The sequence below is a fragment of the Streptomyces sp. NPDC003042 genome (genome assembly GCF_053591315.1).
Genome location: NZ_JBSFTP010000060.1, coordinates 1 through 45,337 on the forward strand (window position 1 = coordinate 1; position 45,337 = coordinate 45,337).

Annotated in this window: 36 protein-coding genes and 1 pseudogene; 19 read left to right on the top strand and 18 right to left on the bottom strand. The window is 69.9% G+C overall.

Translation table 11 applies throughout. The features are described 5' to 3' along the window. Positions 1 to 264 precede the first annotated feature (264 nt). Positions 265 to 1,467, top strand: coding sequence for an RNA-guided endonuclease InsQ/TnpB family protein (locus tag ACWDYJ_RS25750; RefSeq protein ID WP_451567946.1), 1,203 nt, complete (start codon positions 265 to 267; stop codon positions 1,465 to 1,467). A gap of 35 nt (positions 1,468 to 1,502) precedes the next feature. On the opposite strand, the gene ACWDYJ_RS25755 is transcribed toward ACWDYJ_RS25750, so the two are convergent. Then, on the bottom strand, positions 1,503 to 2,540 hold the full coding sequence (locus ACWDYJ_RS25755; protein ID WP_451567981.1) for an MBL fold metallo-hydrolase: 1,038 nt from the start codon (positions 2,538 to 2,540) through the stop codon (positions 1,503 to 1,505). A gap of 246 nt (positions 2,541 to 2,786) precedes the next feature. Here ACWDYJ_RS25755 and ACWDYJ_RS25760 point away from each other — a divergent pair, with 246 nt between their 5' ends. Both ACWDYJ_RS25760 and ACWDYJ_RS25765 read left to right on the top strand, forming a co-directional pair. Next, a complete protein-coding gene (locus ACWDYJ_RS25760; RefSeq protein WP_451567947.1) occupies positions 2,787 to 4,259 on the top strand; it encodes an aldehyde dehydrogenase in 1,473 nt (490 codons plus the stop codon). Beyond that, positions 4,259 to 4,492, top strand: a complete 234-nt coding sequence (locus tag ACWDYJ_RS25765) for a ferredoxin (RefSeq protein WP_451567948.1) — start codon at positions 4,259 to 4,261, stop codon at positions 4,490 to 4,492. Before ACWDYJ_RS25760 ends, ACWDYJ_RS25765 begins: the two co-directional genes overlap by 1 nt. Positions 4,493 to 4,506: 14 nt before the next feature. Here ACWDYJ_RS25765 and ACWDYJ_RS25770 read toward each other — a convergent pair whose 3' ends face one another. From ACWDYJ_RS25770 to ACWDYJ_RS25780, 3 genes are read right to left on the bottom strand one after another with little or no spacing between them, the layout of a single operon-like run. Continuing rightward, positions 4,507 to 5,061, bottom strand: a complete 555-nt coding sequence (locus tag ACWDYJ_RS25770) for a YceI family protein (protein WP_451567949.1) — start codon at positions 5,059 to 5,061, stop codon at positions 4,507 to 4,509. A 57-nt stretch (positions 5,062 to 5,118) separates the two neighbouring features. Further along, on the bottom strand, positions 5,119 to 6,174 hold the full coding sequence (locus ACWDYJ_RS25775; protein ID WP_451567950.1) for an amidohydrolase family protein: 1,056 nt from the start codon (positions 6,172 to 6,174) through the stop codon (positions 5,119 to 5,121). 54 nt (positions 6,175 to 6,228) lie between these two features. Continuing rightward, positions 6,229 to 7,542, bottom strand: a complete 1,314-nt coding sequence (locus tag ACWDYJ_RS25780; RefSeq protein WP_451567951.1) for a cytochrome P450 family protein — start codon at positions 7,540 to 7,542, stop codon at positions 6,229 to 6,231. A 260-nt stretch (positions 7,543 to 7,802) separates the two neighbouring features. Here ACWDYJ_RS25780 and ACWDYJ_RS25785 point away from each other — a divergent pair, with 260 nt between their 5' ends. Beyond that, the gene (locus ACWDYJ_RS25785) at positions 7,803 to 8,363 is read left to right on the top strand and encodes a hypothetical protein (protein WP_451567952.1); all 561 of its coding nucleotides are present in this window, start codon (positions 7,803 to 7,805) and stop codon (positions 8,361 to 8,363) included. Between the two features lie 47 nt (positions 8,364 to 8,410). Here ACWDYJ_RS25785 and ACWDYJ_RS25790 read toward each other — a convergent pair whose 3' ends face one another. Further along, a complete protein-coding gene (locus ACWDYJ_RS25790) occupies positions 8,411 to 9,046 on the bottom strand; it encodes a TetR family transcriptional regulator (protein WP_451567953.1) in 636 nt (211 codons plus the stop codon). A 250-nt stretch (positions 9,047 to 9,296) separates the two neighbouring features. On the opposite strand from ACWDYJ_RS25790, the gene ACWDYJ_RS25795 reads away from it, so the two are divergent. The 3 genes from ACWDYJ_RS25795 to ACWDYJ_RS25805 all read left to right on the top strand — a co-directional run bounded on the left by ACWDYJ_RS25795 (position 9,297) and on the right by ACWDYJ_RS25805 (position 12,515). Next, positions 9,297 to 10,625: a glycosyltransferase family 4 protein gene (locus tag ACWDYJ_RS25795; protein ID WP_451567954.1), complete on the top strand. Its 1,329-nt coding sequence runs from the start codon at positions 9,297 to 9,299 to the stop codon at positions 10,623 to 10,625. A gap of 73 nt (positions 10,626 to 10,698) precedes the next feature. Continuing rightward, complete coding sequence (locus ACWDYJ_RS25800) at positions 10,699 to 11,433, top strand: class I SAM-dependent methyltransferase (RefSeq protein WP_451567955.1); 735 nt, start codon at positions 10,699 to 10,701, stop codon at positions 11,431 to 11,433. After that, entirely contained in the window at positions 11,430 to 12,515 is a 1,086-nt protein-coding gene (locus tag ACWDYJ_RS25805) for a prenyltransferase (RefSeq protein ID WP_451567956.1), read from the top strand. The genes ACWDYJ_RS25800 and ACWDYJ_RS25805 overlap by 4 nt, the downstream gene beginning before the upstream one ends. Positions 12,516 to 12,552: 37 nt before the next feature. Here the strand turns inward: ACWDYJ_RS25805 and ACWDYJ_RS25810 are convergent, their stop codons facing one another. Together ACWDYJ_RS25810 and ACWDYJ_RS25815 are read right to left on the bottom strand one after the other, a co-directional pair. Further along, positions 12,553 to 12,855 (bottom strand): hypothetical protein, encoded by a 303-nt coding sequence (locus tag ACWDYJ_RS25810; RefSeq protein ID WP_451567957.1) that lies wholly within the window; start codon positions 12,853 to 12,855, stop codon positions 12,553 to 12,555. Continuing rightward, positions 12,852 to 14,585 carry a hypothetical protein gene (locus tag ACWDYJ_RS25815; protein WP_451567958.1) on the bottom strand — a complete coding sequence of 578 codons (1,734 nt, stop codon included), beginning with the start codon at positions 14,583 to 14,585 and terminating at the stop codon, positions 12,852 to 12,854. Before ACWDYJ_RS25815 ends, ACWDYJ_RS25810 begins: the two co-directional genes overlap by 4 nt. 225 nt (positions 14,586 to 14,810) lie before the next feature. On the opposite strand from ACWDYJ_RS25815, the gene ACWDYJ_RS25820 reads away from it, so the two are divergent. Next, positions 14,811 to 15,377: a hypothetical protein gene (locus ACWDYJ_RS25820; protein WP_451567959.1), complete on the top strand. Its 567-nt coding sequence runs from the start codon at positions 14,811 to 14,813 to the stop codon at positions 15,375 to 15,377. Here the strand turns inward: ACWDYJ_RS25820 and ACWDYJ_RS25825 are convergent. After that, complete coding sequence (locus tag ACWDYJ_RS25825; protein ID WP_451567960.1) at positions 15,374 to 18,136, bottom strand: AfsR/SARP family transcriptional regulator; 2,763 nt, start codon at positions 18,134 to 18,136, stop codon at positions 15,374 to 15,376. The genes ACWDYJ_RS25820 and ACWDYJ_RS25825 overlap by 4 nt on opposite strands. A 694-nt stretch (positions 18,137 to 18,830) precedes the next feature. Here ACWDYJ_RS25825 and ACWDYJ_RS25830 point away from each other — a divergent pair. Continuing rightward, positions 18,831 to 19,226, top strand: a complete 396-nt coding sequence (locus tag ACWDYJ_RS25830; RefSeq protein WP_451567961.1) for a hypothetical protein — start codon at positions 18,831 to 18,833, stop codon at positions 19,224 to 19,226. Positions 19,227 to 19,246: 20 nt separating this feature from the next. On the opposite strand, the gene ACWDYJ_RS25835 is transcribed toward ACWDYJ_RS25830, so the two are convergent. The 4 genes from ACWDYJ_RS25835 to ACWDYJ_RS25850 form a co-directional block, all read right to left on the bottom strand. After that, positions 19,247 to 20,257 (bottom strand): LLM class F420-dependent oxidoreductase, encoded by a 1,011-nt coding sequence (locus ACWDYJ_RS25835; protein ID WP_451567962.1) that lies wholly within the window; start codon positions 20,255 to 20,257, stop codon positions 19,247 to 19,249. A 178-nt stretch (positions 20,258 to 20,435) separates the two neighbouring features. Beyond that, positions 20,436 to 21,260 carry a hypothetical protein gene (locus tag ACWDYJ_RS25840; protein ID WP_451567963.1) on the bottom strand — a complete coding sequence of 275 codons (825 nt, stop codon included), beginning with the start codon at positions 21,258 to 21,260 and terminating at the stop codon, positions 20,436 to 20,438. Between the two features lie 136 nt (positions 21,261 to 21,396). Next, positions 21,397 to 22,407 carry an N-acetylmuramoyl-L-alanine amidase gene (locus ACWDYJ_RS25845; protein ID WP_451567964.1) on the bottom strand — a complete coding sequence of 337 codons (1,011 nt, stop codon included), beginning with the start codon at positions 22,405 to 22,407 and terminating at the stop codon, positions 21,397 to 21,399. A gap of 72 nt (positions 22,408 to 22,479) precedes the next feature. Continuing rightward, the gene (locus tag ACWDYJ_RS25850) at positions 22,480 to 23,130 is read right to left on the bottom strand and encodes a class I SAM-dependent methyltransferase (protein ID WP_451567965.1); all 651 of its coding nucleotides are present in this window, start codon (positions 23,128 to 23,130) and stop codon (positions 22,480 to 22,482) included. A gap of 117 nt (positions 23,131 to 23,247) precedes the next feature. On the opposite strand from ACWDYJ_RS25850, the gene ACWDYJ_RS25855 reads away from it, so the two are divergent. Further along, on the top strand, positions 23,248 to 23,577 hold the full coding sequence (locus ACWDYJ_RS25855; RefSeq protein ID WP_451567966.1) for a hypothetical protein: 330 nt from the start codon (positions 23,248 to 23,250) through the stop codon (positions 23,575 to 23,577). Here the strand turns inward: ACWDYJ_RS25855 and ACWDYJ_RS25860 are convergent. Further along, complete coding sequence (locus ACWDYJ_RS25860; RefSeq protein WP_451567967.1) at positions 23,564 to 24,037, bottom strand: ATP-binding protein; 474 nt, start codon at positions 24,035 to 24,037, stop codon at positions 23,564 to 23,566. The two genes, ACWDYJ_RS25855 and ACWDYJ_RS25860, sit on opposite strands and share 14 nt — an antisense overlap. Positions 24,038 to 24,120: 83 nt before the next feature. Here ACWDYJ_RS25860 and ACWDYJ_RS25865 point away from each other — a divergent pair, with 83 nt between their 5' ends. Further along, positions 24,121 to 24,969, top strand: coding sequence for a helix-turn-helix domain-containing protein (locus ACWDYJ_RS25865; protein ID WP_451567968.1), 849 nt, complete (start codon positions 24,121 to 24,123; stop codon positions 24,967 to 24,969). After that, positions 24,929 to 25,189 (top strand): DUF397 domain-containing protein, encoded by a 261-nt coding sequence (locus ACWDYJ_RS25870; RefSeq protein WP_451567969.1) that lies wholly within the window; start codon positions 24,929 to 24,931, stop codon positions 25,187 to 25,189. Before ACWDYJ_RS25865 ends, ACWDYJ_RS25870 begins: the two co-directional genes overlap by 41 nt. Here the strand turns inward: ACWDYJ_RS25870 and ACWDYJ_RS25875 are convergent. Next, positions 25,176 to 26,570, bottom strand: a complete 1,395-nt coding sequence (locus tag ACWDYJ_RS25875; RefSeq protein WP_451567970.1) for an MFS transporter — start codon at positions 26,568 to 26,570, stop codon at positions 25,176 to 25,178. The genes ACWDYJ_RS25870 and ACWDYJ_RS25875 overlap by 14 nt on opposite strands. Positions 26,571 to 26,648: 78 nt before the next feature. Between ACWDYJ_RS25875 and ACWDYJ_RS25880 the strand changes: the two genes are divergently transcribed. The 3 genes from ACWDYJ_RS25880 to ACWDYJ_RS25890 all read left to right on the top strand — a co-directional run bounded on the left by ACWDYJ_RS25880 (position 26,649) and on the right by ACWDYJ_RS25890 (position 27,806). Beyond that, positions 26,649 to 27,242 (top strand): helix-turn-helix domain-containing protein, encoded by a 594-nt coding sequence (locus ACWDYJ_RS25880; RefSeq protein WP_451567971.1) that lies wholly within the window; start codon positions 26,649 to 26,651, stop codon positions 27,240 to 27,242. 11 nt (positions 27,243 to 27,253) lie between these two features. After that, complete coding sequence (locus tag ACWDYJ_RS25885) at positions 27,254 to 27,460, top strand: DUF397 domain-containing protein (RefSeq protein WP_451567972.1); 207 nt, start codon at positions 27,254 to 27,256, stop codon at positions 27,458 to 27,460. Between the two features lie 106 nt (positions 27,461 to 27,566). Then, positions 27,567 to 27,806 carry a hypothetical protein gene (locus ACWDYJ_RS25890; RefSeq protein WP_451567973.1) on the top strand — a complete coding sequence of 80 codons (240 nt, stop codon included), beginning with the start codon at positions 27,567 to 27,569 and terminating at the stop codon, positions 27,804 to 27,806. Between the two features lie 313 nt (positions 27,807 to 28,119). Here ACWDYJ_RS25890 and ACWDYJ_RS25895 read toward each other — a convergent pair whose 3' ends face one another. Together ACWDYJ_RS25895 and ACWDYJ_RS25900 are read right to left on the bottom strand one after the other, a co-directional pair. Beyond that, the gene (locus ACWDYJ_RS25895; protein ID WP_451567974.1) at positions 28,120 to 28,575 is read right to left on the bottom strand and encodes a hypothetical protein; all 456 of its coding nucleotides are present in this window, start codon (positions 28,573 to 28,575) and stop codon (positions 28,120 to 28,122) included. Positions 28,576 to 28,603: 28 nt separating this feature from the next. Next, positions 28,604 to 28,933, bottom strand: coding sequence for a hypothetical protein (locus ACWDYJ_RS25900; protein WP_451567975.1), 330 nt, complete (start codon positions 28,931 to 28,933; stop codon positions 28,604 to 28,606). A gap of 49 nt (positions 28,934 to 28,982) precedes the next feature. On the opposite strand from ACWDYJ_RS25900, the pseudogene ACWDYJ_RS25905 reads away from it, so the two are divergent. After that, positions 28,983 to 29,459, top strand: a pseudogene (locus tag ACWDYJ_RS25905) (site-specific integrase); the annotation flags it as partial. 142 nt (positions 29,460 to 29,601) lie between these two features. Here ACWDYJ_RS25905 and ACWDYJ_RS25910 read toward each other — a convergent pair. Both ACWDYJ_RS25910 and ACWDYJ_RS25915 read right to left on the bottom strand, forming a co-directional pair. Continuing rightward, positions 29,602 to 30,360, bottom strand: coding sequence for a hypothetical protein (locus tag ACWDYJ_RS25910; RefSeq protein WP_451567976.1), 759 nt, complete (start codon positions 30,358 to 30,360; stop codon positions 29,602 to 29,604). Positions 30,361 to 30,438: 78 nt separating this feature from the next. After that, positions 30,439 to 37,959, bottom strand: coding sequence for a ricin-type beta-trefoil lectin domain protein (locus tag ACWDYJ_RS25915; RefSeq protein WP_451567977.1), 7,521 nt, complete (start codon positions 37,957 to 37,959; stop codon positions 30,439 to 30,441). 460 nt (positions 37,960 to 38,419) lie between these two features. Between ACWDYJ_RS25915 and ACWDYJ_RS25920 the strand changes: the two genes are divergently transcribed. From ACWDYJ_RS25920 to ACWDYJ_RS25930, 3 genes are all read left to right on the top strand, one after another. Beyond that, complete coding sequence (locus ACWDYJ_RS25920) at positions 38,420 to 41,554, top strand: DNRLRE domain-containing protein (protein ID WP_451567978.1); 3,135 nt, start codon at positions 38,420 to 38,422, stop codon at positions 41,552 to 41,554. Positions 41,555 to 41,696: 142 nt separating this feature from the next. Beyond that, positions 41,697 to 43,961, top strand: a complete 2,265-nt coding sequence (locus tag ACWDYJ_RS25925; RefSeq protein ID WP_451567979.1) for an acyl-CoA dehydrogenase — start codon at positions 41,697 to 41,699, stop codon at positions 43,959 to 43,961. A 20-nt stretch (positions 43,962 to 43,981) separates the two neighbouring features. Beyond that, complete coding sequence (locus tag ACWDYJ_RS25930; protein WP_451567980.1) at positions 43,982 to 45,190, top strand: lipid-transfer protein; 1,209 nt, start codon at positions 43,982 to 43,984, stop codon at positions 45,188 to 45,190. Positions 45,191 to 45,337 lie beyond the last annotated feature (147 nt).

Consider the following 45,337-nt stretch of genomic DNA (forward strand, 5'->3'; position numbering starts at 1 on the left):
GAAGCGCTCGGTGGGCGCGCGGATGTACTTCCGGGTGCCGGGGCCGGTGACGCCGGGGCTGAGCGTGGAGGACGTACGGGTCAGCCGGAGTCGCCGCCGGGCGATTCAGCGACCACCCAGGGAGTGGTGAGGGCGACCTGTGGCAGGTGCCGGATCCCGGAGTGGGTGGACCGTCGGTCGATATGTGTTCGATCGGTCACTCGTTCGTGGGATCGTCGGTCAATCCGAGCAGAGCAGCGAAGAACGCGGCGCTACGGTCGCGTCATGACGACAACGGACGCCGCTGAGGGTGCCGGGTATGCGCGGTACACCTTCCGGCTTCGTGTGTCGTCGACGGCGCTCGCCACGTTGCTGGGGGAGTGGGACCGCTGCCGCTGGATCTGGAACGAGTGCGTTGCCCGGTCGAAGAAGGCGAGCCGCGAAAGCGAGAAGTGTGGGCCTGCCCGTCTGGACAGGATGCTGACCGAAGCCCGTGCCCGGCTCGGGTGGCTTCGCGAGGGCAGCTGTGTGCCGCAGCAGCAGATCATCCGGGACTTCGCCAAGTCCCGCACCAAGGCGCTCAAGGATGTGAAGGACCGGCTGCCGGTCAGGCGGCGGGCGGGAATGCCGAAGCCGAAGAAGAAGGCTCTGGCCGGCCCCACGCTCAACTACACCCGGCGCGGCTTCGGCCTCAAGGACGGCCGCCTGCACCTCGCCGGAGGTATAGCCCTGACCGTGTTGTGGTCCCGTGACCTTCCGGCCGATCCGTCGAGCGTGCGCATCTACCGCGACAGCCTCGGCCACTGGTACGCCTCGTTCGTCGTGGAGACCGAGACGCGGCCACTCCCCGAAACTGGTGCGGTGATCGGTGTCGACTGGGGCGTGAAAGAGACCGCCACCACCACGAGCGATGCCCACGATCTCCCGCACCCCGAGCACGGCAAGAAGGCCGCCGGGAAGCTGGCCCACTACCAGCGGGTGATGGCCCGCCGGAGGCCGAAGCGGGGGCAGGCCGCCTCGAAGGGCTATCGCAAGGCTAAGCGGCAAGCTGCGAAGGTGTACAAGAAGATTGCCAGGCAGCGACAGGACTCGGCCCGCAAGTGGGCCAAGCGGATCGTGATGGACTTCGACCGGCTGGCGGTGGAGGACTTCCGGCCGAAGTTCCTCGCGAAGTCGACGATGGCGCGTAAGGCGGCCGACGCGGCGATCGCGGCCGCCAAACGCGAGCTGATCAGCATGGCGCGCAAGCACGGTCGGGTCCTCCACCTCGTGCTCCCGGCGCATACGACCATGGACTGTGGACGGTGCGGGGCGAGAGCCAAGCACGCACTGCCGCTGTCGGAACGTATCTACACCTGCACCGCGTGCGGAGCCGTCTCACCTCGGGACAAGAACTCCGCGCGTGTGATGCTGGTCCGGGCTGGTCTCATCCCGGCTACCGCTGATTGTGGAAGACCTGACGGACCGCCGGTCCGCCAGGCTGCATGAGGTAGGAATCCCCTTCGTCCACGAGGGGGAGGACGTCAAACCGCCCGGTACGTCACCGGGTCCGTGCCCGGCAGCGCCTCCGCCCGGCCCTGCTTCACCAGCCGTCGCAGATGCGCCTCCGCCTCCGAGACGGCGATGTTCCGGGAGCCGTACGGGATCTGCTCCCAGGGCCGGTTCCACTCCATCCGCTCGGCCAGCCCCCAGGGGGTCAGCGGCTCGGCGAGCAGCCTCCACAGCCCGGTCAGCCGCTCCTCGTGGTGGTCCAGCAGCTCGCGCACCCGGGCCGGGGCGTCGGTGAAGGCGTACTGGTGGGCCGGGAGCACCTCGGCCGGCTCCAGGCGGCCGATGCGTTCGAGGGAGTCCAGGTAGTCGCCGAGGGGGTCGGTGACCCGGTCGTCCTCCGGATCCTCGTAGAGGCCGATGTGCGGGGAGATCCCGGGCAGGAGGTGGTCGCCGGAGAAGAGGCGGCCGTTGCCGGGGAGCCGCCCGGGGTGCTCCTCCTCCAGGTGCAGGCAGACGTGGCCGGGGGTGTGCCCGGGGGTCCAGATCGCCCGCAGTCGGCGCCCGGCGAGGGGGAGCAGCTCGCCGGGGGCGATCTCCCGGTCGGGGACGGCGGCCCGCATCCCCGGCAGGGTCCGCATGCGGCCGCTCGCGCGGGCCGCCCGGAGCGGGGCGATGTGCTCCTCGGGGGCTCCGGCGGCGGCCAGCTTTCCGCTCATGTAGTCGAACCAGATGCCCGGTTCGGCGGTGCGGGTGCGTACGACGACCTCGGTGTCGGCGGCGTGCATGGCGATCCAGGCGCCCGAGGCCTCCCGTACCTGACCGGAGAGGCCGTGGTGGTCGGGGTGGTGGTGGGTGATGACCACGCCGTGGACGTCGGCGACGGCGATGCCGAGCGCGCCGAGGCCGGCGGCGAGGGTGTCCCAGGAGGCGGGGTCGTCCCAGCCGGTGTCGATCAGGACGGGGCCGCGGTCGGTGTCGAGGACATGGACGAGGGTGTGCCCGAGCGGGTTGTCCGGGATGGGGACCTTGACGGCCCAGACACCCCCGCCGTGTTCGGTGACCTGTGACATGGCAATGGCCTCTGACATGAGGACTCCCTGGCTGGGCTGGGCGGGACCGGGCTCGACCGGGCTCGATGGGTCCGGCCTGGCGAGAACGTGTTGCAGTAGTCGCCCAAGTCGACCATCCGGCAGAGTCTATGACTACCCGTTGGATCACAGACAAGAGCCCGGCGGCGGTTCTGTCCTGGCCGTGGACTCCTCGAACTAGAACTGGTATCAGTTCTGCAACGCCCACAGCCCCAGGAGGCATCAGCCATGACCGAGCTCGTGGAACATGGACACCTGTTCATCGGCGGGGAATGGACCGATCCGCTGGGCACCGACACCATCCGCGTCGTCTCCCCCCACACCGAGCAGGTCATCGGCAGCGTCCCGCACGCCTCCCGGGCCGACGTGGACCGCGCCGTCGCCGTCGCGCGCAAGGCCTTCGACGAGGGCCCCTGGCCCCGGATGTCGCTCGACGAGCGGATCGCCGTCATATCCAGGATCAAGGACGCCATCGCCGTCCGCCACGAGGAGATCGCCCGCTCGATCAGCTCCCAGAACGGCTCCCCGTACTCCTGGAGCGTCCTCGCCCAGGCGCTCGGCGCCATGATGGTCTACGACGCCGCCATCACCGTCGCCCGCGCCTACCCCTACGAGGAGCACCGCCAGGGAGTCCTCGGGCCGATCCTCGTACGCCGCGAGCCGGTCGGCGTCGTGGCCGCCGTCATCCCGTGGAACGTCCCGCAGTTCGTGGCCGCCGCCAAGCTCGGGCCCGCGCTGCTCACCGGCTCGGCGGTGATCCTCAAGCCGTCACCGGAGGCCCCGCTCGACTCGTACATCCTGGCCGACATCGCGCGGGAGGCCGGACTGCCCGAGGGCGTCCTGTCGATCCTGCCCGCCGACCGCGAGGTCAGCGAGTACCTGGTCGGCCACCCCGGCGTCGACAAGGTCGCCTTCACCGGCTCGGTCGCGGCCGGCCGGCGCGTGATGGAGGTCGCCTCCCGCAACCTCACCCGCGTCACCCTGGAACTCGGCGGCAAGTCCGCCGCCGTGATCCTCCCGGACGCCGACCTGGAGAGCACCGTCGCCGGGATCGTCCCGGCCGCCTGGATGAACAACGGCCAGGCGTGCGTCGCCCAGACCCGGGTTCTCGCCCCGCGCGGCCGCTACGCGGAAGTCGCCGAGGCGCTCGCCGCCGCCGCCGGGGCCCTCGTCGTGGGCGATCCGCTGGACCCGGCGACCCAGGTCGGACCGCTGGTCGCGAAGCGGCAGCAGCAGCGCTCGCTGGACTACATCCGGATCGGGCAGGAGGAGGGCGCGAAGATCCTCACCGGCGGCGGCCGCCCGGCGGGCCTGGAGCGCGGCTGGTACGTCGAGCCCACCCTCTTCGGCGACGTCGACAACTCGATGCGGATCGCCCGAGAGGAGATCTTCGGGCCGGTGGTCTGCCTCATCCCGTACGGAGACGAGGCGGAGGCGGTACGCGTGGCCAACGACTCGGAATTCGGCCTGAGCGGCAGCGTCTGGACCGGCGACGTCGACCACGGCATCGACTTCGCCCGCCGCGTCCGCACCGGCACCTTCAACGTGAACACCTTCAGCCTGGACATGCTGGGGCCGTTCGGCGGCTACAAGAACAGCGGTGTGGGACGGGAGTTCGGCCCCGAGGGCCTGAGCGAGTACCTGGAGCACAAGATGATCCACCTCCCGGCGGGATACCAGCCGCCCGCGGCGGGTGCCTGATGGGTGACCGCTGGCAGGTCGAGGTGGACCGCGGGGTCTGCATCGGCTCGGGCATGTGCGTGAACCACGCCCCGGACGGCTTCACCCTCGACTCGGCCCGCCAGTCCCACCCCCGCACCCCGCAGACGGACGCGAACGAACCCACCCTGACGGCGGCGGAGGGCTGCCCGGTGGAGGCCATCCTGATCACCCTGGCCGCCACCGGCGAACCGGTCTTCCCCCCGGAGGAGTGAGCCGACCGCGCGGGTCAGGGCTGCCGGACCGCGGACACGTCGAACTCCAGGACCACCTTGTCGCCCACCACGACGCCGCCGCTCTCCAGGGCGGCGTTCCAGGTGATGCCGTAGTCCTTGCGGCTGATCGGCACCGAGCCCTCGAAGCCGACGCGCAGGTTGCCGCTCCGGTCCATGGCGCTGCCCTGGAACGCGAAGTCGATGGTGACCGGCCTGGTGACGTCCTTGATGGTGAGGTCGCCCGTCACCTGGAAGTCGGAGCCGCCGAGCTGCTCCACACCGGTGGACACGAAGGTGATGTCGGGAAAGTTCGGCGCGTCCAGGAAGTCGTTGGTGCGCAGGTGGCCGTCGCGCTGCTCGTTGCGGGTGTCGATGCTCGCGGACTTGACGATGACGGACACCGAGGACTTGGCCGGCTCCTCGCCGTGCAGGTACGCGGTGCCTTCGAACTCGTTGAACGCGCCGCGGACCTTGGTGACCATGGCGTGCCGGGCCACGAATCCGATCTGGGTGTGGGCCGGGTCGAGGGTGTAGTTCCCGGTCAGTGAGGCGAGGGGGGTGGTGGTCATGGGCCTGGCTCCGCGGAGGTTGGGGGAGGGGAGGAAAGGGGCACGCGACCGGGACGGTCAGACGGTGGCCAACGCCGGGATCAGGCGTAGCGCGTTGTCGTGGTAGATCCCCCGCAGCTGCTCCGGCGTGCAGGCCGGGTCGGTGTCGAGTGCGGGGAGCGCCAGGTCCAGGACCGTGTCGGCGGGTGCGGCGGGCCAGTCGGTGCCGAAGAGGACGTGGTCGGCGGGCACCTGGGCGAGGAGGGTCGCCGCGGGCGCCATGGGGCCGGCCGTGTCGTAGTAGAAGCGCTGGAGGTGGTCGCGGACGGCGGCCGGGTCGACGGGCGGGTCGCAGAACCGCCCGAGGGCCTGCATCCGCGTCGCGATGTACGGCAGGAAGCCTCCGGCGTGCGGCAGGATCACCGAGATGTCCGGGAAACGGTCCAGCGTCCTCTTGCTGATCATGTTCACGGCGGCCCGCGTGGTGTCCAGCAGGAAGTCGCACAGGAAGTTCGGGATGCCCGGCACCGTCGCCGCACCGGGCGGGCCGCCGGGGCCGCCCGGGAGGTGGTGCGGATGGGTGTCCACCACGGCGGAGTAGTCGTTCAGCTCGTGGAACACGCGGTCGTACGCGGGATCTCCGAGGTAGACGCCGCCGTAGTTGGCCGTCACGTTCACCCCGACGGCGCCGAGCTGCCCGAGCCCGCGGCGCACCGCCCAGGACGAGGCGTCGGCGTCGTCGAGGAAGAGCGGCACGTAGTACGAGAACCTCCCCGGATGCTCATGCGCCACCTCGATCATCGACTGGAGCGTGATGGTGATCGCTTCGCGCAGCTGCGCCGACGACTGGTAGCGCGCCGGCAGCATGGGCTTGAGGACGGCGGTCGTGACACCCGCGCGGTCCATGAAGCCGACCGCCGCCTTGGTGTCGAGTCTCGCCCAGGGCGGCAGCTGTTCCGGCTTGATCAGCCCGTGGCGCTCGGCCCACTCGCGCCATTCCGGTGCGCAGAAGTGGTGGTGCATGTCGATCTTCGACTGGCCGGCGTGGGCTGCGTCCGTGCGTGGAGCCGAACGGCCCCGCACGACGTCGACGAGTTCACCGGTGCCGGTCGTGGTGCTCGCGGAATTCGGCATGTCAATCCACCGCCCGTCGGATCAGGATCAGGGTCAGGGTCAGGGTCAGGGTCGTCAGGTACCGGATACGACGGGGGCCGTGAGCGCCGGGAAGAGGTCGCCGGCCGGCCGTGACGGCTCCAGGACGAGCCGGAGCCGTTCGAGACCCCGGAACGCCGCCACCGGTCCCTTGAGCCAGGCGCCCTTGCTCTCCTGCGCGTCCGCCAGTTCCATGTCCGGGAATTCACGCAGGAGGCAGCCGAGCGCGATTTCCAGTTCGAGCCGGGCCAGCGGCGCCCCGAGGCAGTAGTGCGTTCCGTGTCCGAAGCCCAGGTGCGTTCCCTGGATTCCCTCGCGCGTCACGTCCAGGGTGTCGGGGGAGTCGAACTTCTCCGGGTCCCGGTTCGCCGAGGTGATGGCGATCTGCACGAGGGAGCCCTGGGGGATCACGGTTCCCCGGATCTCGGCGTCCTCGGTCGCGTACCGGAAGGTGGACGTCTCCACCGATCCCTCGAAGCGCACGATCTCCTCGACCGCTCCCGGGATCAGCCCCGGCTCCTTGCGGAGCTTGTCCAACTGGTCGGGGCGGAGCAGCAGATTCAGGACGATGTTCCCGATCTGGTACGCGGTGGTCTTGTGGCCGGCGAAGAAGATGACCCACAGCGACGAGACCAGTTCCGCGTCGTCCAGAGCGTCGTCCGCCCGGATGAGGTCGCTGAGGAAACAGTCCGACGGGTGCTCGCGCGTGTGCGAGACGAGCCGCCCCAACCGGTGCTGGAGCCACTCCTCCGCCGCCCTCAGCTCCGCTTTCAGCCGGGGATCGAACCGGGAGCGCGTCACCACCGAGAAGTGCTCCAGGATCTCGGGGCGGTCCGGCTCGGGGATGCCCATGAGTTCGCACAGGACCGCGATGGGGAGCGGGAAGGCGAACGCGGACATGAGGTCGACCGGATCGCTCTTGCGGCATTCGGCGAGGAGACCCTCGGCGATCTCGGTGATCCTCGGCCTCATCTGCTCCACGCGCCGAGGGGTGAAGGCGCCCCTGAGCGCGCGCCGCAGCCGCGTGTGCCGGGGCGGGTCCGAGAAGAGCACGTTGTCGTCGAGCGCGTCGAAGAAGCTGCCGTACACGGCGTGGTAGGTGTCGAGGGCCCCGCGCATGTTCTTGCTGAAGCGCGGGTCCGACAGGGCGTCCCGGGCGTCGTCGTAGCGGGTGATGAGATACGTGTCGACCCCGTGCGCGGGGGTCAGCCGGAACACCGGGGCCCGCTCGCGCAGCGCGGCGTAGACGGGATGGGGGCACACGCGGAATTCCGGCGCGCCCCTGGACACGGCTGACGCGATGTCGTGCGGCACTCCGCCGCTGTTCGGTGCCGCTTTCTCCTGCGCCATGTTCCGCACCCTCCGTGGCCCTTGTGGTTCTGCGGTTTCCGCGGTTCTGCGGACACACAGGTTCCCTGCGGGGGCGGAGCGCGAAACGCCCCGCGGCTCGTTCGAGTGAGGCGCCTCGCACCGGACGGGCCCGCGCGGACGACCACGGGTGCGGACCGCCGTCAGCCGATCGGCGGTCCGCCGTCCGGTCCGCCCGTGTGGCGGGCCGGCGGACCCGGGGACAGGCTTCGCGTCAGTCAGCCGTCCCAAGGAGTCCGCGCATGACCCGACGTCTCGCCCTGGTCCTCACGACAACCGCCTCGCTCGCCCTGGCGGCCCTCCCCGCTCCCGCCGCCGCCGCGGAGGCCGGCACAGCCGCCGCCGACCGCGCCGCCACCTACCGGGCGACCGCCCCGTACCACCTGCACGCCAACGCGGTGAAGGCGGGCTACGTGCCCGACCGGTACTGCGTCGTCGACCGGCAGGGGTCGGGCGGCGCGCTCGGTTACCCGCACTTCAACCACGCGTACGACAACTCCCTCGACCCGTCGAAGCCCGCCGCCCTGTTCTACGAGGACGACGGGCGGGGCGGCAAGCGCCTCGTCGGCGTGCAGTGGCTGGTCTACGACCGCGACCAGGACACGGCGACGGACGACGACCGACCCAGCCTGTTCGGCACGCCCTTCAAGGGCCCGCGCCCCGGCAACTTCCCCGGCCAGCCGGTCCACTACGCCCTGCACCTGTGGCTGTGGAAGAAGAACCCCAAGGGTGTGTACGAGACCTTCAACCCGGCGGTGGCCTGCCTCCCCGGCACCACCCGTCCGCCCAAGCCGGCGGCCTGACCCCGGCACCGCCCGGCCCGCCCGGCCCCGCCGCCCCGGCGGCGGGATCAGGCCTTTTCGGGGGACGTCAGGTCGATCAGGCGGCAGACCGTCTCGATGTCGATCTTCACCTGGGCGATCGAGGCGCGGCCCGAGAGCCAGGTGATCAGCGCCGAGTGCCAGGTGTGCTCGATGACCCGGACCGCCGAGAGCTGCTCCGCCGTCGGCGGGCCGTCCAGGCCCATCGCGTCCAGGATGATGGCCGTGGTCAGCCGGGAGACCGTGTCCACCTCGGGGCTCACGCTGCGGTCCGCGAAGGTCAGCGCGCGCACCATCGCGTCCGCCAGGTGCGGCTCCCGTTGCAGGGCGCGGAACGCCCGCATCAGGGTCTCCGCGACCCGCGCGGCCGGCTCCTCGCCCGCCGGGGGGCGCTTGCGCAGCGTCGTGTGCATGTGCTGGAGCTGGTCCTGCATGGTGGCGACCAGCAGGTGCACCTTGGACGGGAAGTACCGGTAGAGGGTGCCGAGCGCCACGCTGGAGGACTCCGCGACCTCCCGCATCTGGACGGCGTCGAAGCCGCCGCGGCTGGCCAGCTGCGCGCTGGCGTGCAGGATGCGGCGGCGGCGCGCCTCCTGGCGCTCCGTCAGGGGAGGGGACGCCGGTGTGGTCGCCGGTGCTCTGACGGCCTTCGCTTCCGCTGTCATGCTGTCCCGTTCCATGGCGTTCCGTGGCGTTCGTGGCGGCGATGATGGTGCTGCGCGGGGCTGTTCCGGGCGTGGCCCGGGGTCAGCATGTCAGGCGTCCGAGCCGTGGCGCGAATCACCTGCTCCGGCTCTTACGGTGTGGTTTCCGGCCGGTAGATTCAATGGTCTTCAACGGATCAAGTCTGAAACTTGTTCTACATTATCCGAGCGGTTACGCTCCGGCGAAAGTGCAGCGAGAAGGGGGCCGAGAGTGACCGCTGAGGCCATGGTGACAAGCCCTTTCGCGGGTTCCGTCACCGACGGCGACCGCCCGTTGCGCATCGCACTCCTCACCTATAAGGGGAACCCGTTCTGTGGCGGCCAGGGCGTCTACGTCCGCCACCTCTCGCGCGAGCTCGTCCGCCTCGGGCACTCCGTCGAAGTCATCGGCGCGCAGCCCTACCCGGTGCTCGACACCGGCGCCACGCTGACCGAACTGCCGAGCCTCGACCTGTACCGGCAGCCCGACCCCTTCCGTACGCCGGGGCGCGGCGAGTACCGGGACTGGATCGACGCCCTCGAGGTCGCCACCATGTGGACGGGCGGGTTCCCCGAGCCGCTGACGTTCTCGCTGCGCGCCCGGCGCCATCTGGCCGCCCGCGCGGGCGAGTTCGACGTCATCCACGACAACCAGACCCTGGGCTACGGGCTGTTGGGTGATCTCGGCGCGCCGCTGGTGACGACCATCCACCACCCCATCACCGTCGACCGCAAGCTCGACCTCGCCGCCGCCAAGGACCGCAAGAAGCGGGCCTCCGTGCGCCGTTGGTACGCCTTCACACGCATGCAGGGCCGCGTCGCCCGCCGCCTGCCGTCCGTGCTGACCGTCTCCGGCTCCTCCCGGCAGGAGATCGCCGAGCACCTCGGCGTCCGTGACGACCGCATCCACGTGGTCCACATCGGCGCCGACACCGACCTCTGGTCGCCGGACGCCTCCGTGGCCGAGGTGCCCGGCCGGATCGTGACGACCTCCAGCGCCGACGTCCCGCTCAAGGGGCTCGTGCACCTCGTCGAGGCACTCGCGAAGCTCCGTACCGAACAGCCCGACGCCCACCTCGTGGTCGTCGGCAAGCGCGCCGAGAGCGGACCCGTCGCCCGCGCGATCGAGACGTACGGCCTCCAGGACGCGGTGCGCTTCGTCAAGGGCATCACCGACGCCGAACTCGTCGACCTCGTGCGCAGCGCCCAGGTCTCCTGCGTGCCCTCCCTCTACGAAGGCTTCTCGCTCCCGGCGGCCGAGGCCATGGCCACCGGCACCCCGCTCGTCGCCACCACCGGCGGAGCGATCCCCGAGGTCGCCGGGCCGGACGGGGAGACCTGTCTGGCCGTGCCGCCCGGTGACGCGGGGGCTCTGGCCGCCGCGTTGAGCCGACTGCTCGGCGACGCCGGGCTGCGCGCCCGCCTCGGAGCCTCGGGGCGGGAGCGGGTCCTGGCCCGGTTCACCTGGGCCAAGGCCGCCGAGGGCACCGTCCGGCACTACCGGGCCGCCATCGAGCAGGCCGCCGTCGGGCAGGCCGCCCGTACCCGCGGCGTGCGGTGACCTTCCGCTCCTCTCCTCTTTCCTGTGCACCACCCCTTCACTCCCCCCCCCGCGACCGCGAAGGCAGGACCCCGTGCTGACCGTCGATTTCTCCCGGTTCCCGCTCGCCGCAGGCGACCGTGTGCTCGACCTGGGCTGCGGCGCAGGCCGGCACGCCTTCGAGTGCTACCGGCGAGGCGCCCAGGTGGTCGCCGTCGACCGCAACGGCGAGGAGATCCGCGAGGTCGCCAAGTGGTTCGCCGCCATGAAGGAGGCCGGTGAGGCCCCGGCCGGTGCCACCGCCACCGCCATGGAGGGCGACGCCCTCGCGCTGCCCTTCCCCGACGAGTCCTTCGACGTCGTCATCATCTCCGAGGTGATGGAGCACATCCCCGACGACAAGGGCGTGCTGGCGGAGATGGTCCGCGTCCTCAAGCCGGGCGGCCGCATCGCGATCACCGTCCCGCGCTACGGCCCGGAGAAGATCTGCTGGGCGCTCTCCGACGCCTACCACGAGGTCGAGGGCGGCCACATCCGCATCTACAAGGCGGACGAGCTGCTCGGCAAGATGGAGGCCGCGGGCCTCGAGCCGTACGGCACGCACCACGCGCACGGCCTGCACTCGCCGTACTGGTGGCTCAAGTGCGCCTTCGGCGTCGACAACGACAAGGCGCTCCCGGTCAAGGCGTACCACAAGCTCCTGGTCTGGGACATCATGAAGAAGCCGCTGGCCACGCGCCTCGCGGAGCAGGCCCTCAACCCGGTCATCGGCAAGTCCTTCGTGGCCTACGCGACCAAGCCGCACCTTCCCGTCGGCGCCGCCCAGTGAGCTCGCCGGAGCGCACCGAGCACCTGGTCCTGGACGGCGTACTGACCGCCGAGCAGGCCGCCCTGACGGTGGCGGGGATCCTCGCGGCGCAGCGGACGGACGGGGCCATACCGTGGTTCCGCGGCCACCACCTCGACCCGTGGGACCACACCGAGGCCGCCATGGCGCTCGACGCGGCCGGCGAGCACGAGGCCGCGGAGCGGGCGTACGACTGGCTGGCCCGACACCAGAACCGGGACGGCTCCTGGTACGCCGCCTACGCCGACCGGCCCGACGGCGTCGACACCGCCGCGCCGCAGGACGCGAACCGGGAGTCCAACTTCGTCGCGTACATAGCCGTCGGCGTCTGGCACCACTACCTCGCCACCGGCGACGACCCCTTCCTGGACCGGATGTGGCCGACGGTCGTGGCGGCCGTGGAGTTCGTCCTCGGGCTCCAGCAGCCGGGCGGCGAGATCGGCTGGAAGCGGGAGACGGACGGCAGCGCCGTCACCGACGCCCTGCTGACCGGCTCCTCCTCCATCCACCAGGCGCTGCGCTGCGCCCTGGCCATCGCCGACCACCGCGGGGAGCCGCAGCCGGACTGGGAGCTGGCGACCGGCGCGCTGGCGCACGCGATCCGGCGGCACCCGGAGCGCTTCCTCGACAAGTCCCACTACTCGATGGACTGGTACTACCCGGTGCTGGGCGGCGCGGTGTCCGGGGCGCAGGCGAAGACGCGCATCGAGGAGCGGTGGGAGGAGTTCGTCGTCCCCGGCCTCGGCGTACGGTGCGTCCTGCCGAACCCGTGGGTGACGGGCGGGGAGTCCTGCGAGCTCGCCCTCGCCCTGTGGATCATGGGGGAGTCGGACCGGGCGCTGGAGATCCTGCGCTCGATCGGGCACCTGCGCGCCGAGAACGGCATGTACTGGACGGGCTACGTGTTCGAGGACCGGGCCGTCTGGCCGGTGGAGCAGACGACCTGGACCGCCGGATCCCTGCTGCTCGCCGTGGCGGCGCTGGGCGGGGACGAGGCCACGGGCGAGGTGTTCGGCGGGTTCGCGCTGCCGCTCGGCCTGGAGCCGGACTGCTGCCGGCACTGAGCGGCGCGGGGCGGGGGCTGTGAGCGGCGCGCGCCGCTCACAGCCGGTACAGGAACCGGGCGAGGGCGTGGCCGACCACGAGGTAGACGACGGCCGCCAGCCCGTAACCGACCACCACCTGCACCCACTCGCGGTCGAAGGTGAACAGGTCGTAGGACCAGCCGGCCAGCCAGGTGGCGGCGTCGTGCACGAGGGCGACCAGGGTGTGGCTACGGTTGGCGTCCAGCAGCCACAGCACGATCCACGCGAGGATCAGGACGGCGGCCACGTTCGCCGCCAGCGCGACGATCCGGCCGGCGAGAGCGCCTCCCCGGCTGGGGGCACGGACGTATGGGGTCATGTCCCGCGTCTTGCCGCACGGCGGCTTCCCAAACCGTTCCTAGCGGTGTCGGCCATTATTGACGGACCGCTGAATACCGGGCTGGCCGGTTGTCTCCCCGAACGGTCTTGGGAGACGGGGTACGGCACGGGCTGGTCGCTTCGGTCCCGGCAGGTCTTGGTGCCCTGGTGGGGCGTGCCTGTGGTCCTTGGCGGCCTCGTGGTCCCGCGTGCCCTCGGGTGGGGGACGGTCTGGCCGGTAGCTCTCCGCGTCACGATCCTCTGGTCGTGTGCGGTCACACCTGGCCGACGCCGTAGCCCGTGTCCGAGGGCGCGCCTGCCGATCGCCACCGCGGCCGCGTGGTGGCCGGTGGCGAGCGTGGTCTTCGACTGCTGCTGGAGGGGCTGCTTCCAGTGCTGGGCTCCCCAGCGGGAGGTGTAGGCCGGATCGACGGCGACGACGACGAGTCCGGCGTGGTGGGCCATGCCCCGCAGCCGTTCCCGGAAGCGCGCCGTGGGCAGTCCGGCGACGGTGCGGCGGAACGCCTTTCCCCGTCGGCCGCGTCCCATGGTTTCGCGGCCGGTGGCGCGGGCGTCGGCGAAGCCGAGGTTCTCGATCGCGAGACCGGCGCAGCCGTGTGCGTGGGCGAGGTGGATGAGTGTGGTGATCGCGGCTCGCAGGTGGCCGTCGCGCTGTGATCCGGGTCCGGTCAGGTCGGTGGGCACGGTGACGGGCTGGCCGACCGGGTTGCCGTGCGCGTCGACGACGCAGGCGGCGAGGTGGCCGGCGTTGAGGTCCACGGCCAGCAGCCGGACACCGGCGGCGGCCAGCTCGACCGGGGTGGGCGGCACGGTCGTCGCGGTGGACCAGGACGCGTGGAGGTACCAGCGGTCGTGTTCGGGGTCGTGGGTGATGTCGTAGCGGACGGCCCGGTTGGCGGTGATCCGGTCCAGCCACTCCTCCCGGCGGTGATTGAACGTGACCGTGCCGGCGATCCGGTAGCGTCCGCGCGGGGCGTTGGCGAGGTGCCGCAAAGGTTCGGGCAGGACGATCGTGACGCTGCCGTCGGCCGGGTCGATGCTGATCGTGTAGTTCCCGTGCGGCGCACCCGACTCGCCGTCGGCGGTCAGGAACATCCGCTGCGCGTCCCACCGTTCTCGCCACTCCTGCCCGGTCAGAGCGGCATCCGCGAGGCTGTGCCGTATCTTCGCCAGGCGACGGCCGCCGACCACGATCGCCGGATGCCCGGCCTCGATACGAACCTCCACCTCGGCCAGGCGCGCGGTGAGCCTTTGTAGGCGGTTCTGCTTGTGGGCACGCTCGGCCCGGCTCGGGTAGCTCCGGACACCGCCCACGCGCTGCCCGCACGGCACGGCCAGACGCTGACGGATCTTCGCGATGGCCCGTCGTAGGAAGACCCGTTCATCGAAGAGACACCGCAGGGAGAGCTGGTACTGGTCCTCGGACGCACGGGTGATCGCCCCCGCCCACCGCGCTGACGACACCTTCGTCAGCGCGCGCTTGCGCTCCGCCCGCCGATTGTCCTTCACCGGCACCCTGCCGGTACGCACCCGCTCAGCCAGGTCAGCACGGGCGTGCCCGCCCAGGTGCTCGCCGACGACCCGCAGGACCCCGGCATCACAGGCTGCCAGACGCAGCCGGTCCCGGATCCGTGCACCCGGAGGGGCCGACACCGTGAAGGGATCAGCCGGCACGCGCAGCGCGGACTTCCGCTTCCCACCGCGTGCCACCAGCCACCCCCTCCCCCGCAACGGCACAGACGTTCTCCACCCAGACTGATGTCTCAGCGAAACCCGCGTGCCTGGGGAGCTCGCCGTTCACCCGTACGAGGTAGCCGACGGCCAACCACGGCCAACAACCGAATCGACAGCTGTCTACCCGAACGGGTCCCCCAAGTGGCGCAGTGCGGCCGACGGGGTGAGGCTCGGGGGCACCGACGTCCCCCGGAGGAAGCCGTGTCCGTACGCCTGCCCAGCACCGCCCGATTCCGCCGCATCCTCACCGCGGTGCTCCTGTCCTGCGCCCTGCTGGCCGGTGCGACCGCCTGCGGCGGCGACGGGGACGACGAGGCCGGCGCCACCTCGACGGGGGCCACGCCCACCAGCTCGCAGGAGGCGCAGAAGTTCGCCAAGACGCGCTTCGTCGCCAACGCCGGGCTCGCGGCCGGGGCCACGTACCAGTGGATCGTCAAGCCGTACCGCGAGGGCAAGTTCAAGCAGGGCGCGGAGGGGCGCAAGTTCGCGCTGGTCAAGGCGGGTCTGGCGGGCGCCTTTACTTACAACCGGCTGAAGGCGGCCGTCAACAACGCCAAGGGCGATCCGCTGCTGTCGAAGGCCGTCGCGCCGCTGACGGCGGGCATCGACTCCCTCAAGGAGCTCGGCACCAAGCTGCGCAAGGGAGAGGCGGGCGACGCCGACGTCGGAGCCTTCGAGAAGATCATCAACAACGTGAAGGACGCCGGCAGGAGCGCCGGCGCCGAGGTGACGGACAAGGTTCCGAGCACCTCCCAGCTCGGCGGCTAGCTCTTCTCTCCGATGGCGGCGAGCACGGCGCGCGCCGCGCTCTCGCCCTCCTCGTACGCGTGCGCCCGTGCCTCCTCGATCGCGCTGCCGAGCTGGCGTACGGCTTCCCCCGTACGCCCGGTCGCGGCCAGTGCCTCCCCGTACAGCGTGCGCAGCACCACGCGGCGCGGGGCCGCGAGCGGGGGTGCGGCGAGGGCGAGGCCGCGGACGGCGTGGTCGACGGCCGCGTCGGTGTCGCCGACGGACAGCAGGTGCCGTGTGAGGTGCTGGTGGGCCAGGGTGACGGTCTCGGTGAGACCGGCCCGCTCGGCCAGGGTGAGGGCCTCGACCAGCAGCTCGCTCGGGCGTTCGCGTTCACCGCGCCGCATGAGGGCGACGGCCAGGTTGATCCGCGCGATCGCCTCGCCCGCCGTGTCCCCCGCCAGCGCGGCCAGTTCGGGGGCACGCTCCAGCTGTACGAGGGCCTCCTCGGGCCTGCCCTCCTCGGCCAGCACCCAGCCCAGCAGCGCCCGCGTCCGGGACTGGGCGCCGGGGTCGTCGTCGAGTTCGGCGCAGGCCAGCCCCTGTTCGAGCAGCGGCACCCAGCCGTCGCGGACCTGCCACAGGATCAGCGGCCACTGGAGGAGGACCAGCCGCCACGCGCGGTCGTGGAGTCCGGCGGCGACGGCGGCCTCGACCGCCCCGCGCAGGGTGTCCCGTTCGGCGGAGAACCAGGCCAGCGCGCTCCTACGGTCGGCGAACGGCCGGATCACGGCCGGACGCCGGGCCCCGGCGGGCAGGGAGCAGCACGGCTCGCCGCCGGGCTCGGCGGCGGCGCCGGCCGCGAGGAGCGTGTGCACCCAGTGGTCCAGCAGCCGCAGCAGCCCCTCGGGGTCGTAGCCGGGGGACAGGCTGCGCGCGTAGAGCCGTACGAGGTCGTGCAGTACGTACGACTGCGGGCCCGCCTCGACGACCAGCTGGGCGGCGGCCAGCTGGTCCAGGGCCGAGGCCGCCTGGCTGGGCAGGCAGCCGGCGAGGGCGGCGGCCGTGCAGGTGTCGAGGGTGGCCCCGGTGTGCGGGCCGAGCCGGTGGAACATCTTCCGGGCGGCTTCGGGCAGGTGCTGCACGGTGAGGCCGAGCGCGGCGGCGACCCCGGTGTCCCCGACGTTCAGCAGGTCGAGCCGGTTGTGCTCGTCGGCGAGTTCCCGGGCGAAGGCGGCCAGGCCGTGGTGCGGGCGGGTCGCGAGGCGGGCGGCGGCCACGCGCAGCGCGAGGGGCAGGCCGTCGCACAGTTTGGCGAGGCGGGCGGCGGCCTCGGGCTCGGCCTCGATCAGCTCGGGGCCCAGGACGGCGGCGAGCAGCGCGGTGGACTGCGCGGCGGGCAGTCCGGCGATCGGGACGGGCACGGCGGCGTCCGAGGCGACGAGTTCACCGAGCCGGTTGCGGCTGGTGACGAGGGTGACGCACCGCTCGCCGCCGGGCAGCAGGGGGCGGATCTGCTCGGAGTCGCGGGCGTTGTCCAGGACGATCAGCATCCTGCGCCCGGCGGTCAGTTCGCGGTAGCGGGCGCCCAGAGCCTCGGGCGAGCGCGGCATCCGCTCGGTGGGGACGCCCAGCGCGAGCAGGAACTCGCGCAGGACGGCGCTCGTGTCGCGCGCCGGGGTGGGGCTGTAGCCGCGCAGGTCGACGAAGAGCCGGCCGTCGGGGAAGTCCACGCGGTGCCGGTGTGCCCAGTGCACGGCGAACGCGGTCTTGCCCACGCCCGCGCTGCCCGTGACCATGACGATCGCGTCCGGGGCGGAGGCCGCGGCCCGGCCGAGCGCCGCCAGTTCGCTTATCCGTCCCGTGAAGCCCCGGGGGCGGCGCGGCAGGAGCTGCGGCTCGGCCGCGTGCGGGTGAGGGAGGGCGGCCGGGGCGGCCTCCTTGGGCCGCCAAGGATCGGAGGAGGGGGACGGATCCGACGCATCCGGGGCCGCCACCGTTGCCGTCGAGGGCCCGACCACCGCCGGGGCGGGTGAAGGCTGCCGGGCGTCGGCCCTCAGGAGAGCGGTGTACGCGTCGCAGAGCACTGCTCCGGGATCGACACCGAGCTGATCGGCGAGCAGCCGCCGCGTGCGGTGGAACCAGTCCAGCGCGTCCGCCTGCCGGCCCGCCCCGCCCAGGGCCCGCATCAGCGCCGCGATCAGCGGCTCCCGCAGCGGGTGCGCGACGGCCTCGGCGCGCAGGACGGCCGCCGCCGTACCGTGCTCACCCAGCTGCCCGTGGGCGGCGGCCAGTTCCTCCACGGCCGTCAGCCGCAACTCCTCCAGCGCGTGCGCGGCCGCCTCCAGCAGCGGGCTGCGCACGGTCCCGGCGAGCGCGGGACCCGTCCACAGCGCGAGCGCCTCCCGCAGGACCGACACGGCCTCCTCCGGCTCGCGCCGCTCGCGCTGTTCGCGCGCGAGCCGGAGCAACTCCTCGAAGCGGTGCGCGTCCACCAGCGTCCTGGGCAACCGCAGGGCGTACGCCTGCCCCTGGGTGAGGAGTTCGACGCCGTGGGCCGACGCCCCGTGCTCGGCGAACAGTGCGCGCAGCTGGGACACGTGGCCCTGCAGCACGGTCCGGGAGTGCCGGGGCGGGTCCTCGTCCCACAACGCCTCGGTCAACCGCTCGACGGCGATGGCCGCGTTGGGTCGCAGCAGCAGCATGGCCAGCAGGCTGCGGCGCTTGGCGGGACCGAGCTGGAGGGGCCTCCCGTGCTCCGTGACCACGGCCACCGTCCCCAGCACGCGGAACTCCATGCACGCATCCCCCTGTCCTTTTGTGCGCGGCCCGGGGCCGAGCCTATGTCGATCTATTTCGGGTCTTGAGTAGGATCCAGGCCGTTTCGCTCCCGGCCGATCGGCAGTGACGTGCCGGAACCGTTAGCCGTCCGTTAGAGCGTCGTTTGCGCGCGTTGGCAGTCTCATGTCTGACGAGCGGTCCGCACGGCGGAGTCCGGTCCCCATCCCCCAGGGGTGCGGGGCGAAGCCGGCGGACCGACTCGTACTCTTGAACGACGAGCTGGAACGAGGAGTTTCCCATGTTCTTCTCCATGCTCCGAAGTTCGGCCCTCCTGCTCACGGGCATCGCCCTCGCCCTCGGGCTCGCCGGCGCGGCCCCGGCCGGTGTCGCCGAGGCCGCCCCGGCACACACCCCGGCGCGCACGCAGGCCCCGCCGTACGCCGGCACCGACTTCGCGGTCTGCGACCCGCTGCGACCACGGGGACGGCACCCGCACCGGGAAGCACGCCACCTCCGCCGTGGGCACGGTCACGGTCACGGTCACGGACATGGATGCGGGCGCGGGCAGGGGGATGGGCACGGGCGGCGTGCGTCGCCGGTCCCGCCACCGCCCCCCTGCGGCCCGCTCGCCTGCCCCGCCCCCGGCAGGCCGCTGTGGCCGCCGTGTCCGCTGTGACGGGTTCTGGCCGTCCGGCTGTTTCAATGGCTCGTGTGATCGAGTTCGTGTTGTTGGCAGTGGGGGCCGTCGGGGCCGGCTGGCTCCTCAGGCGCAAGCACCTTGAGCGGGTGGCCGCCGGGCGCCCCGCCGGGATCCCCGGCATGGCCCGCCGTCCGGCCGGTGAGGGCCGCTGGCGGGTGGGCCGGGTCCACGTCGACCAGGGCGTCGCCCGCTGGGAGCCCCGCAGGGGCCCCGCCGTGCCGCTGACGGGCGCCCGGGCGACGGGCCTGCGCGTGCCCTCGGTACGGGAGGGGATCTCCATCAACCCCGGCTCGCGGATCGTGACCTGCCTCCTGGAGGGAGGCGAGGAGATGGAGATCGCCGTGATGCCGCTCGACGTACGGGAACTGCTGGCGGCCGTCCCCCAGGCCGACGAGGACACGCCGTAGGCACGTGAGGCGGCATCGGTTCAGCTGTTGAGTTCCGCCAGGACGCGCAGGGTGTGCGGGTCCGGGGCGGTCACGAGCAGGTCGGTGACCGGGCCCTCGCGCCACAGGTCCAGGCGCTCGGCGATCCGTTCGCGGGGGCCGATGAGGGAGATCTCGTCGGCGAAGGCGTCGGGGACGGCGAGTACCGCCTCCTCCTTGCGTCCGGCCAGGAACAGCTCCTGGATGCGCCGGGCCTCCTCCTCGTAGCCCATCCGGGCCATCAGGTCCGCGTGGAAGTTGCGGGCCGCGTGGCCCATGCCGCCGATGTAGAAGCCGAGCATCGCTTTGACCGGCAGCAGGCCCTCGGTGACGTCGTCGCAGACCTTCGCCCGTGCCATCGGCGCGATCATGAAGCCCTCGGGGAGAGCGGTGAGTGAGGCCCGGTAGACGTCGGTGCGGGTGGGAGACCAGTACAGCGGCAGCCAGCCGTCCGCGATCCGGGTGGTCTGGGCGATGTTCTTCGGCCCCTCGGCGCCCAGCAGCAGCGGGAGATCCGCGCGCAGGGGGTGGGTGATGGGCTTGAGCGGCTTGCCGATGCCGGTGCCGTCCGTGCCGCGGTACGGGTGGCTGTGGAAGCGGCCGTCCAGCGCGACGGGGGCCTCGCGGCGTAGCACCTGGCGGATGACGTCGACGTACTCGCGGGTGGCGGTGAGCGGGCTCGCGGGGAACGGGCGCCCGTACCAGCCCTCGACCACCTGCGGTCCGGACAGGCCGAGGCCCAGCATCATCCGGCCGCCGGAGAGGTGGTCCAGGGTCAGCGCGTGCATGGCGGTGGCGGTGGGGGTGCGGGCGGCCATCTGCGCGATGGCGGTGCCGAGCCGGATGCGGGAGGTGTGCGCGGCGATCCAGGTGAGCGGGGTGAAGGCGTCGGAGCCCCAGGCCTCGGCGGTCCACACGGAGTCGTAGCCGAGGCGCTCGGCCTCGGTGGCGAGGTCGAGGTGGGCGGGGCCGGGTCCGCGGCCCCAGTAGCCGAGTGCGAGTCCGAGGCGCATAGAGGTCTCCTCCGCGAAGCCCTGACGGATCGTCGTAAGGTGTCTGACGGCGTATCTGACGGTACGTCAGATGAGTGTCAGGCGACTGTAGGGCAACGGCTCCCCGCCCGGAAGGGACGCGAAAGGCCGGGCAGAGAGCTGATGCCCTCTGCCCGGCCTGTCGGCGTCTTCGCGGGGATCAGCCGCGCTGGATGCCCGAGGTGTCGTTCAGGACGCCGCGGCGGCCGTCCTGGGTCTGGGCGATCAGCGTGGCCGGGCCGCGCTGGTCGACGGCCAGGTACCAGGTGCCGGGCGCGAGCTCCGCGATCGGAGTGGGCGAGCCGTCCTCACCGAAGAGGGGACGGGCCACCGGCACCGCGAACCAGAACGGCGTGAAGTCCGCCGCCGGGGCCGGCGTCGGGGCCGGCTGGTGGGCGGGGGCGTCCTGCGGGCCGGGCGCCGGGGTGGGGGAGCCACCGTACGGCGGGATCGGCTGCGGGGTGTTTCCGTAGGGCTGCTGCTGCTGGGCGCCCGGGTAGCCGTACCCGGTGCCCGGCTGCGGCTGGCCGCCGTAGGGCGGGATCGCGGCGGGCCGCGCCTCGGGTACGAGGGGCCCGGCGAGCGCGGGGACCTTCGCACCGGCGACGGCGACACCGGCCAGCGCCAGGGTGCCGAGGAAGGCGAGGATGCAGCCGGCGCCCAGGTCGGCCCCGCTCGGGGCGGTGATCAGGGACCACAGCGAGGACCAGGCGGCCGAGACGGCGAGCACCGTGCCGATCGCGGTCAGCGGCAGCCCGAGGACCTTGCGGCCCTCCGGCTGGAGGCGGGCGGCGATCAGCAGACCCGCGGCGATGAAGCCGAGCAGGAAGATCGACGGGAGCGCCAGACGGTAGACGTCGGTGTCCCACACGCTCGGCAGGTTCAGGTTGTCGGCGGAGTAGAAATCGAGGAACGAGGCGATGAACAGCAGCACCGCTGCTCCGATCACCACGCCGTCGCCTCGAGTGAGGGAGCGGATGTTCACGTCTCAGGTGTCCTTCTCGGTCTCGGTCGTGTCGTGGTACCGCGGTCGCAGACCAGGCTGGAGCGGGGCGGGCGGGACCATGGTACGGAGGTTTTCCGTGACCGAGAGGATCGGGGCGGCGAGAGGCCCGCGAGGACTACCCCCCGAGGAAGCCGACGATGCCGTCCGCGATGCCCTGCGCCGCCTTCTGGCGCCACTCCGGACTGGTCAGCTGCGCCGCGTCCTTGGCGTCACGCATGTTGCCGCATTCGACGAACACCTTGGGCCGGGTCGACAGATTGAGGCCGCCCAGATCGTCGCGGACGACCAAACCGGTACCTCCGCCGAGATAGTTGGCGGGTGCGGAACCGGTGGTACGGGCGAAGTTCCCGGCGATCCGCTCGCCGAGGTCCCGGGACGGCCCGACGATCCGCGCGGTGTCCGCCGCACCGCCCTTGACCTTGGCGGGAAGGATGACGTGGTAGCCGCGGTTGCCGGTGGAGGCGCCGTCGGCGTGGACGGAGACGACGGCGTCGGCGGTCGCCTCGTTGCCGATACGGGCCCGCTCGTCGATGCAGGGGCCGAAGGGGCGGTCGCCCTCGTGGGTGAAGACCACCTTCACCCCCTGGGCCTCCAGCACGGCGCGCACCCGGCGGGAGACGTCGAGGGTGAACTCGGCCTCCCGGTAGCCGTCGGCGGTGGTGGTGCCGGTGGTGTCGCACTCCTTGCGGGTGGTACCGATGTCCACCTTCTTGTTGATCTCGGTGGTGTGGCGGAAGTTACCCGTGTTGTGGCCGGGGTCGATGACGACGGTCCGGCCGGCGAGGGGCGCGGGGGTCGGCGCCGGGGCGGGGTCGACGGACGCGGCGGGGCTCGGGGTCGCGCTCGGGCTCGCGTTCGGGCTCGCGCTCGTGCTCGGGTTCGGGGAGGTGCTGGCCTTCCCGTCGTTTTCGGCCGCCGTGTGCGAGGCGGGCAGCGGCCTCACTTGCGGCTGCTGCCCGTCCGGCCCCGCCCCGGTCAGCACCTGCGTCAGCACCCAGCCCGCGAGGCAGGCCGGAGCGAGCGCCGCCACCGCCACCAGGAGCGTGGAGCGGCGCGTGAACCAATGCGGGTCCGGGCTGACCGACGGGCCGGACTCGGGGGGCGGGGGACTGTCGTCGTAGCGCACCTCGCGATGCTAGAACGCCCGGTCGGCGTGCGTACGGAACTGCGCCATCCGGGGGCGTGGTGTGCTTATCACCTATATGTTCGCGGGCCCGGTACGGCGCAGGACGCGCAGGGAGCCGGTGACCGAGACCTCGGTGAAGGCCCCTGAGGCCAGGGCGCGCAGGTAGATCCGGTACGGGGCCTGCCCGCCGTCGGCCGGATCCGGGAACACGTCGTGGATCACCAGCGTCCCGCCCTCCGCGAGGTGCGGGGCCCAGCCCTCGTAGTCGCCGGTGGCGTGCTCGTCGGTGTGGCCGCCGTCGATGAAGACGAGACCGAGCTTGCCGCCCCAGGCCGCCGCGACCTGCGGAGAGCGGCCGACGAGAGCGATGACGTGGTCCTCCAGACCGGCCCGGTGCAGGGTGCGGCGGAAGGTGGGCAGGGTGTCCATCAGCCCGACCTCCGGGTCCACGACCGTCGGATCGTGGTACTCCCACCCGGGCTGCTGCTCCTCGCTGCCCCGGTGGTGGTCGACGGTCAGGGCGACCACGCCGGCCTCGCGGGCGGCGTCGGCGAGCAGGATCGTGGAGCGCCCGCAGTACGTGCCGACCTCCAGGAGCGGCAGCCCGAGCCCGGCGGCGGCGGTGGCCGCCTCGTAGAGGGCAAGGCCTTCACCGACGGGCATGAACCCCTTGGCGGCCTCGAAGGCGGCGAGGGTCTCCGGCTTGGGGGTGGCCGTGGCCATGTGTTCCTCCTGAGCTGCTGCTGGGCGGCCCATGGTGCCCTACCGTCGGGTAGCGGACCAGGTCGGGGCCCCGCCCGAGGCCGGGGGACGTGGTGGGCGGCGGGTGACAATGGGCGCATGCGGAAGTGGTCGTTGATAGCGGTGGGTGTGAACCTGCTGATGGGGATCCCTGGTGTCGTGCCGGTGTGGCTGCTGTGGTACTTCGCCGCGAACTGGCCGCTCGCGGCGATCGGCTGGACCCAGCCGGAGCCGACCGAGAACGACGGCATGCTGCCGTGGCTGCTGTTCTCGGGGCCGGTGCTGGGGCTGTTCGCTCTGGTGTGGTGGCTCGTCAACCGTCCCGTGGGGCGCAGGGCGGCACTGGGCCCTCGGCTGTACTGGCCGGTGAGCGCGCTGGTGACCCTTGTGCCCACGTTCGCGCTCGTGATCACGCTCAGCGTTCTGTAGGCCGTCGGCTTCGGCGGGGATCACGGCGACCGTTGACAGGGGCGTCGGTGGCGTCGCACTCGAACCAGACCGTTTTGCCCACGGCCATCGGCATGGTGCCCCAGCGGTCGGTCACGGCCTCGACCAGGAGCAGCCCGCGCCCGCCGTCGGCCAGGGCATCGCCGCCGCGCGATACGCACGCCGGTTGGGGGCACCCGTCCGCGACCTCGACCCGCAGCCCCTCCGGCCGCCGCAGGATCAGCACCGCGCACCGCCGCCCCGGCACGTGCCGTACGACGTTGGCGACGAGCTCGGTGAGCGCCAGCTCGGCGGCGCCGGCCAGCCCGGCCATCTCCCAGCGGACGAGGAACATCCGCAGGATGCGCCGCATGTGCCGGGCCGAATGCTCACCGACGGTGAAGCCCATGCGGTAGGTGCTGGGGCCAATGTCCGCCGGGGAGCGGTCAGTTACGTGATTCATGTCACCAGGGTGCGGTGGCGTCGTTACGCTCGGCTACAGACCGAAACGAACGCCGCACGGCGTGAACTTGGGGGTGACCGCCCGTGGTCAACATCCGCGACCTCGATCCCAGCGCATCGCCGCTGGACTACTACGGCTCCGAACTGCGCCGCCTGAGAGAGGACTTCGGGCTGAAGCAGGGAGAACTCGGATCCAGCATCTTCTGCACTGGCTCGCTGATCGGCCAGATCGAAACCGCGAGGAAGGTGCCGACCCGCGACTTCTCGGAACGGATGGACGCGGCGCTGGGGACGGACGGGGTGTTCTCGCGGCTGGTGGGCTTGGTGCTGCGCAGCCAGCTGCCGACGTGGTTCCAGGCGTACGCGGAGATGGAGGCGAAGGCTTCTTATATCTCGACGTACCAGGCCCAGTTGGTCTACGGGCTGTTGCAGACGGAGGACTACGCGCGGGCAGTGCTAGGCGTACGGAACGTGGAGCGCCTCGACGCGAAGGTGGCCGCCCGTATGGAGCGGCAGCGCATCCTCGACCGCGAGAACCCGCCACTGATGTGGGTCGTGCTGAGCGAGGCCGTGCTACATCAGGAGATCGGCGGCCAGGACATCATGCGGAACCAACTCGCCCACTTGTTGGACCTGCGGGGGCGGGAGTGGGTGAGGGTGCAGATTCTGCCCTTCGAGGCGGGCGCCCATGCGGGGCTGATGGGCTCATTCACTGTTCTGCGGTTCGACGACGACCCCGACCTCGTCTATACCGAGGACTTCGTCCAGGGCCATATGACGGCCAATCCACAGGCCCTCCGGGAGGGTTCACTCCGTTACGATCACTTGCAGGCCGCCGCACTCTCCGTGGAGAAATCGGCGGCACTGATCGCCCGCGTAATGGAGGAACGTTATGGACACCATCCGGGACCTGACGGGCGCGCGGTGGCGTAAGTCGTCCTACAGCGGTGACACCGGCGGTGAGTGCGTCGAGTGCGCCCCGCTCGGCGCCGCCGCCTGGCGCAAGGCGTCGTACACCGGCAGCAGCGGCGGTGACTGCGTCGAGGTGGCCGCTCAGCCGTGCCGGGTCGCCGTCCGGGACTCCAAGAACCCCGACGGCCCCGCCTTCACCGTCGCTCCCGCCGCCTTCGCCGCCTTCGTCAGCGCGCTGTAGAAGACATCGCGGCGGGACCGCTTCCACGGCGGCTTCCCGCCGCGACGGCGAGCGCGACGACGATCAGGATCCCCGCGACCGCGAACGTCATCCGCATGCCGGCGAGCGCGTACACCGCGCCCATCACGGACGCGCCGGTGATGAGGCCGAGGTTGCGGGACAGGTTGAGCATGCCCGAGACGACACCCCGCTGATCCGGGTGGACATCGGCCATGACGGCGGTGTTGTTGGCCGTCTGGAACACCGCGTAGCCGCCGGTGACGACCACGAGCGGGGCGAGGTAGCCCGCGATGCCGAGCGTCGCCGGCGTCATGGCCAGGATGAAGGAGCCGGCCGCGATCCCCACGAGGCCGGCAACGGTCATGCGGGGTGCGCCGAAGCGGTCAGCAACGCGCCCGGCCGGCACGCCGGTCAGCGCGGCGACCAGTGGGCCGACCGACAGGACGAGTCCGACCAGGGCTTCTTCGAGTCCGAGCGTGCGGGAGAGGTAGAACGGCCCGACCACGAGCGTCGTCATCATCACCGTCGACACGAGTGCGCTCGTGGCGAGGCCCGCGCTCAACGCGCGATCGCGGAACATCGCCAACCGGATCAACGGTGAATCCGCTCTCGCCTCGGCCCGTACGAAGAGGCCGACTCCGAGGGCGGCGGCCAGCAGCAGAGCGATGTGCCCCAGGGTCATGGCAAGTGCGTAGGCCGCGAGAGTCAGGGCGAGCAGCAGCGTGCCGACGTGGTCGAAGCGCGGCCGGGCTGCCGTGGTCTCCCGGCGGTCGGCGGGCAGATGGCGGTGTGCGAGGAGGAAGGTCAGGACGCCCAGCGGTGCGCTGACGAGGAAGATCGCCCGCCAGCCGAGTCCGGATATCAGCACGCCGCCCAGCGAGGGGCCGAGCGCGGTACCGATCGCGGACATCGTTCCCAGCAGCCCCATGGCGCTACCGGTCCTCGCCTTGGGCACGGTCTCACCGACGAACGCCATGGTGCTCGCCATCATGACGGCCGCTCCCACCCCCTGCGCCGCCCGGGCGGCGATCAGCACCCCCAGCGTAGGAGCCACTCCACTCAACACCGAGGCCGCCGTGAACAGTGCGATCCCGGCCAGCAGCAGCCGTCGGCGGCCGATGAGGTCACCGAGCCGGCCGACGCTGACGATCACGGTGGTGAGGGCGAGGAGGTACGCGAGGACGATCCACTGGACCTCGTGGAAGGAGGCGGTGAACGCCTGTGCCAGTGTCGGCAGGGCGACGTTGGCGATGCTGGTGCCGAGCGAGGACAGCAGCATGGACAGCGAAAGCCCGGCGAGCGCCCACCGCACCGCGCCTGCGGCTGTCGCTGCCTCGTTCTGTCCTGTGCTGATGGGGCGGGAACCGCTGTGTGTGCTCATGCCGGGGAGCGTGGGCCTGGCCTGCCCGTGGCGGCAACTCTTGTTGCCGATTCCGGGACGGCGGAGTGGAATGCCCGCATGGACACACCACCGCCCCATCAAGCGGTCCTCGACGAGGTCGCGCCCCGGCTCCGAGCGCTGCGCGCCAAGCGCGGCCTGACGCTGGCCGCACTGTCGGAGGCGACCGGCATCTCCAAGAGCACTCTTTCCCGGCTGGAGTCCGGGCAGCGCCGCCCCAGCCTGGAACTGCTGCTGCCGCTCGCCGCCGCGTACCAGGTGGCCCTGGACGACTTGGTCGGCGCTCCCGAGGTGGGGGACCCCCGGGTACGGCTGACACCCGGCACTCTGTCGAGCGGCGGTACGTTCGTACGCCTGACCCGGAGCCCGAGCCCCCTCCAGGCGTACAAGATGATCATCCCGGACCGGGGTGCCGAGCCGGATTTCCGTACGCACGAGGGCTACGAGTGGCTGTACGTGCTGGACGGCCGGCTGCGGCTCGTCCTCGCCGAGCACGATCTGGTCCTCGGCCCCGGCGAGGCCGCCGAGTGGGACACCCGGCTGCCCCACTGGTTCGGCAGCGCGGACGGACGCCCCGTCGAGGTCCTCAGCCTCTTCGGCAGGCAGGGGGAGCGCATGCACGTCCGCGCGAAACCCCGGAAGACCGAACCCTGACCTGGCCGCGCATGTACATCGGAATCACCGGGGAACAAGGCGAGTTCGAACGCGCCCCGCTCGGCGTCGACGCCTGGCAGAAGTCCTCACACAGCGGAGGCACGGGCGGCGACTGCGCCGAGGTCGCTGCCCAGCGCGCCGGATCGCCGTCCGAGACTCCAAGGACCCGGACGGCCCGCCTCCACCGTCACCCCGCCGCCTTCGCCAGGGCCCTGTAGGGCAGCGGAGTCCTCAGCTCCGGCCGCCCCGCCCCACACAGACCTGTTCCGGGCCGTCGCCGCCCACGCAGGGGGGACTGCGACAAGGCGATGAGCCTGGGGCGATTTGCCTTCGCAGTCCTGGGAGGTCAATCGCGGCTGGATGCTCGCCGCCAACCTCGCCCGCGACCTCGACGCCTGGACCAGGCTGCTGGCCCTGCACGACGCCGGCGCCGAACCGGACACCGTGCGTTTCCGGCTCTACTACCCGCCCGCCCGCCTCTCACGGCATGCCCGCCGCCGCTGGCTCCGGATCGAGGGCACCTTGCCCTGGACCAGACTCGGCACGCTCCCAGCCGTCACCTGACGAGAGCGAAGCACCTCGATGAAGACCAGGAAGGAGCAGACCAGTTCAACTCCGGGCCCATGGAACCCGGGGCAGCCGCGGTGTCACGCGACGGCCCACCCCGCACAACGCGGGGATAATTCGGGCGCACGGCCGAGCCGATCAGCGATCGGACCCCGCTGACTAATCGAGGTCAACTACTGCCGTCAAACATCCCAGAAGCCCCGCCGGAATTAGAACCCGGCGGGGCTTCCATTTGCTCAGAGATAGTCGATGCTAATCAAGTCGAAGCCTTCGGAGAGGCTTGTATTTCTTCTTAATTTACCCGAATTGACTACGACCCGTACCCGGGTGCGGCAATAAGGACCGATTCGAAGTATCGACCATCGTCGCCACCAGAGATTTCGGGAAGCGTCCTTCTCCAGAGTCCGATGAAGACATCAGGAGCCGCAACATTCAATCCTTCATCTTCGATCTCAAGTCGAAATCTTTCAGAGAGTCGCGAGATCACGACATCGGCAGATTCTTCAAACAAAGAAATGCCGAGAAACGTGACCTGAACATCCCCTTCAGGTCGGAATAGCTCAATAGCGCGCACGACTCCGCGGGAGTCGAAATCGACAGAGATTGACAATTCTGAGTCGTAATGCGCGAAACCTTTATTCCTAAATTCTCCCGCAGCGGGCGGAATAAATCCTGACATCTCCCGCAGGATCTGCTCCGCAGCTTCGATAGGCATGCCGATTTGCAAGCCGCCTACCCCTCGGGGGGGATCAAGATCGATTACCATCCGTCGCCTCCATGACGAAATCCGTGGCCTACCACAGGGTCAATTGCACATGAACTTGCTCTGGAATACCACGCAGTGCTTGATACTGACCATTCCCGGGCAGCGCGCCAATCATATCGCCAATTGCATTATTGTATTTGCCGGGGAATCGTGTGACGATATCGTTTATATCATTCTGCATGGCTCGATCTATTCGATCGGAGTTTACAAGATCTTTCTGCATGCCTAGCCACGCTTTGGGCTCTGGGCGACTCCCCTGACCTGTCGACCAAACCTGCCGATGATCAACCTTGTCCATCCGAATTGCTGGTCCACTGTTGTACCCTATGGATTTGCCAGTCGCGGAATCCTGCGGCATGTGATTGATTTCTTGGGCAGGCAATCCCGGCTGGTTCGCCGGCCTCAGCGACCGGGGCACCGCCGCCATCCGCCGCACCCTTCAGCGGACCGCCGCAGGCCGGCTCACCACGCTGCCCACCAAGACCCGGGCCTCCGAACGCCGTATCGCCCTCCCCACGCGGTGTCTCCAGTCTCTGAAGCTCCACCGCGAGCAGCAGCAGCGCGAGCGTGAGACCGCAGGCACGGCGTGGCAGCACAGCGGGCACGTGTTCACCACTGCGCAGGGCGGAGCGATCGACCCGACCAACCTCACTCGCGCCTTCACCACGCTCCTCCGCAAGGCCGGCGTCCGCCGAATCCGCTTCCACGACCTCAGGCACTCCACCGCCACCCTGCTCCTGGAACAGGGCGTCGAACTCGTCGTGATCAAGGAACTCCTCGGCCACGCCCACATCGGCGTCACCGCCACCGTCTACGCCCACGTACGCATCCGCCTTCAGCGCGACGCCATCGACCTGCTCGGTCACGCGCTCGACCGTCCCTGACAGCCAGACGGCGGCGGACACCACTGTGTCCGCCGCCGTTGCCGTCAGCTACTGCCGTCAGGCGGTAAATTAGCCCCGCCGAACACAGCTCGGCGCGGCTAAAATTTGCTATTGGTCACGATTCTTAGCAGCGCAACATCTACTAGCGGTCACCGGACAGCCGGGCGAGTACATCCGCAGCGAGCTCTACTGATGCCTGGTCGAGACCTACCGTCGCCGTTCCATGCAGACGTTCGGACATGTAACCGGCCATCGCAGACACTGCATCTGCAGAGGCCGCAGGGGCGAGCCACCTAAGCCACTCGCAGACCATGCGCATTCGAAATTCCCTGAGAATTTCTACGCGGTCCAAAGGATCTGACTCCGAGGCCAGCTTGATCAACTTGAACGCGGCGGCAAGGCGATTTTGCGGCATATCATGTACCGAAAGAATCAGTCCGAGTTCATCAGATTTACCGAGATTGAAATTCTCGGCTACTACAAACTGGGGCAGCGGGTAACCATCCACGCTTGTCAGTGGTTGCCCGTCACGTCCGGAATCGATAACTACGTCGACACGGGAAGCAACCCCTGGATCATCGACAGTGACTCGGATGTGATGCACGCCAGGGTCCCCGACGTTCTGCACGAAACGTGACACGCCGAGGATGTCGCCGACTCCGATGGCCCCGTCGTCGAGCACCAGGGCTCCGTCGAACAGGACGCTGCCCTCGGCCGGGCCAGCCCTGTTCCACAGCCTGACCCGGACCAGCCCCGTCTGCGCACGTGCGGCGATCTGGACGTGACTCCTAGACGCCACCAGTGGCGCACCGGCCAGCGCCAGAACCTCCTCCGGCGGGGCCGTCGATCCAATACGGATAACGCGATGGTTCAAGTAAAGCTCGGCACTACCAATGAGCATTTCTCCGCCAATTACCCAATCTGAGCTTGATGGTGCGCCCGGTCAGCTCCATCGCCAACCGGGCGCACCCTGAACCTACTACCGCGTATGGCCTGGCAGTAGCTCCGCTAGCTTCTCAGCTGCACTCGGAATCCCTGGCAGCCCCGCAAACGTGGGATCGTGATAGCCGTGATTGCGCAGCATCTGCTGGGCTTTCGATACAGCAACCGCCTGAGTATCACTGCATGTTTCACAGTGAGGAAACAGGCTGCGCGGAAGGCTAGTCGGTCCAATTCCAGTAGACGGCTGGTGGTCACCCGTCATCGTCGGACTGCTCCCACCGCAAGAGTGGCATGGCCTTCCCTGCATGGCCGCACTCTGCTCTGAGGTAACCACCGGCCCGGTCGCAGGCACCGACTCATCGGCATGAGGACCGACTCGCAGCGTATTCGCCTCCCTTTGACTCAGTGAAACGTTGCAGTTGTGAACCAGGACCGGTGTGGCCCCAGCCAGCACATAGTACGTGTGGAGGTCGGAGACGGTGAGGTTGTGGACCGTTGCGCGTTCGGCGGTCCAGCGTTTGACCGCTGTGACCTGTACACGAGTGCCGGTACTGGTCTGGAGCCACTGGCCCGGCTGGAGGTCGGTGGCATGGACCCACTTAGCGAGTTCGCTCACCCAGAAGGGGTGCTTGTCCGTGGCCGTGATTACGTCAGACGTGGAGTCTTCAGCGCCATCGGCGTCAATGCCTATTTCGACGAGGTTCTTTGTACCCTCGCCAAGTATGGTTGCCGTGACTTCCTGTGCGGAGGTTTCGCCAGACTCAGGGTCTGTGGCGAGGACTTTGTCTTCCGATTCAAGGTCTTCTATTGACTTGGTTGAGCCGTCGGCCATAAGGACGAGCGTTCCCGCGGCGAAACTGTTTTTCCCGGCGGAGCACGACCCGCCCTTGGAGAGAAGCTTGCCGACTCCCTTGCCTATGGCGTTAGCAATGGCTCCGATGGCTGGCGCCGCTGCTGCACCCGCTCCGCCGCCGGCACCCCCCACAAGAAATGCTTGGCCTTGGGCTTTCAGCTGGCCCATGGTGCTGTGGTCGGCGTTTGTGTCCAAGGCGTTATAGATTGCTGCGCCTGCTGCTGCGGCGATTGCTCCGCAGCCAGCAGCTAGGGCGAAGGCGGCACCAGCAGTAGCGACGGCAAGCCCGGTTGCAGATCCGACACAAGCTATTCCGGCACTGATTTCAACGACAACTGCGACAATTGCCTTGTGTTCCTGCAGGAATTTTTTAGTATTGCTGACCGCCTTGTTGAAACTGCACTTGGACAGCCAGCCGCTGCAGCTCTTGGGTTTACTGCTCACACTGCTGCTGGAGTTTCCCTTGCGGGGCGGGGGTGGAGTGTAGTTGTCGGCTAGGTTTTCTCGTTCGTCGCTTGCGCCGCCGGAGCCACCGAAATCCTCGTAGTTCTGCTCGTCGAGTTTTCCGCCATTCGCGGTGCAGCTCGAATGATATGCGCAGTTGTCGTTTTTGAGGCCGCTGGGGTCGGAGCCCATGACGGGGTTGCCGTTGGCGTAGGTGTACCCGTTCATCTGGAGCGGGTCGGTGAGGTCGATGATCGGGTCGACGGAGATGAAGCGGCCTGTGGTGGGTTCGTATTCGCGGGCGCCGATGTGGGTGAGGCCCGTGTTGGTGTCGTCGACGCCGGTGCCGAGGAAGCTTCGGTTGCCGGGCCAGTTGCCGGGCTGGGTGCCGCGGGGGTTGCCGTAGGGGTCTGACTTACGGCGGGCAACCGCCTGCCCGGTGGTCTGTTCGATGGTGGTGGTGGCGGTGCCGTGGTGGTCGGCGAGCTGGACGCTGAGCTGGTGGTTGGTGGTTTTGCCGTAGGTGCGGCGGACTGTGGTGGCGCCGGGGCCGCTGTAGTAGCGGAAGGCGTCAAAGGCCTGGCCGGCCTTGTTGACGGTGATCTCGGCTTCGCCGAGGTAGAGGGTGCGGCTGCTGCCGGTTTCTTCGATGAGGCGGTTGCCGGAGGCGTCGTAGATGTAGGTGGTGGTGTTGTCGAAGCTGAACTGCTGGGGGCCGGTGGTGTTGCACGGCCACATTTGGAGGTCGCTGCCATCGGCGGCGTTGTTGGAGACGTCGACACACTGGTTGGTGGCCGGGTTGTGGAGGGACTTGTCGCCGGGGCGGTAGGTGAACTTCTGCTTGTCGCTGCCGTCGCAGGTGGACAGGACCAGCTTGCCGCTGCTGTTGGTGAGGCACTTGCCGAGGGCGCGGACGGTGTCGCCGGTCAGGCGCCACTGCTGGGCCCTGGTTTCGTTGCACGGCCAGATCTTGACCGGAGTCCCGTCGGCGGTGTTGCCGTTCTCGACGTCGACGCACTTGCCGGAGGCGCCGGTGAGGGCTACGGCTCCGATGCCGGGGCTGGTGGCGGAGGTGAGCTTGCCCCGGCGGTCCCAGTTCAGGGTCTGGGTGTCGCCGTCGATGCGCCGGCTCGTGGTGTTGCCGGCACTGTCGTAGGTGTAACTGGAGAGCGAGTTGACCGTGGAGCCCGCGTTGCGGGTGGTCTTGTCGACGCCGGCCAGGGCGTGGGGCTTGATCTTGACTGGCGGCTGGGTGCCGTTGCCGGCGATGTTCACGCCGTAGCTGTAGGTGGTCTCGTCGTCCAGCGCGCTGTTGGTGAGGTCGCGGTTGATGAGCTTGGTGCGGTTGCCGATTGAGTCGAACTGGTATTCCTGCCAGAACCCGTCACCGTCCGGACCGGGCGTGACGTCGGCGAGGCTGGGGCCGGTGCAGGCGGTGGTCTTGCCGGTCCAGGCCTTGGTCAGTTGGCCCATCGGGTCGTAGGCGTAGCACTGGCGGTCGGTGCGGTCGCCGGGCTGGGTGTCGGTGACCGAGGTGATGTTGCCGGCGGGGTCGTAGGCGTAGGAGACGTCGCTGATCCGGTGCGGTCCGCTTTCGCGGTCGCTGATCTGGTTGGTGACCTGGCCGGTTTTCGGGTTGTAGAGGTTGGTCGTCCACACACGGTTCGGTGCGTTGCCCGATGCGGTACGCAGGACTTCACCGAAGGGGCTGTATTTGACGTCAGCGGTGTACCAGGACAGCCCCGACACGCTCTGGGGCATGCCGTCACCGTTGTAACGAGTGATCAGCTTCTCGGCGGCCAGGCCGCCCGGGGTCGCCGGGACGGTGGTCGACTGGACCTTGCCCGTTGGGGTGTACGTGGTGCCGTAGGCGTAGGTGCCGGCGAGGCCCTTGGTGGCGGGCACGTCCGGAATCGTGATCTTTGATCCGGTCGGCCGGTACTCGGCGTCGTAGCCGGTGACCTCGCTCTTGTATGCCGCTCCGCCCTCGTAGCGGGTGGAGGAGACGGGCATGCCCTTGGCGCTGGGCAGGGTGTCGAACGCCCAGGAGGCGACCAGCGGCCCGGTGGTGCTGTCGTCGCGGAGTTCGGTCGTGCGGCCCAGCCCGTCGAAAATGCTGTGCTGGGTGCGGCCGCTGGAGTCCTTGGCCCAGATCTGCTGGTCGAGGTTGTTAAAGCCGAACTCGGAACGCCCCGCGTCGGGGTCCTCCGCAGCCGTCTTGCGTCCGCGGACGTCGTAGGCGTAAGTCCACTTGTTGCCGGCCGTGTCGGTGACAGCGGTCAGCTTGTTGCGGACGTCGTAGACGTAGGAGGTCTTTGTCCAGGTGGTGAGGTCGGTGGAGGTGGCGTGCTCGACGGCCGAGGTCCGGCCCAGCGGGTCGGTCCAGGTCTTCACGGCGCGGCTGCCCTTGAGGGGCGTCATGCCGTCGACGGACATGGTCGAACGGGCGAGGGTGAAGTCACCCCCGTACTGCACAGTGGAGGAGTACTGCGGAACGTCCGCGTGCAGGGTGGTGGAACGCACGGCGCGGCCGAGACCGTCGTAGGCCGTCGCGGTCGAGTTCGGGACCTGGAAGACGCTCTCCGGGACGAAGATCTTCTTCGTCGGGGCACCCTCGGCGTAGTAGCCGTTGTTGGTCCGGCGGACGGTACCGTTCGCGCTGTAGAGGGTGTCCGTGATCAGCCGACCGCCGCCCAGGGCCTCGCCCTGGGTCTGACGCTGACGCAGCAGACCATCATAGATGGCGACCGTCTGGGTGTAGGTGCCGTCGTCCTGCAGGGTGCTGCTGGTGACCACTGAGGGCTCGTGCTCGGAGATCTGGTAGCTGAAGGTGAAGGCAGCCTTGTCGGTGCCCGGCTTCTGCGACGAGGTCCAAACAGCGGTCGAGCGCCCGAGGTTGTCGTAGGCGGTTGTGACCTTGCGGCCGTTGGCGTCGGTGTCCTCGAGTGGGACGCCGCGGCCTGGATCACCCTTGGCTGTGGTGGTGTGCCCGACCGCGTTAGTGCTGGATACGGCGAAGGCCGGACCCGTGGTGGGACTGTAGGCGGTAGTGACGGTGTTGCCTGCGGCGTCGAACACCTTGATGGGGCGACCCACTACGTCGTACTCACTGCGGGCTGTTGTGATCCAGCCGGTTCCGGCCGCGTCGTTGGTGTCGACCTGGTAGACGAGTCCCTTGGTGGGGGCGGCGCCGAATGCACCGAGTGCGTCGTAGGCCGTGCGGGTGTCGGAGAGCAGTGATCCTGTGCCCGCTTGCGAGCAGTCGCCCGATGTCGTGCGGACGCGCTGGGGCAGGCCGATCAGGTACCGGTCGGTGTTGTGAACGTAGCTGGTAGTCGCACAGGTCTGCCCTGTGGCCTGCCACCCGCCTGTGCCGTTGGGGCTGACGGCCTCGGACTGCACCGTTTGGGTGAGGCCGTACGCGGCGTCGAAGGCCTTACGTGTGCGAATGGTCCGGGTGGCGCCGCCGCTGATCGTCTCGATCTTGTCCGTGCGTGAGGCACCTGTACGGAACGCGTCCAGGGGAGTGGTGCCGTCCCTCGGGCGGGATGCGGTCTTCTGGCTCCAGGGCCAGGTGAGGGAACGCGAGGCGACGGTGCCGCCCGCCTTGGTGTACGTGATGGTTTCAGCGGCGAACCCCTGGTGTTGGTAGAGGTCCTCTCCGAAGTCCTCCGTGCCCGTGGAGTCCTTGATGGTGATCAAGGCACGGCCGGCGTCGCCGGACATGCCGCGGAAGTAGCGGGTGCGTGTTTGGGACTGCTCGGTGGCGTCCACCTTGCCCGCGTTGGCGGTGACGCCCTTGTTCACGAGGACGCTGGCGTATCCGCGCCACTGGCTGTAGGTCCGCAGCTCGGGCTTTGAGAACTCATCGGTGTTCTTGGCCCAGGCGGCGTCGCCCTCGTAAGTGTAGGAGGTGGTGATATCAGGCTGGCGGGCTACGCGGTCCTTCTCGACGACCTTGTCGACGACGTACTTGTTGAACCACTCCAGAGGCGGCTTCTCCAGCTCGCCGTCCGGGGACCAGTGGACTGGGTAGCAGCGAGTGGTGTTCTCCTCCGGCTTGGGGTGCGTCGTACCAACGGCGCAGGGTGCGGAGTAGTCGACGTAGATTTCGCCGCCCGTCTCGCTGCGGACTGTCTCCACGCGCAGACGGTCGAAGTCGGGGGTGGCGTCGGTGGCGCTCTTCGCGACCCGGTTGGGCATGTCCTGGACGTTGGCAAGGAAGGAGACCGGCGGAAGCGAGGTGCTTTCCTGGTTGCCGGCTTCGTCCTTGGTGGTGCCGTATCCAGTTCGGGTGATGGACTCCAGCCACAGCGGCGGGTGGGTGTCGGTGCGCTGCCTGGGGAACGACTGGGTCAGGCTCCAGCGGTCGACCAGGGACAGGGCCGTGGAGCCTTCGGTGCGCTGGCCGTAGGTGGTGACGGCGGTCAGGCGCTTACGCGTCCAGAAGGTCGGCGAGGAGATGTAGCAGTCCTTGGCGCTCACCTTGCAATGGAGCGTGGAGGGCGTGTCCCACCAGGGCTGCTTCTCGCCGTAGTTGTTCGCTTCGAACTCGGCGTCGGAGCACTCGGTGACGCCTTCCTTGATGCAGCGCTCGGCGACGGTGAACTCGACCTTGCCCGCCGGGGCGCCGGACAGGTTGTCGCTACGCAATCCGTAGGTGATCTGAGTCGGGTATCCGGCGCGGGCGTAGGAGACCGCTTCCTTGAACTTGGCGTTCTTGGCGTAGCGGTTGGTCTCCTTGGCCCAATCGACGATCATGGCGTTGCCGTGAACGTCCTCGACGTAGTCGAGGTTCCACCGCCAGCCCTGGTCACAGGATGAGGCCGCGTAGGAGGCCTGGTAGCAGGGCTCGCCGGGGTGATTGCCGAAGACGGGAACGGTGAGAACCGAGTTGGTGACGGCGCGGCTGCCCGCGCCGTCGACGTCGTGGCGGCCGAAGAAGTAGCGAGTGCCCTCCCGGGTGGTGACAACCCAGTACTCGCCGTCCTTCGCGCCGTTCGCGATACCTGCGTCCGTGCGGCGCTCAATCCGGGAGCCGTCGTCCGAGGCGGGGATCCACTGGCCAGTCGTGGCGTCATGGACGAGTTCGGTGGTGGAGCCGCCGAGCGACATCACCACGTTGTCGCCCGCCCAGCAGAAGTCGCTCTTCTTCTTGTCGGCGGTGTTGTCGTTGTTCGGCGTGCTCGGAGTGGCCTTGCGGTCCTCCGAGCAGGACCGGTAGCGCCGCTCGATGAACCCGGGCTCGTAGTCCCAACCGTCACCGACCCAGGACGCCTGACCGTTGGCCACGGAAGTCTTGCCATCGACGGCCTGGGAGGAGTACGAGAACCCAATCTTTGGGGACGGGCCTGCCGGCGGCGTGGGAGCCGTCAGCGGGTATGACCAGGCGAAGCCGCCGCCGCTGCCACCCGCAGTCCAGGAACCGGTGGCGGACAACGACGTGGCCGTGTAGCTGCCGCCCGCGCCGGAGGCTCCGTCGGAGGCGGCCAGCACCATCGGACCGCCGCCGCCGACCGCCATGGTGCGCATGCCCTGGCCCGGCGCGGTGGCCGGGTCGACGGTCGCGCGGACGGTGCCGGTGGCCGGATCGTTGGTGCTGGGCACGTCCTGGAAGACGGAGCACTCGGGGAGGTCCGGGGTGGTCAGGAAGCACTCGGGGAGCAGCTTGAGCTCCAGGCGGGTGGCCCATTCGGTGCCGTAGAGGTCCTTGAACTTGTTGTAGTCCAGCTGGACATCGACCGGGGTGGAGCCCTCGGCGGGCGGCGTGACCTTGATGAGGGCGCCGTCGACGTTCGCGGCTTCAGTCGCGGTGCGGGTCTCGACGGCCACTGACCAGGTGCCCGACGGGTCCGGCGGAGTCGGATTCGTCTCGGTCGGAGAGGCCTTGCCGATACTTACCGGCAGCGTGCCGGCCTGGACGAGCTGGTCACCGGACAGCGCGACGCTGGCTGAACCACCGGCCGGCGGCGCCACCTTGGACGGCTCGTACTCGGCCGGCGGCAGCACGGGTGCGCCCGCCCAACCTTCCAGCTTGGCTGCCTCGACCTGGTCGAGCTTGGCCTTGATGTCCTGCTGAAGCCCCGGCAGCTGAACGCCGTCGCGGGTTCCTGGTGGTGCTGCCCAGGCTTGTATGGGCAGGAGTGTTGCGATCAGCACCACCGACAAGGCGGTGCCGGTGCGCCCGGCGAGGCGCGCGCGTCTGGCGCGCGACCTTCTGTTTCCGGGCAGGCGGAAATTGTGCGCCGAAAACGGCGACATCTGGACCCCCCACGCTCTGCCGACGGTGCTAAGGCACACGTGTGGCAGGAAACTGACAAATTGCCAGCTGATTCTGTGGCCTGCCGCGCCTGAAATCCATCATCCGATATCCGGTGTGGGCTTTATCACTTTACGGCCTGAATACTTTATGACAATCCCGGCAAAGCCCCTCACGGAGGGGGTCTGTCAGCTGCGCTCGGAGGGTGAAGTTGTCCCTTCGATGGTTCATGCTCAGCTCGCGCGACCTGTGCCTGAAAGACGGGTGGGGAGCGGGCCTTTCACGTTTTCGGTCAGAGGCCGGAAGCCGTTTTCTGAGTGCCGAGGGCTGCGAAATGGCGCCCGAGGGGGGAGAAGAAGAGTTATGTCTGCCAGTGAATCCGTGGATGAAAGTCCGCCAACAACCGTGACCGAAAAGGGAGTTCCCGCTCCGTCGCGCCGCTGGTTCCGCCGCCGTCGAGCCATGGGCGCCGTGGCGGCCCTGCTGGCCGTCGCCGTCGCCGTGCCTGTCGTCGTACTAGTCCAAGGCGACCAGGACACGGTGCCGGATGCTGCGCCGAAGGCCGGCGGGCCTGTTGCCGCGCCCGAGGCGCGCCGTCTGGCGAGGGAGAGCGGCAAGGAGGTTGAGGTCACGGCCGAGGCCACCGCTCACAGCAGCACGTGGGCGCAGCCGGGCGGGACGTTCAAGCTACGGGTTTCCAGTGCGGCGACTCGGGCCAAGGTGGGTAACGAGTGGAAGCCGGTCGACACCAGTCTTGAGCGGGTGGAGGGCGGTTTCGCGCCCAAGGCCGTGAACAGTCGGGTGGTGTTCAGTGCCGGGTCGAAGCCACTGGCCGGCGACGGGGGTGAGCGTGCGTCACGCGGTGTGTCGCGCGTGGCTCTGGTGCGCCCGGCCGTAGCGACGGCGGACACGCCTGCTCCGGCATGGACGGAACTGGTGCGGCTCAATACTGACGGCCACGACGTGGTGGTCAGCTGGCCCGGGCCGCTGCCCGCGCCGGTCATCTCCGGCCCCAGGGCCCTGTACGAGAACATCCGTCCCGGCATTGACCTGGTGATGACGGCTCAGGACGGCGGCTACACACATGTGCTGGTCGTCAAGGACAAGCAGGCCGCAGCCGACCCGCTGCTGGGCCAGCTGAACTACCGTCTCTCCTCCCCGGACCTGACCTTCCACCTGGACGACGCCTCCCACTCGGTCAGCGCCAAGGACGGCAACGGTGAGGAGATAGCCGGCTCTCCCACCCCCTACATGTGGGACTCGGCGGGAAAGGTCGCGGTCACCGAGGGTGAGAGCGTGCCCGCGCCGGCGCCCGAGGCCAAGGACCATCCCACCCTTGCCCTGCCCGGTCTCAACGGCGCGGAAGGCAACCACGCGAAGGTCGCCACCGCGGCCCTCTCCGCCGACAACGTCCTGACCGTGACGCCGAACGCCCAGCTGCTCAACGACGCCGACACGGTCTACCCGGTCTTCATCGACCCCTCCTGGCACAAGAAGGAATGGACCACCCTCTACAAGACCGAGGGAAACTCCAGCTTCTGGAACGGGTCGAACTACAACAGCGGCAGCGGCACGCCCGAGGCCCGCGTCGGATATGAGACGACCACGTACGGTACTTCCCGGGCGGCGTTCATTTTCGACTTCGACAGCCAGCTCCAAGGCGCCCAGATCCGCTCGGCCACCTTGAAGGCGTTCCAGACTTACTCCTGGGGCTGTTCTGCGCGGGCTTTCGACGTCTATCACACGCCGATGATCTACGCTTCCAGTACCTGGAACAATACGAACAACAGCACGTTCTGGGGCAAGCGGATCGCCGGTGCGTCCACCGGTTATGGATACAACAGTTCCTGCCCCGACAACTGGGTGGGCATCGACATCAAGCCGACCGTCGAGGAAGGCGCCCGGGGCGCCTGGCAGGACCTCACCCTGGGCCTGCGTTCCCCGAACGAGAGCGACCCGTCCTACTGGAAGAAGTTCCTCGCCAACAGCCCTGAGAGCGCCCCGTACATCGAGGTCTATTACACCCGGGTTCCCAACACTCCGGTACAGGCCGACATGAGCACCTCACCCGGCGGCGCCTGCCTCACCCAGCAGCCGTACACGAAGATCGGCAAGACCGACGTGGCCTTCCAGGCCAAGTCCTCGGACGCCGACGGCAACCTGCGCCAGCTCAACTTCCGGGTGTGGGCCGCGGACGGTACCTCGGTGGCCAACGAGTTCCGCGACACCAACAGCGAAGCCAGCATCACCGTCGGCTGGGAGAAGTTCACCCCGGGCAAGACGTACTACTGGCTCGCCCAGGCCATCGACTGGGACGGACAGTGGTCAGGCAGCGGGCCCCTGGACTCAGGCGGCGGCGGATGGTGCAGCTTCACCATCGACCACACCCAGCCCACCGCCCCCACCATCCGCTCCGAGGACTTCCCTGCCCCCGGCCCCGACGGCGCCGAATGGAGCAAGAACACCCTGGGCCCAGGCAAGATCACCGTCATCGCCGGCGGCACCAACGCCGCGGACATCCGCGAAATCCAGTGGAGCCTGAACCACCCCGTCTACGACAAGAAGGCAGTCCCCGCCGCTGGTCAGGACACCGTCACCGTCGATGTGAACCCTGACAACGCCGGACCCAACCTCTTCTACGTCCGGATCGTCAACCAGGCCGGCAACATCTCCAACCCCTTCACCTACACCTTCTACGTCCGCCCCCGCCCCGGCCTCGACGGGCCCGGCGACGTCACTGGTGATCAGAAGGCCGACCTCCTCGTCGTCGACGGCGCCGGCGACCTGCGCGTCTACCCCGCCGACGCGATCGGCGACGTCGACGCCTGGATGCCCGCCGCCACCGACAACGGCAAACCCGCACCCGCCGGATACTGGAAGGACGCCAGCGGCAAGAGCGCACTGATCGCCCACTCCAGCGATTGGTATCCCGGCGACGGCATCACCGACCTCATCGCCCGCATGCCCGACGGCAAGCTCTACGTCTACCAAGGTGACGGCAACGGCCGCTTCGATATCAGCCGCCGCACCGAAATCCTCCTCCCCACAGGCGCACCCGACCCGGCGGCCCTCACACAGATCGTCGTCGTCCCGGACATGAACGGCGACAAGTTCGAGGACATCTTCGTCACCATCGCAGACGCCTTCTGGGTCTTCACCGGCTACAACGGCGCCACCGTCACCGAGGCCAGGAAGCTCTCCTCCACCAGCTGGACCAAGCGCGACATCATCGACGTCCGTGACATCACCGGCGACGGCATACCCGACCTCCTCTTCCGTGACGACTCCACCCCCGACCGCGGCCTGGCCCTACGACGCGGCAAGCCCGGCGCGGGCGGCGGAGCCGACATCAACTCCCTCGCGCTCGCAGTCAACTCCGCCGACGGCAAGGACCTCACCTACGGCACGACCGGCTGGGACAGCACCACCTGGCCCCTCGTGCGCGGCACACCCGACGTCAACAACAGCGGAACCCCTGACCTCTACCTGACCCGCAACGACGGCACCCTCCACCTCTTCCAAGCAGGCCAGAGCACCATCGGTGGCGGCTGGCGCGTCGAAGAAGACGACTGGAGCACCTTCCGCACCCTCGGATAACAGCATCCGCGCATGACTGAACTGAACCCGGGCGCTCGGCCTCTTGGCCGGGCGCCCGGTGCTGTGCTGAGGCGAAATCGCGCGAAGGACAGGGAGTAGCTGACCTTCCGTCAGATTGGAACGTGTTCTAGTCTGCCGTCGCATGGGCATCGGAATCACTGGGGAACAACGGGAGTTGGCCGACGCCGTGCGCGGCTGGGTCGCGCGTACCGTGCCGCCCGAGGAGGTGCGCAAGCTGCTCGACGCCTCGCCGCAGGCGGGGGCGCGGCCCGCCTACTGGGACGCCATGGCCGCCCAAGGGCTGCTGGAACCGCACCTGGAGGGCGGGACCCTGCTCGATCTCGCCGTCGTCGTCGAGGAGGCAGCGCGGGCCGCGCTGCCCGGGCCCTACCTGCCGAGCGCGCTGGCCTCCGTCCTACTCGACCGGGCCGGTGCCGAGTCGCTCGGCGGCCGGGTCGGGGCGGTCGCGCTGGGGCCGGGCAGCCTGACCGCCGTCGCCGTCGAGGGCGGCGGGCACCTGCTCGACGGCACCGCGCCCCCCGTCCTCGGCGCGGGCGAGGCCGACCTCGTCCTGCTCGCCGCCGAGGTCGCGCCCGAGCCGGAGGGGGCGCGCCGGGGGAACAGGTCCGAGCGCGCGGAGGAAAGTGCGAGGAACGAGCGCTTTTCGAGCACGTACGGGCCTGTGAGTCCGGCAAAAGGCGCCCCCAGAGGCGAGCCGGCGCCAAGGGGCACCCGCTGGTTCGCGGTGGACGCCGCCGCGCTGGACATCCGTACGCACGAGAGCGCCGACCCGACCCGCCCCACCGCCGAGGTGCGGGCCCGGAGCGTGAGCGTGCCGGCGGGGCGGCTGCTGGAGCTGGACGTGACCCTCGTACGGGACCTGGCCTGCACCCTCTTCGCCGCCGACGCCTGCGGCACAGCCGACTGGGCGGTGCACACCGCCGCCGGATACGCGAGGGTGCGCGAGCAGTTCGGACGGCCTATCGGACAGTTCCAGGGCGTCAAGCACCTGTGCGCCGACATGCTGGTCCGCCTCGAACAGGCGCGGGCGCTCGCCTGGGACGCGGCCCAGGCGATGGACGAGCCCGCCGAGGTGCGGTCCCTGGTCGCCGCCCTGGCCGCCGGCACCGCGCTCGACGCCGCCTACGCGTGTGTCAAGGACTGCGTTCAGGTGCTCGGGGGGATCGGGTTCACCTGGGAGCACGACGCTCACATCTATCTGCGCAGGGCCGTCGTGGCCCGGCAGCTGCTCGGTTCCGGGGACGGGCACCGCGTACGCGCCGTGCGGCTCGCGGCGGGCGGTGCGCGGCGCGAGCTGCGCCTGGAGCTCCCGGCGGAGGCCGAGGCGTACCGCGCGGAGGCCCGCAGCGCCATCGAGGACGCGCGCGGCCTCGACCCGGTGGCCGCCCGGCGGGTGCTGGCCCCGACCGGCTACGCGGCCCCGTACCTCCCGCCGCCGTACGGACGCGGCGCCGGACCCGTCGAACAGCTCGTCGTCCAGCAGGAGCTGAAGGAGGCCGGGGTCAGGCTCGCCGATCTCGGGATCGCCACCTGGGTCCTGCCCTCGCTGCTCGCCTACGGGACCGACGCGCAGAGGGAGGCGTACGTACTGCCCACCCTGCGCGGGGACACGACCTGGTGCCAGCTCTTCTCGGAGCCGGGAGCCGGATCCGACCTGGCCTCGCTGCGGACGAAGGCCGAGCGGACCGCAGACGGCTCGTGGCTGGTGAACGGACAGAAGGTGTGGACGAGTTCCGCGCAGAGCGCCGATTTCGGGATTCTGCTGGCCCGCACCGACCCGGCCGCACCCAAGCACCAGGGGCTCGGGTACTTCATCGTCGACATGAAGCGGGCGCGCGGGATCGACGTACGGCCGCTCAAGGAGATCACCGGCGAGGCCCTCTTCAACGAGGTCTACTTCGACGACGTCCTCCTCCCGGCGGACGCCCTCGTCGGCGCGGCGGACGGGGGCTGGAAGGTCGCCCGCAACACCCTCGGCAACGAGCGGGTCCACATGGCCGACCAGCTCTCCTTCGACACCGGGCTCCAGGCGCTCATCGCATGCTCCGCCGACCTCGACGGGGCGTACCGGGCCCGCATCGGCGCGCTGGCCGCCGAGGCGCACGCGCTGGCCTGCATCGGGCTGCGCACCACGCTCCAGCAGGTGTCGGGGCTGGAGCCGGGCGCGGGCGCGTCCGTACGGAAGCTCATCCAGACCCCGCACCAGCAGCGGACCGCCGAACTCGCCCTCGAACTACTGGGCCCGGCGGGCGCCGTACGGGAAGGGGCGGGGGAGCGGGCGGTGCACGGGATGCTCATGTCCCGCTGCCTGACCATCGCCGGGGGCACCACGCAGGTCCAGCTCAACGTCGTCGCCGAGCGGATCCTCGGCCTTCCCAGGGACTAGTTGACGAGGAGTTGTCGGACATGAAGTCGCACAAGTCGCACAAGTCGTACATCGTGGGCGTCGGCATGACGAAGTTCGAGAAGCCGGAATCGCGGGACTGGCAGTACTGGGACATGGCGAAGGAGGCCGGGAGCGCGGCGCTCGCGGACGCGGGGGTGGGGTACGACCTGGTCGAACAGGTGCCGGTGGGCTACTGCTTCCAGGCCTCCACGGCCGGGCAGCGGGCGGCGTACGAGCTGGGGCTGAGCGGCGTCCCCGTCTACAACGTGAACAACAACTGCGCGACGGGGTCGACGGCGCTGATGATGGCGCGGCAGTTCGTGGAAGGCGGGATCAGCGACTGCGTGCTCGCGCTGGGCTTCGAGAAGATGAAGCGGGGGGCGCTGGGGGGCGGGACCGATGGCGGTTCCGACTTCATGACGTCGCCCGTGGCCCGGCACTACGGGATCATGGCCGCCGGCCACGGCTTCGAGATGTCCCCGCCGACCGCGCAGATCTTCGGCAACGCGGCCCGCGAGCACATGGAGCGGTACGGGACCACGGCCGCGCAGCTCGCGGCGGTGGGCGCGAAGAACCACCGGCACTCCGCCAACAATCCGAACGCGCAGTTCCAGGACGTGTACACGGTGGAGGAGATCCTGGCGGCGAAGCCGATCCACGACCCCCTGACCAAGCTCCAGTGCTCGCCGACCTCGGACGGGGCGGCGGCGGCGCTCGTCGTCTCGGAGCGGTTCGTGGTCGCGCACGGGCTGCACGACAAGGCGGTGGAGATCGTCGCCCAGGCGATGACGACGGACACCGCCGAGAGCTTCGGGGGGTCCTGCATCGACGTGGTCGGCAAGCCGATGACGGCGGCGGCGGCGCGGCAGGTGTACGAGGCGTCCGGGCTCGGCATCGAGGACGTGGACGTGGTGGAACTGCACGACTGCTTCTCGATCAACGAGCTGCTCACGTACGAGGCGCTGGGCCTTTGCCGGGACGGTGGGGGCGGGGCCCTGGTCGAGAGCGGGGCGACGACGTACGGGGGGCGGTGGGTGGTGAACCCCTCCGGGGGGCTGATCTCGAAGGGACACCCCCTCGGAGCCACTGGGCTGGCGCAAGCCGCGGAACTGGTCTGGCAGCTGCGGGGAGAGGCCGGTGCGCGGCAGGTCCCTCAGGCCCGGGTGGGCCTGGCCCACAACATCGGCCTGGGCGGCGCGGCCGTCGTGACCCTCCTCCGGCGGCCGTAGCGGGGGATCCCGCTGCGCGGTGCCTCCTCCCCGCCCCGCCCTTCCTCCATCCCCCAGACTCCGTCCGGGGGGACCCCCAGGGGGGGGGGGGGGCCCCCCCCCCCCCCCCCCCCCCCCCCCCCCCCCCCCCCCCGGGGGGCCCCCCAC

Excerpts from the sequence above, each read along its gene's own strand:
- ACWDYJ_RS25910 (WP_451567976.1), bottom strand. The coding sequence starts at position 30,360 with ATGCTCATTGGTAGTGCCGAGCTTTACTTGAACCATCGCGTTATCCGT.
- ACWDYJ_RS25760 (WP_451567947.1), top strand. The coding sequence starts at position 2,787 with ATGACCGAGCTCGTGGAACATGGACACCTGTTCATCGGCGGGGAATGG.
- ACWDYJ_RS25825 (WP_451567960.1), bottom strand. The coding sequence starts at position 18,136 with ATGGAGTTCCGCGTGCTGGGGACGGTGGCCGTGGTCACGGAGCACGGG.
- ACWDYJ_RS25915 (WP_451567977.1), bottom strand. The coding sequence starts at position 37,959 with ATGTCGCCGTTTTCGGCGCACAATTTCCGCCTGCCCGGAAACAGAAGG.
- ACWDYJ_RS25930 (WP_451567980.1), top strand. The coding sequence starts at position 43,982 with ATGAAGTCGCACAAGTCGCACAAGTCGTACATCGTGGGCGTCGGCATG.
- ACWDYJ_RS25780 (WP_451567951.1), bottom strand. The coding sequence starts at position 7,542 with ATGGCGCAGGAGAAAGCGGCACCGAACAGCGGCGGAGTGCCGCACGAC.
- ACWDYJ_RS25855 (WP_451567966.1), top strand. The coding sequence starts at position 23,248 with ATGCGGAAGTGGTCGTTGATAGCGGTGGGTGTGAACCTGCTGATGGGG.
- ACWDYJ_RS25790 (WP_451567953.1), bottom strand. The coding sequence starts at position 9,046 with ATGACAGCGGAAGCGAAGGCCGTCAGAGCACCGGCGACCACACCGGCG.
- ACWDYJ_RS25860 (WP_451567967.1), bottom strand. The coding sequence starts at position 24,037 with ATGAATCACGTAACTGACCGCTCCCCGGCGGACATTGGCCCCAGCACC.
- ACWDYJ_RS25835 (WP_451567962.1), bottom strand. The coding sequence starts at position 20,257 with ATGCGCCTCGGACTCGCACTCGGCTACTGGGGCCGCGGACCCGGCCCC.
- ACWDYJ_RS25870 (WP_451567969.1), top strand. The coding sequence starts at position 24,929 with ATGGACACCATCCGGGACCTGACGGGCGCGCGGTGGCGTAAGTCGTCC.
- ACWDYJ_RS25885 (WP_451567972.1), top strand. The coding sequence starts at position 27,254 with ATGTACATCGGAATCACCGGGGAACAAGGCGAGTTCGAACGCGCCCCG.
- ACWDYJ_RS25895 (WP_451567974.1), bottom strand. The coding sequence starts at position 28,575 with ATGGTAATCGATCTTGATCCCCCCCGAGGGGTAGGCGGCTTGCAAATC.
- ACWDYJ_RS25755 (WP_451567981.1), bottom strand. The coding sequence starts at position 2,540 with ATGTCACAGGTCACCGAACACGGCGGGGGTGTCTGGGCCGTCAAGGTC.
- ACWDYJ_RS25920 (WP_451567978.1), top strand. The coding sequence starts at position 38,420 with ATGGGCGCCGTGGCGGCCCTGCTGGCCGTCGCCGTCGCCGTGCCTGTC.
- ACWDYJ_RS25770 (WP_451567949.1), bottom strand. The coding sequence starts at position 5,061 with ATGACCACCACCCCCCTCGCCTCACTGACCGGGAACTACACCCTCGAC.
- ACWDYJ_RS25750 (WP_451567946.1), top strand. The coding sequence starts at position 265 with ATGACGACAACGGACGCCGCTGAGGGTGCCGGGTATGCGCGGTACACC.
- ACWDYJ_RS25810 (WP_451567957.1), bottom strand. The coding sequence starts at position 12,855 with ATGACCCCATACGTCCGTGCCCCCAGCCGGGGAGGCGCTCTCGCCGGC.
- ACWDYJ_RS25775 (WP_451567950.1), bottom strand. The coding sequence starts at position 6,174 with ATGCCGAATTCCGCGAGCACCACGACCGGCACCGGTGAACTCGTCGAC.
- ACWDYJ_RS25765 (WP_451567948.1), top strand. The coding sequence starts at position 4,259 with ATGGGTGACCGCTGGCAGGTCGAGGTGGACCGCGGGGTCTGCATCGGC.
- ACWDYJ_RS25925 (WP_451567979.1), top strand. The coding sequence starts at position 41,697 with ATGGGCATCGGAATCACTGGGGAACAACGGGAGTTGGCCGACGCCGTG.
- ACWDYJ_RS25785 (WP_451567952.1), top strand. The coding sequence starts at position 7,803 with ATGACCCGACGTCTCGCCCTGGTCCTCACGACAACCGCCTCGCTCGCC.
- ACWDYJ_RS25850 (WP_451567965.1), bottom strand. The coding sequence starts at position 23,130 with ATGGCCACGGCCACCCCCAAGCCGGAGACCCTCGCCGCCTTCGAGGCC.
- ACWDYJ_RS25880 (WP_451567971.1), top strand. The coding sequence starts at position 26,649 with ATGGACACACCACCGCCCCATCAAGCGGTCCTCGACGAGGTCGCGCCC.
- ACWDYJ_RS25875 (WP_451567970.1), bottom strand. The coding sequence starts at position 26,570 with ATGAGCACACACAGCGGTTCCCGCCCCATCAGCACAGGACAGAACGAG.
- ACWDYJ_RS25900 (WP_451567975.1), bottom strand. The coding sequence starts at position 28,933 with ATGCCGCAGGATTCCGCGACTGGCAAATCCATAGGGTACAACAGTGGA.